This window comes from uncultured Sphingobacterium sp. (genome assembly GCF_964277905.1).
In the GTDB taxonomy this organism is placed as follows: Bacteria; Bacteroidota; Bacteroidia; order Sphingobacteriales; family Sphingobacteriaceae; genus Sphingobacterium; species Sphingobacterium siyangense.
Genome location: NZ_CAXYKD010000008.1, coordinates 1 through 57,671, shown reverse-complemented (window position 1 = coordinate 57,671; position 57,671 = coordinate 1). Strand labels below are relative to the sequence as shown.

The 57,671-nt window shown below is 39.2% G+C and carries 52 protein-coding genes; 26 read left to right on the top strand and 26 right to left on the bottom strand.

What is annotated here, in order from left to right; genetic code table 11:
• The first annotated feature begins 80 nt into the window (after positions 1–80).
• The 5 genes from ACHWSC_RS06395 to ACHWSC_RS06375 all read left to right on the top strand — a co-directional run bounded on the left by ACHWSC_RS06395 (position 81) and on the right by ACHWSC_RS06375 (position 6,684).
• Positions 81–350 (top strand): hypothetical protein, encoded by a 270-nt coding sequence (locus ACHWSC_RS06395; RefSeq protein WP_115050063.1) that lies wholly within the window; start codon positions 81–83, stop codon positions 348–350.
• A 125-nt stretch (positions 351–475) separates the two neighbouring features.
• Positions 476–841: a hypothetical protein gene (locus ACHWSC_RS06390; RefSeq protein ID WP_115050065.1), complete on the top strand. Its 366-nt coding sequence runs from the start codon at positions 476–478 to the stop codon at positions 839–841.
• A gap of 85 nt (positions 842–926) precedes the next feature.
• Complete coding sequence (locus tag ACHWSC_RS06385) at positions 927–2,315, top strand: TolC family protein (protein WP_205400623.1); 1,389 nt, start codon at positions 927–929, stop codon at positions 2,313–2,315.
• A 6-nt stretch (positions 2,316–2,321) separates the two neighbouring features.
• A complete protein-coding gene (locus tag ACHWSC_RS06380) occupies positions 2,322–5,495 on the top strand; it encodes an efflux RND transporter permease subunit (RefSeq protein ID WP_394676227.1) in 3,174 nt (1,057 codons plus the stop codon).
• A 100-nt stretch (positions 5,496–5,595) separates the two neighbouring features.
• Positions 5,596–6,684, top strand: a complete 1,089-nt coding sequence (locus tag ACHWSC_RS06375; protein ID WP_120336319.1) for an efflux RND transporter periplasmic adaptor subunit — start codon at positions 5,596–5,598, stop codon at positions 6,682–6,684.
• Positions 6,685–6,743: 59 nt separating this feature from the next.
• On the opposite strand, the gene ACHWSC_RS06370 is transcribed toward ACHWSC_RS06375, so the two are convergent.
• The 3 genes from ACHWSC_RS06370 to ACHWSC_RS06360 form a co-directional block, all read right to left on the bottom strand.
• Positions 6,744–7,025 carry a hypothetical protein gene (locus ACHWSC_RS06370; RefSeq protein WP_201669426.1) on the bottom strand — a complete coding sequence of 94 codons (282 nt, stop codon included), beginning with the start codon at positions 7,023–7,025 and terminating at the stop codon, positions 6,744–6,746.
• Positions 7,019–7,786, bottom strand: a complete 768-nt coding sequence (locus tag ACHWSC_RS06365; RefSeq protein ID WP_394676226.1) for a hypothetical protein — start codon at positions 7,784–7,786, stop codon at positions 7,019–7,021. The genes ACHWSC_RS06370 and ACHWSC_RS06365 overlap by 7 nt, the downstream gene beginning before the upstream one ends.
• A 350-nt stretch (positions 7,787–8,136) precedes the next feature.
• Positions 8,137–8,757 carry an HPP family protein gene (locus ACHWSC_RS06360; protein WP_394676225.1) on the bottom strand — a complete coding sequence of 207 codons (621 nt, stop codon included), beginning with the start codon at positions 8,755–8,757 and terminating at the stop codon, positions 8,137–8,139.
• Between the two features lie 512 nt (positions 8,758–9,269).
• On the opposite strand from ACHWSC_RS06360, the gene ACHWSC_RS06355 reads away from it, so the two are divergent.
• Positions 9,270–9,728, top strand: a complete 459-nt coding sequence (locus ACHWSC_RS06355; protein WP_394676224.1) for a VOC family protein — start codon at positions 9,270–9,272, stop codon at positions 9,726–9,728.
• Here the strand turns inward: ACHWSC_RS06355 and ACHWSC_RS06350 are convergent.
• Positions 9,725–10,063 (bottom strand): helix-turn-helix domain-containing protein, encoded by a 339-nt coding sequence (locus tag ACHWSC_RS06350; RefSeq protein WP_120336324.1) that lies wholly within the window; start codon positions 10,061–10,063, stop codon positions 9,725–9,727. The two genes, ACHWSC_RS06355 and ACHWSC_RS06350, sit on opposite strands and share 4 nt — an antisense overlap.
• A 207-nt stretch (positions 10,064–10,270) precedes the next feature.
• Between ACHWSC_RS06350 and ACHWSC_RS06345 the strand changes: the two genes are divergently transcribed.
• Positions 10,271–12,655 carry a TonB-dependent receptor domain-containing protein gene (locus ACHWSC_RS06345; RefSeq protein WP_394676223.1) on the top strand — a complete coding sequence of 795 codons (2,385 nt, stop codon included), beginning with the start codon at positions 10,271–10,273 and terminating at the stop codon, positions 12,653–12,655.
• A gap of 67 nt (positions 12,656–12,722) precedes the next feature.
• On the opposite strand, the gene ACHWSC_RS06340 is transcribed toward ACHWSC_RS06345, so the two are convergent.
• The 4 genes from ACHWSC_RS06340 to ACHWSC_RS06325 all read right to left on the bottom strand — a co-directional run bounded on the left by ACHWSC_RS06340 (position 12,723) and on the right by ACHWSC_RS06325 (position 15,478).
• On the bottom strand, positions 12,723–13,442 hold the full coding sequence (locus ACHWSC_RS06340; protein ID WP_394676222.1) for a hypothetical protein: 720 nt from the start codon (positions 13,440–13,442) through the stop codon (positions 12,723–12,725).
• 6 nt (positions 13,443–13,448) lie between these two features.
• Positions 13,449–14,612 carry a PepSY-associated TM helix domain-containing protein gene (locus ACHWSC_RS06335; protein WP_394676221.1) on the bottom strand — a complete coding sequence of 388 codons (1,164 nt, stop codon included), beginning with the start codon at positions 14,610–14,612 and terminating at the stop codon, positions 13,449–13,451.
• Positions 14,613–14,699: 87 nt separating this feature from the next.
• Entirely contained in the window at positions 14,700–14,852 is a 153-nt protein-coding gene (locus ACHWSC_RS06330; RefSeq protein WP_205400634.1) for a hypothetical protein, read from the bottom strand.
• A 50-nt stretch (positions 14,853–14,902) separates the two neighbouring features.
• Complete coding sequence (locus tag ACHWSC_RS06325; RefSeq protein ID WP_394676220.1) at positions 14,903–15,478, bottom strand: GNAT family N-acetyltransferase; 576 nt, start codon at positions 15,476–15,478, stop codon at positions 14,903–14,905.
• A gap of 381 nt (positions 15,479–15,859) precedes the next feature.
• Here ACHWSC_RS06325 and ACHWSC_RS06320 point away from each other — a divergent pair, with 381 nt between their 5' ends.
• Positions 15,860–17,389, top strand: coding sequence for a DUF2931 family protein (locus tag ACHWSC_RS06320; protein WP_394676219.1), 1,530 nt, complete (start codon positions 15,860–15,862; stop codon positions 17,387–17,389).
• A gap of 15 nt (positions 17,390–17,404) precedes the next feature.
• Here ACHWSC_RS06320 and ACHWSC_RS06315 read toward each other — a convergent pair whose 3' ends face one another.
• A complete protein-coding gene (locus tag ACHWSC_RS06315; protein WP_394676258.1) occupies positions 17,405–17,659 on the bottom strand; it encodes a GNAT family N-acetyltransferase in 255 nt (84 codons plus the stop codon).
• Between the two features lie 13 nt (positions 17,660–17,672).
• Here ACHWSC_RS06315 and ACHWSC_RS06310 point away from each other — a divergent pair, with 13 nt between their 5' ends.
• Positions 17,673–18,227 carry a helix-turn-helix transcriptional regulator gene (locus ACHWSC_RS06310; protein ID WP_394676218.1) on the top strand — a complete coding sequence of 185 codons (555 nt, stop codon included), beginning with the start codon at positions 17,673–17,675 and terminating at the stop codon, positions 18,225–18,227.
• Between the two features lie 453 nt (positions 18,228–18,680).
• The gene (locus tag ACHWSC_RS06305; protein ID WP_394676217.1) at positions 18,681–19,358 is read left to right on the top strand and encodes an ATP-binding cassette domain-containing protein; all 678 of its coding nucleotides are present in this window, start codon (positions 18,681–18,683) and stop codon (positions 19,356–19,358) included.
• A 58-nt stretch (positions 19,359–19,416) separates the two neighbouring features.
• On the opposite strand, the gene ACHWSC_RS06300 is transcribed toward ACHWSC_RS06305, so the two are convergent.
• Positions 19,417–20,100 carry a YceI family protein gene (locus ACHWSC_RS06300; RefSeq protein ID WP_120336333.1) on the bottom strand — a complete coding sequence of 228 codons (684 nt, stop codon included), beginning with the start codon at positions 20,098–20,100 and terminating at the stop codon, positions 19,417–19,419.
• A 307-nt stretch (positions 20,101–20,407) separates the two neighbouring features.
• Between ACHWSC_RS06300 and ACHWSC_RS06295 the strand changes: the two genes are divergently transcribed.
• The 3 genes from ACHWSC_RS06295 to ACHWSC_RS06285 all read left to right on the top strand — a co-directional run bounded on the left by ACHWSC_RS06295 (position 20,408) and on the right by ACHWSC_RS06285 (position 24,162).
• On the top strand, positions 20,408–20,791 hold the full coding sequence (locus ACHWSC_RS06295) for a winged helix-turn-helix transcriptional regulator (RefSeq protein ID WP_394676216.1): 384 nt from the start codon (positions 20,408–20,410) through the stop codon (positions 20,789–20,791).
• Between the two features lie 158 nt (positions 20,792–20,949).
• Complete coding sequence (gene acpA, locus ACHWSC_RS06290; RefSeq protein ID WP_205400640.1) at positions 20,950–22,296, top strand: acid phosphatase; 1,347 nt, start codon at positions 20,950–20,952, stop codon at positions 22,294–22,296.
• Positions 22,297–22,329: 33 nt separating this feature from the next.
• Entirely contained in the window at positions 22,330–24,162 is a 1,833-nt protein-coding gene (locus ACHWSC_RS06285; RefSeq protein WP_394676215.1) for a cytochrome-c peroxidase, read from the top strand.
• Positions 24,163–24,215: 53 nt separating this feature from the next.
• Here the strand turns inward: ACHWSC_RS06285 and ACHWSC_RS06280 are convergent, their stop codons facing one another.
• The 3 genes from ACHWSC_RS06280 to ACHWSC_RS06270 form a co-directional block, all read right to left on the bottom strand.
• A complete protein-coding gene (locus ACHWSC_RS06280) occupies positions 24,216–24,800 on the bottom strand; it encodes a hypothetical protein (protein ID WP_394676214.1) in 585 nt (194 codons plus the stop codon).
• Between the two features lie 129 nt (positions 24,801–24,929).
• Complete coding sequence (locus ACHWSC_RS06275) at positions 24,930–25,442, bottom strand: GNAT family N-acetyltransferase (RefSeq protein ID WP_394676213.1); 513 nt, start codon at positions 25,440–25,442, stop codon at positions 24,930–24,932.
• Positions 25,443–25,741: 299 nt separating this feature from the next.
• Entirely contained in the window at positions 25,742–26,101 is a 360-nt protein-coding gene (locus ACHWSC_RS06270) for a response regulator (protein WP_120336339.1), read from the bottom strand.
• Positions 26,102–26,155: 54 nt separating this feature from the next.
• Here ACHWSC_RS06270 and ACHWSC_RS06265 point away from each other — a divergent pair, with 54 nt between their 5' ends.
• Entirely contained in the window at positions 26,156–26,542 is a 387-nt protein-coding gene (locus ACHWSC_RS06265; protein WP_394676212.1) for an NIPSNAP family protein, read from the top strand.
• A 14-nt stretch (positions 26,543–26,556) separates the two neighbouring features.
• Here the strand turns inward: ACHWSC_RS06265 and ACHWSC_RS06260 are convergent, their stop codons facing one another.
• The 4 genes from ACHWSC_RS06260 to ACHWSC_RS06245 all read right to left on the bottom strand — a co-directional run bounded on the left by ACHWSC_RS06260 (position 26,557) and on the right by ACHWSC_RS06245 (position 30,289).
• Positions 26,557–26,958: a hypothetical protein gene (locus tag ACHWSC_RS06260; RefSeq protein WP_394676211.1), complete on the bottom strand. Its 402-nt coding sequence runs from the start codon at positions 26,956–26,958 to the stop codon at positions 26,557–26,559.
• Positions 26,959–27,149: 191 nt separating this feature from the next.
• A complete protein-coding gene (locus tag ACHWSC_RS06255) occupies positions 27,150–28,016 on the bottom strand; it encodes an AraC family transcriptional regulator (protein ID WP_394676210.1) in 867 nt (288 codons plus the stop codon).
• An 8-nt stretch (positions 28,017–28,024) separates the two neighbouring features.
• Positions 28,025–28,582: a hypothetical protein gene (locus tag ACHWSC_RS06250; RefSeq protein ID WP_394676209.1), complete on the bottom strand. Its 558-nt coding sequence runs from the start codon at positions 28,580–28,582 to the stop codon at positions 28,025–28,027.
• Between the two features lie 168 nt (positions 28,583–28,750).
• Positions 28,751–30,289: a glycosyltransferase family 39 protein gene (locus ACHWSC_RS06245; RefSeq protein WP_394676208.1), complete on the bottom strand. Its 1,539-nt coding sequence runs from the start codon at positions 30,287–30,289 to the stop codon at positions 28,751–28,753.
• Between the two features lie 232 nt (positions 30,290–30,521).
• Between ACHWSC_RS06245 and ACHWSC_RS06240 the strand changes: the two genes are divergently transcribed.
• The 3 genes from ACHWSC_RS06240 (at position 30,522) to ACHWSC_RS06230 (ending at position 34,379) form a co-directional block, all read left to right on the top strand.
• Positions 30,522–31,448, top strand: coding sequence for a 2-hydroxyacid dehydrogenase (locus ACHWSC_RS06240; RefSeq protein ID WP_394676207.1), 927 nt, complete (start codon positions 30,522–30,524; stop codon positions 31,446–31,448).
• A gap of 152 nt (positions 31,449–31,600) precedes the next feature.
• On the top strand, positions 31,601–33,670 hold the full coding sequence (locus ACHWSC_RS06235) for a M48 family metalloprotease (protein ID WP_394676206.1): 2,070 nt from the start codon (positions 31,601–31,603) through the stop codon (positions 33,668–33,670).
• Between the two features lie 118 nt (positions 33,671–33,788).
• Positions 33,789–34,379, top strand: a complete 591-nt coding sequence (locus ACHWSC_RS06230) for a dihydrofolate reductase family protein (protein ID WP_394676205.1) — start codon at positions 33,789–33,791, stop codon at positions 34,377–34,379.
• A 51-nt stretch (positions 34,380–34,430) separates the two neighbouring features.
• On the opposite strand, the gene ACHWSC_RS06225 is transcribed toward ACHWSC_RS06230, so the two are convergent.
• Complete coding sequence (locus ACHWSC_RS06225) at positions 34,431–34,928, bottom strand: DinB family protein (RefSeq protein ID WP_394676204.1); 498 nt, start codon at positions 34,926–34,928, stop codon at positions 34,431–34,433.
• Between the two features lie 371 nt (positions 34,929–35,299).
• Here ACHWSC_RS06225 and ACHWSC_RS06220 point away from each other — a divergent pair, with 371 nt between their 5' ends.
• Both ACHWSC_RS06220 and ACHWSC_RS06215 read left to right on the top strand, forming a co-directional pair.
• Complete coding sequence (locus tag ACHWSC_RS06220; protein ID WP_394676203.1) at positions 35,300–35,872, top strand: hypothetical protein; 573 nt, start codon at positions 35,300–35,302, stop codon at positions 35,870–35,872.
• Positions 35,873–36,009: 137 nt separating this feature from the next.
• Positions 36,010–42,009 (top strand): alpha-2-macroglobulin family protein, encoded by a 6,000-nt coding sequence (locus ACHWSC_RS06215; protein WP_394676202.1) that lies wholly within the window; start codon positions 36,010–36,012, stop codon positions 42,007–42,009.
• Between the two features lie 73 nt (positions 42,010–42,082).
• Here ACHWSC_RS06215 and ACHWSC_RS06210 read toward each other — a convergent pair whose 3' ends face one another.
• The 5 genes from ACHWSC_RS06210 to ACHWSC_RS06190 all read right to left on the bottom strand — a co-directional run bounded on the left by ACHWSC_RS06210 (position 42,083) and on the right by ACHWSC_RS06190 (position 49,063).
• Positions 42,083–43,522 carry a TolC family protein gene (locus ACHWSC_RS06210; RefSeq protein WP_394676201.1) on the bottom strand — a complete coding sequence of 480 codons (1,440 nt, stop codon included), beginning with the start codon at positions 43,520–43,522 and terminating at the stop codon, positions 42,083–42,085.
• Complete coding sequence (locus ACHWSC_RS06205; RefSeq protein WP_394676200.1) at positions 43,515–46,676, bottom strand: efflux RND transporter permease subunit; 3,162 nt, start codon at positions 46,674–46,676, stop codon at positions 43,515–43,517. Before ACHWSC_RS06205 ends, ACHWSC_RS06210 begins: the two co-directional genes overlap by 8 nt.
• A gap of 16 nt (positions 46,677–46,692) precedes the next feature.
• Positions 46,693–47,778: an efflux RND transporter periplasmic adaptor subunit gene (locus ACHWSC_RS06200; RefSeq protein WP_070566911.1), complete on the bottom strand. Its 1,086-nt coding sequence runs from the start codon at positions 47,776–47,778 to the stop codon at positions 46,693–46,695.
• A gap of 105 nt (positions 47,779–47,883) precedes the next feature.
• On the bottom strand, positions 47,884–48,306 hold the full coding sequence (locus tag ACHWSC_RS06195) for a hypothetical protein (RefSeq protein WP_394676199.1): 423 nt from the start codon (positions 48,304–48,306) through the stop codon (positions 47,884–47,886).
• Between the two features lie 532 nt (positions 48,307–48,838).
• Entirely contained in the window at positions 48,839–49,063 is a 225-nt protein-coding gene (locus tag ACHWSC_RS06190) for a YdeI/OmpD-associated family protein (RefSeq protein WP_394676198.1), read from the bottom strand.
• Positions 49,064–49,282: 219 nt separating this feature from the next.
• On the opposite strand from ACHWSC_RS06190, the gene ACHWSC_RS06185 reads away from it, so the two are divergent.
• The 7 genes from ACHWSC_RS06185 to ACHWSC_RS06155 all read left to right on the top strand — a co-directional run bounded on the left by ACHWSC_RS06185 (position 49,283) and on the right by ACHWSC_RS06155 (position 55,309).
• Entirely contained in the window at positions 49,283–50,308 is a 1,026-nt protein-coding gene (locus tag ACHWSC_RS06185; RefSeq protein ID WP_394676197.1) for an NAD(P)-dependent alcohol dehydrogenase, read from the top strand.
• A 227-nt stretch (positions 50,309–50,535) separates the two neighbouring features.
• Positions 50,536–51,387 carry a universal stress protein gene (locus ACHWSC_RS06180; protein ID WP_394676196.1) on the top strand — a complete coding sequence of 284 codons (852 nt, stop codon included), beginning with the start codon at positions 50,536–50,538 and terminating at the stop codon, positions 51,385–51,387.
• 197 nt (positions 51,388–51,584) lie between these two features.
• On the top strand, positions 51,585–52,397 hold the full coding sequence (locus tag ACHWSC_RS06175; protein ID WP_394676195.1) for a family 16 glycosylhydrolase: 813 nt from the start codon (positions 51,585–51,587) through the stop codon (positions 52,395–52,397).
• A gap of 49 nt (positions 52,398–52,446) precedes the next feature.
• Positions 52,447–53,181 carry a YoaK family protein gene (locus ACHWSC_RS06170; protein WP_394676194.1) on the top strand — a complete coding sequence of 245 codons (735 nt, stop codon included), beginning with the start codon at positions 52,447–52,449 and terminating at the stop codon, positions 53,179–53,181.
• Positions 53,182–53,213: 32 nt separating this feature from the next.
• The gene (locus ACHWSC_RS06165) at positions 53,214–54,053 is read left to right on the top strand and encodes a helix-turn-helix domain-containing protein (protein WP_394676193.1); all 840 of its coding nucleotides are present in this window, start codon (positions 53,214–53,216) and stop codon (positions 54,051–54,053) included.
• Positions 54,054–54,120: 67 nt separating this feature from the next.
• Positions 54,121–54,735, top strand: coding sequence for a DUF417 family protein (locus ACHWSC_RS06160; RefSeq protein WP_046675093.1), 615 nt, complete (start codon positions 54,121–54,123; stop codon positions 54,733–54,735).
• Between the two features lie 166 nt (positions 54,736–54,901).
• Positions 54,902–55,309, top strand: a complete 408-nt coding sequence (locus ACHWSC_RS06155) for a hypothetical protein (protein ID WP_139145018.1) — start codon at positions 54,902–54,904, stop codon at positions 55,307–55,309.
• 51 nt (positions 55,310–55,360) lie between these two features.
• Here the strand turns inward: ACHWSC_RS06155 and ACHWSC_RS06150 are convergent, their stop codons facing one another.
• The 3 genes from ACHWSC_RS06150 to ACHWSC_RS06140 all read right to left on the bottom strand — a co-directional run.
• The gene (locus ACHWSC_RS06150) at positions 55,361–55,543 is read right to left on the bottom strand and encodes a DUF6496 domain-containing protein (RefSeq protein WP_145330741.1); all 183 of its coding nucleotides are present in this window, start codon (positions 55,541–55,543) and stop codon (positions 55,361–55,363) included.
• Between the two features lie 110 nt (positions 55,544–55,653).
• The gene (locus tag ACHWSC_RS06145) at positions 55,654–57,462 is read right to left on the bottom strand and encodes a glycoside hydrolase family 2 protein (protein WP_394676192.1); all 1,809 of its coding nucleotides are present in this window, start codon (positions 57,460–57,462) and stop codon (positions 55,654–55,656) included.
• Between the two features lie 50 nt (positions 57,463–57,512).
• The coding region (locus tag ACHWSC_RS06140) for a PT domain-containing protein (protein ID WP_394676257.1) at positions 57,513–57,671 on the bottom strand (159 nt) is incomplete at its 5' end.

Sequence of the window (57,671 nt, the reverse complement as noted above, 5' to 3'; positions counted from 1 at the left end):
TGGGCTACGGCTTACATTTGACAACATATCCGTTTGTTGTTTAGATAAATGGATGGGTATTAAATCATAAAACTTGACACATGTTTAAAAATAAAAAGCTCAGCAAAAATCCGCTTCATTATGTTTATGCGATGATATGGTTGGTGTTATTTGGTTCCATCGCTTACTACGTTTATTCGGGAGCGGCATTTAAACCGGAGAATGGTAAAATTCACCTCGTGGCTATACTTATTGCTTGGGTGGTGGAGTATCTGGGGCTTACAATTACAAGTCTACTCTTCTTATTGTATGGAATCTATCGGGCCATGACAACCGTTTTAGAGGATGTGAAGGATAGTCCCGAGTCTTGAGCGATTTGTGCAACATAGTGTTTACAAATCCTAAGGCTATGCTAATGTTACAGTAGCATTTTACGACGTTAATTATATTTGTTTTGTAAATACATATTGTGATTTACGTGTAAGTCGTGGTACCTATGTTCAAACAAATTACATTTCGAGTTTTGCTGTTGATAAGCGCTTTGCTGCTGGTCGTAAAGCCATTAATTGGCTTTACGCTATATCATCAGGCCAAGGCTCAGGGCGAGAATGAGTTTATAACGGTTATCAAGGCTTTCAGCAAAAGAAAGCAGGAATACCTGGATTGGGTTGAAACTAGTGAAGGCAGCATAATCTGTAATGGCATGTCTGCAGTAGTGGGACGCATCCGAACGTTGCTTATTTTCCATTTCTCCAATTTTTTCTCACCTTCTGTAGGGAAAAATCCGACAAACAATTTCTTAAGTCAACTATTTAGCCCTTTTGAGCGGCTCTACCTGTTGCATCTCCGTTTGACCTTATGATTTGATACCTGTTTAAAATAGACGAAAGGCGTTATTCTGCTGAGGAATTTCGTTGCTGTAATTTATTTAAAATAAGATATTAAACATGTTTAAGAAAATAGTCCTGATAGGAGTTTTCTTGCTTTCCTGTGGCGTTTTTTGTCATGGGCAGGAAAATAATATACCTATCAAACTCAATGATTTGTTGTCTGCGGTAGCACAACATGCGCCTTCTTTGCGTACCGACTATACGGGTACTATGGTACAAGAAGCTCGTGTGCAGGAAATACGAAATAACCGTTTGCCGAGTTTGCAGCTATCCTATCAAGCTGATCTCGGTTCAAATAATAATGTGCCCGGCCCTTACTTTGGATTTGGTATTGTGCCGACCAATAATGGGGGGATACGTGAAAATAATAATTACAATGCCGTCAGCAGCAATCTTGCTATTGCGGCGTTTCAATGGGAGTTCTATAATTTCGGCGCGTACCAGGCACAAGATCAATTGGCTCAATCGGCGGTTAACGTTGAAAAGAAACGATTTGATCAATCAAAATACGACCTGCAATCGTTTACGATCTACAGTTATCTTCAGCTGTTAAAATTGCATGATCTTATTGAAATTCAGACACGGAGTATCGATCGAAACCGAGAGATCAGGCAATCGATATTTGCTGTAGTTAAAAGCGGTATCCGGGCGGGAGTTGATACCAGTATGGCGGATGCGGAGATTTCAAGAGCGAAGCTGAGCCTAATTGAACTTGAAAATCAACAACGGCAGTTGCAGATTCGTTTATCGACGCTGTCTGCATTGCCCCCTGATCAAATTGTTGCCGATACGACCGCTGAAAAGATCCTCTTTGAGCAGGTGAAAAGTTCGCCCATTGAATTGAATGGGGGCACGCAGCATCCCTTAGTAGCCTATTACAATGCTTTATTTGATAAAACCAAAATGGAGGAAAAGCTTGTATCAAAAAGCTACCGTCCTAAGCTCTTTCTTTCGGGGGCAGTGTGGGGACGTGCCGCGAGTGTAGATCACAGCAATAGTTATCGTTCCCTAGGCGAGGGATTTGGAGTGGAACGAGGTAATTATCTCGTTGGTGTCGGAATCAATTACAACATCTTTGACCTTCAACGGAAAAAAGCAAAACTCCATACACAGCGGTTGATGGTTGATCAGGCTGGGCAAAAGCTGCAGGAGGAGCAGGCCAATATTACGATGAATATTGCGCAGTCTGCTGCGGAAGTTGCTACTGCCGAGCAGAGGTTGGACGAGATCCCGCATCAGACCAAAGCTGCTAATGCAGCCTATCGGCAAAAGTTCTCGCTTTATAAAAATGGGCTTACAGATATTGTTGAAGTCAATGTCGCACAAAATATGCTCTATCAGGCTGAGCGGGATTATATCGCTGCCAAGTATAATTATTACCTCGCATTGTTCCATCAGGTCGTTGCCCAGAATAATGTAGACGGATTTCTCCAACTTTTTAAATAAATGTCTATGTCATTAGTTACAGTTGCTTTAAAAAGGCCGATTACGACAGTGATTATTACACTGAGTCTATTGTTATTTTCGATCTTATCACTCTTTAAGATTCCTATCGATATCTTTCCGCAGCTTAATTCGCCTACAATATATGTGATTGAGTCTTATGGTGGTATGTCTCCACAGCAGATGGAAGGTTTTTTTTCCTCCCGAATGCAGGATCAATTTCTATATGTCAACGGTATAAAAAATATTTCTGCCAAGAATATTCAGGGACTGACCTTACTGAAATTGAGTTTTTATGAAAATACGGATATGGCCGAGGCATCGGCACAGGTTGCATTGCAGGTAAACCGGGCCATGAAATTCTTTCCTCCGGGAGCATTGCCTCCGCAAGTTGTCCGTTTTGACGCCTCATCCCTTCCTGTCGGACAGCTAGTGCTGTCATCTAAAACACGAAGTTTAAAGGAAATCTATGATATGGCAAGTACACTTGTTCGTCCGATGTTTTCCGCTGTGCCCGGACTTTCAGCTCCACCGCCTTTTGGAGCCAACTCAAGGACTATAACGGTCAATGTTGATCCCAATAAACTACGAAGTTATAATTTAACGGCAGATGAAATTGTGATGGCTTTGTCAAAATTCAATGTGATGTCTCCTTCGGGTAACCTTCACCTTGACAATACAATGTATGTCACGACGATAAACTCGCTCATTAAGAATGTAAGCGACTTTGCCAATATTCCAATTTTGACGAAAAATGGGATACCTATTTATGTGAAAGATGTGGCTCGGGTATCAGATGGATCCGATATTACGGTAAGTTATGCGTTGATCAATGGAAGAAGATCCGTCTATATTCCTGCGGTGAAAACTGCTGACGCTTCTACCTGGGCTGTTGTCCGTAATCTGAAAGCTAAATTACCGGAGATTCAAAACTTGCTTCCTGAAGATGTGAAAGTTTCCTATGAGTTTGATCAGTCTGTGGCCGTAATGAATTCGGTCCAAAGCCTTTTGCACGAAGGCGGACTTGGGGCTTTATTGACCGGGTTGATGGTGTTGTTATTTTTGCGGGATTGGCGCAGCAGTCTGATCGTCATCATTACAATACCAGTTTCCATATTATTGGGGGTATTGTTGCTGAAACTTTTCGGACAAACAATCAATATCATGACCTTAAGTGGTTTGGCACTGGCGATTGGGATTTTGGTTGACCAGGCCACGGTGACAATTGAAAGTATCCATCAGCATCAGGAAAAAGGGACCGCCAAACGGAAAGCAATTTATCGTGCCTGTCAAGAGATTGCGGTGCCATTGTTGTTGATTCTCTTTTGTATCCTGGCTGTTTTTGCACCATCGTTTATGATGGAAGGCATCCCTAGAGCCATGTTTTTACCTTTATCTCTGTCCATTGGTTTAACTATGATTGCTTCGTATTTTATGGCGCAAACATTGGTGCCAATCTTATCCAATTGGTTGCTCAAGGATCATCATCTGGGGCATGCTCAATCGGATTCCCCCAGTTTTTTTGATCGGATAAAAAAGCGGTATCGTGTGATATTACATCGATCCATGCGTCATAAGGGTAGGGTTGTCTTAGGCTATTTGTTTTGTACGCTTGCGATGTCGGCGCTTGCATTCCTATATATCGGCAAGGATATGATGCCGAAAGTCAATAACGGACAGTTTCAATTGCGGATCAAGGAACCCGATGGGACACGATTGGAGCGTACGGAGGAATCTGTTAAACAGGTTCTGCAATTGATTGACAGTACGGTCAATCATCAGGTTGCCATCAGTTCTGCTTATGTTGGTTTGGTTCCGAGCAGTTATGGTGTTAGTAATTTGTATGTTTTCAATACAGGGACACATGAGGCTGTTATTCAGGTGAACTTAAATGCAGATTATCATGTTAATATGGATGAGCTTAAAGATGTACTCAGACATAATATTCAGTATAAAATGCCACGTTTGCGGTTCAATTTTGAGCCTATAGACATGACCGAGAAAATTATGAGCCAGGGTGCGGCCACACCGATCGAGGTCCGTATTGCCGGAAAGAAAATGGATGAGATGAAGTCATATGCCGACAAAGTTGTTTCAGCACTGCACAAGATTGATTATTTACGGGATGTACAGATTGCTCAACCCTTGAAGTTACCGACCATTGCAATAGCCATCGATCGGCTCAAAGCATCACAATTGGGTTTACAGATGGATGATATTGCCCGGTCTGTGACGGCGAGTACGTCTTCGAGTCGTTTTACGCAAAAGATACAATGGCTTGATGAGAATAACACCTATACGTATCAAGTACAGGTTCAGGTGCCTGAGTATGTGATGAATACGATGGACGAGTTGCGTGAAATCCCATTAGTCAAAGGACAGTTAACGCCAACCTTAGGCGATATTGCGAGTTTTAATACACAATATATGCCTGGAGAGTATGACCGACAAGGGCCAAGGCGCTATTTAACTGTGATGGCCAATATACACCAAAAGGATCTGGGGACGGCTACAGCGGATGTTCAAAAAGCGATTCGGAGCCTGGCTGCTCCACCCCGAGGTGTCATCGTTGAGATGAAGGGAATGTCTACACTGTTGCTTGAGACCATGAGTAGCCTTCAAATAGGCCTGCTATGTGCTGTGGTTGTTATTTTTCTTTTATTGGCGGCGAATTACCAAAGTGTGAAACTTTCCTTGACGGCTTTGGTGACTATTCCGGCAGTTATTCTTGGGGCATTGTTGATGCTCATATTGACGGGGTCAACTTTAAATTTACAATCCTATATGGGCATGATCATGTCTACAGGTGTTTCGGTTGCAAATGCCATTCTTATCGTTTCGGGGGCAGAAAATTTGCGTATCGATCTTCGTAACGCACGGACGGCGGCTTTTGCGAGTGCTGCTACACGTTTGCGTCCCATATTAATGACGAGTATGGCTATGATTGCGGGGATGATTCCGATGGCTATGGGAATGGGAGAAACTGGGGAGCAGGCCGCGCCACTTGGACGTGCTGTTATCGGTGGTTTGTTTGCGTCAACTTTTGCCGCCCTTTTCATACTCCCCTTGTTGTTTGTGTGGATGAAGGAGAAATCCAACTATGATTCTGTTTCACTGCTACCGCATGAGGAACCGGTGGATGCAGAGGCTATTTTAGACAACAATGCTTATATCGCAAATTAGGTGTTAAGCTTAGCAGGCTTAAATGCCATTTTACGATACGGTGAACTTAAAATTTTGAAAAAGAAATATACCATCTAGTGGGTGGGAAAAATGATTAAAGATGAAAGAACTATGCTATGTATTCTTGTCGATAAGCTTATTAACTGCTTGCGGAAGCACAGAGAAGCCTATCGACCTTACGCCAAAACAACCGGGCAAGACTGCAGCTCATGAAGTTGCGGTGTTGCAGGAAAAGGTTATGTCGAGCAGTGTTAGATTGCCGGGAAAACTTAAACCATATAATGAAGTCAATATTTATGCGAAGATGAATAGTTTTGTGAAACATATTCATGTGGACCGTGGAACTATTGTCAGGAAAGGTCAACTGTTAATCCAGTTGGAAGCACCAGAAATGCTGGCGGCAGTACAGGCCGCGCGTTCGCGTTATGTACAGGCGCAGGAAACGGCTTCGGCGAGCAAAGATAAATATCGCCGACTGAAAAATGCGGCGCAGGAAGAGGGGGCTGTTTCACCTTTGGATCTGGATAATGCGTTGTCAAAGATGAAAGCAGATGAAGCTGTTGCCATGTCGGAAAAAGCTAATGTAGAAGAGGTGGAGATGATGCAATCTTATCTGGATATCAAAGCTCCTTTTAATGGTATTATTGTGCAACGTAATGTATCAGAAGGTGCGTTGGTCGGTCCAGGAAAAGGAAGCGATCAGCCTTTACTTATTTTACAGGATCTTAATCGATTGCGATTGGAAGTACAGATTCCGGAAACCTATGTGGATAAAGTTGATTTATCTAAAAAAGTAGCTTATCGTTTCAATAATAAACCAAATAAAGTATTTGATGGGATGATCGCAAGATCAGCGAATTCGCTAGGGGCCATGCAGTCGGAAGCGATAGAGGTGGATGTTCCCAATGCCGATAATCTACTAAAGCCTGGTTTGTACTGTGAGGTTGATATACCGCTTTCTGCCGGAGCCAGTTCTTTACTGGTGCCATCGAATAGCATTGTTCGTTCGACGGAAAGACAATATGTTATTCAAGTCGTTGATGGAAAAGCTCATTTTGTGGATATCAAGGAAGGGGTGTCTACACATGATTCAACAGAAATTTTTGGTCAGCTGAATATACATGATCGGATTCTGCTGCATGCAAATGATGAAATTAAAGAAGGGACAGCGCTTTTTTTAGAAAAGTAAATAGACTTCGTACAATAATAGCGTTTCGGATATAGGCCGAAACGCTATTATTATAGGTTTTACATCGTCTTATTCAATAGGTCATAGAGACCTTTGATTAAGGCTCGTATTTGGTTGCCGTTCTGATCTGAAAATGAAAACTCATCTGCAAATCGGTTTGCTCCTCTCAAAAACTCCCGAAGCTGTTGTACATTGTCTGCATTTTCTGCGCTTGAAAATTTATTCTTATAAAGAAGAGCATAGTTTAGAAACTCCTGAGCTGACTGGTTGAGTGAAACTTCCTGTTGCAATAGCGTCAAAAGTTGCAGATAATGCGCTTTTATGTATTCAATATTTACCATGGTAAAGGAATTTCTTGTACTAGTTGCTTAAAGGCATCATCTCTGACAGTAGCAGGGATAAATAGCTGAATTGCTTTACCAGGCAGATGGGGGTTGATTATACCTGTGGCAATAGGTTGTCTTGCGGTGGTCCCCTGCCATACTTTTAGTGTTTTGGCTTGTGGAACTTCATACCGGTAAAATTTACTGAAGTTGTTCCATGCCGGTTGAACGGCAGTACCGCCGATTACGTCGCCAACGGATTTTGGAATTTCTTTGGTCCAGTAGCCGCCGGCAGGATTTCCTCCAGTGACACGATATATTTTGGTACCTGCGGGTAGTTCTGTCGCTGTAGCGTCCACAAAGTTGGCAGCCTCTACTGCTGGTAAATCTAAATCGGGGTTATTCCATGGGCTAGTTTTTCCATTGGATAAGCCATTCGGTACATAATCAGATTTTTCTATTCCAGGGATATTGTTCCAGTCTTCAATATATACCCTCTGATGATAAATACTTTGTGCTGTTTCCAGGTTATTCAGCAGAGCAGCCTTATCCTTTGACTTGGAAAATGCTTCTTTGAGTTTGGTTTGGTCCAAGCCTTTTGCTATCCAATTGTTTAATTTGGCTTTAGTGCCTGTTCCTAAAGATTTTTCGAGGTCGTCCATCCAACTGGTCGAATTTTCGATTTCATCAATTGGATCCTTATCCGAGGAACAATTAACGACAAGTTGACTTGTGAAGATTAACAGAATCAACAGCACTGTTTGAGTAAATCTGGTCATGATTGGTTTACGTTGTTAGTATATAATTAAATGTAATTAATAAAATAGTTAACGTGTTTTTTAAATAATGGTTTTGATTTAAGTGATTATTTGTTAAATAATTATTTTTATAGAAATACTTTTGTGTATTAATATGTATTTTGTCGGTGAAATTAGGTAATTGTTAAAATTTATGCAAGTTAATTTTGAGGATTTACTTAATTTAAAGGAAAGATAATTTTATGGACTATAGCGGCTTTCTAGTCTCAAAATAGATCATTCTAGCTTAATCTTCGGCGGATTTTGCTAGGATATGAATCAAGTATCCATTCTATCCGATAGATTTGGATAGAATGATGGATTCCAGTACTTTACAGGTTCGACGGGCTCTTGGCGCGATCAAAACGGGTTTTTAGATGCTGCCTTCTTGAACGGCGTAAACGTGATTTTTTTACAGGATAATGTCTCTTTTTCGTGATATTGTTAAAGATTAGAGCCACCAGGAATAAAATTATGCAACCTGATAGTACTGGACTTAATACGTACCAATATCCCATTGAAGAGATCTTTGTTCCGCTGCTGACTGCAATGAGTGCAGTTGCTCCACCAGGAGGGTGCAGCGTGCGTGTATGTTGCATACAAACAATGGACAGGGCAACGGCAAAGGGAGCGGTCAGCCAAATAATATCGGGAAGGAGCTGTGCAACGGTAACTCCGGCGATTGCAGAAACAACGTGGCCGCCGATTAAATTGCGTGGCTGTGCAAGTGGACTTTGTATGGCACCATAAACCAAAACCGAGGACGCTCCGAAAGAACCTATCAAAAAGACATTTTCCAGCGAAGGTAAATGAAGTGATTGGATATAGGCGATAATAAATATCCCAACAAATGCACCAATAAATGACCAAAAATGTTCCCAAGGATCGACTAATGTCTCTCTATAGATCACATATCTATAGATCCGTAATTGTCTGTGAAGATGCTGTTTCATTTTATTTGCAAATATATGTAGACCAAGGGCTTTAAACTTTGCGCATTCTATCTTGATTTTTGAAGAATTTATAACATTCGATTTCTTATGCTGGATGTCATGATACTTTGGCAGCAAAGTCCATCGAAATGATGTCTAAGGAATGCCCCATTTTTATAGACTCATGGTAGTTACAACGCTTTTGGCTCTTGTTCAGATCGAAAAATTTACCGGGCAAAAGTACACTAAAATAATAAGATCTATCTCCTGTAATTTAAAATCTCCCTTTTGATACGGCTAGTTTTAACGTATACTCTTTTCTGGTCCAATAGAATTGGTTGTTGGTTTTCTATCCGATCTTTCAGTATCATTTTGTGCAAATAGTTAAGTGGATGTTAGTTTGATGAAATTGGTCTCCTTGTGGAGTACAACGTGTATTTGTTGGTTTTCGATACGACCAGTGCAACTTACAATTTTGTAAGTTGTTCCAGTCTCCGGAAAAACACTTTAGTTTTGTTCAAAAATTATACGCTATGGAATTGAAAGATAATATTGTAGGTTTTCACCACCTGTCGATTAAGGCTCAGGATTTTGATAAGACGATTGGCTTTTATGGAAATCTTGGTTTTATTGTCGTGCATGAATGGTCGTTACCCGAGTTCAATTTAGAACGCTGCGCCATGCTTTTTAATGCCTCTATAGGCTATTATTTGGAAATTTGTGATAAGAATGCTGCTATTCCAACGCAGGGAAGAAGGCGTAAAGAAGGGGAGGAGTATGTCGAGAATGCGCTACTTCATCTGTGTTTTACGGTAGAAGATGCCGAAGATGCCCGAATACAGGCTATCGCCCATGGTGCAGAGGACCTGAGTGCCGGTGTTTTCGAACTCAGGCTCAGTCAAGGTAAAAAAGATGTTTTTGTACGCAACAGTCTCGTTTATAGTCCAAATGGAGAGGTGATCGAATTTTTGGAGCGGGTTGATTTTAGTTAAGGATGCTCGTTATTAAACTCAGAGAGGGCTGCCAATAGGGGTTTTAGCTGATGACTTTTGTCGGTCAGTGAATAGACAGATGCTGTTTTACTTCGGTCTTTTTGAATGAGTCCATCCAGCTGCAATTCTTTCAATTGTTTCGCAAGTGTACGATCACTTACTTGGGGCAGAAGAATTTTGAATTCCGAATAGTTTGTGTCCTGCTCGAGGAGTTTGAATAGAATCGAAAGTTTCCATCGACCACTGAATAATGCCAATGTTTTTGAGGCGTTACAGAACTGTTGTAATGTTTTTTCATTGATTGCATTCGTCGAATTTTCTTTGCGGTCTGTCATAGCTACTAATATCGAAAAAAATGTGAAGAATGAAAGGGATATTTCCCTAGCAATTTGTGTCCTTCCGTCATCTATTTATTTTTAATAATTCCTTTATTTAGAATTATTAAAAATAACATATCTTTGGGCCATTATTCATTGCGCTCCTACAAAGAGACAATATCATCTACAAATTCTTTTGTCTAAATGAAAACATACATTTTTTCAATGCGATCAATTTTACGCACTGTCTTTATCATTAGCCTTTTACATCTTTCACACAATCTGCTGTCGCAGGAGAGCAAGGGCAGCGTTCGCGGGCGTTTAACAATGGTGGATGGTGAACCTATGGCTTCCAAGGCTATTTCATTGCTAGAACTTCAGCGAACGACCCTTACGGATGAGGATGGTAAATACATCTTCAAAGGGTTAGATACAGGTAATTACACCATTCGTGTACAATTATTAGGGGCAAAGGAAATCAAGATTCCGGTTCACATTGGTGCTCCTCTTATTCATGTGGAAGCGAATTATCAGATGTCGGACGAGAATGTACTTGCATTGCAAGAAGTTGTTGTGCACGGGAAAAACAACAGGTTTGTTCAAAAAGAAAGTGTGTATGTGGCACGCTTACCTTTAAAAAATTTGGAGAACCCGCAGGTGTATAATGCTGTTCCCAAAGCCCTTTTTCAGGAGCAAATCGCCGTGGACCTCGGTAGCATTTCTAAAAATGTTCCCGGTGCTGGTATACCGATGATTGCTAATCAAGGCAGGGTAACATTTCGTTCGAGAGGATTTGAAACTGAGCCAAATGCGCGTAATGGTGTTGCGGGAGCGGCTTTTTCTTTTATCGATCCAGTCAATCTGGAGCGCATTGAAGCCATAAAAGGACCATCAGCTACCTTGTTTGGAAAAAGTGTGTCGAGCAGTTACGGTGGCGTTTATAACCGTGTTACCAAAAAGCCTTATAACGATTTTGGGGGCGAAGTTGGTTATGTAGGTGGAAGCTGGAATTATAACCGTGTAGCTTTGGATCTCAATACGCCGATAAATGCGGACCGGACAGCTCTTTTCAGAATCAATGCCGCTGGAACGATAGAAAAAAGTTTTCAGGACCTGGGATTTACCAATAGCTTTGCCTTGGCACCAAGTTTCTCATACCAGATAACAGATCGGCTTTCATTACTCTTGGATCTTGAGTATGGACAGGCCAAAGGAACATCTGTGGTACGTTTCAACCCATACACTGGAAGTAACAAAGTGCAGTCCATCAGTGATATGAAATTCCCTTACAAGAAGACCTTTCTAAGCAATGATTTAGCCTATCAAACGCAGATGTTCAATATTTTTGCGCAGATGAACTATAAAATTTCAGAAGAATGGACTTCACAGACTATCATTTCTAGGGCAAATTCAACTATCAATGGGTATATCTCAGCGCTGAATGGTAAATCTGATTCGACCTTAAATGCACAGGTTATGGTGGGAACTACGTCCTTTATCGCGACGGATCTGCAACAGAATTTTATCGGTGATTTTCATATCGGAAAATTCCGCAACCGGATGGTTATAGGCTTGGACTACTATAATAATTCCAATTATTTTGATCGCTACCATACCAACACCCGGACAATCAATTTTATAAATCCACCTGCAGATTATCGTATCAATCATTTTATTGTTGATTCTTTAACCGCAAAATCTGCCTATCGTAAAGAGAAAAATAGTGACGATACTTATGCGGCATACGTTTCTGATGTATTTAATTTGACTGATCAATTGATGGTTATGGCGAGTTTGCGTGTGGACCGCTTTCAATATCATGGGGTCTACAATATTACGACAGGGGAAACTACGGGCGGAATAGGTGCAGGGGGTATCCAAAAAGGGCCATTTGGGCAAACAGCATTATCGCCCAAATTTGGTGTGGTATATGAAGCGCTCAAAGATAAACTATCGGTGTTTGGAAACTATATGAATGGTTTTAATAACATCAGTGGTGTGGATATCAATAGCAATCCTTTCAAACCCGAATATGCCAATCAGATGGAGTTTGGTGTAAAAGGGGATCTATTCAACCACCGGTTGGCTGGAACTGTAAGTTATTACGATATCCGTGTGGATAATGTTTTACGCACGAATCCAGATGATAGTAATTATTCCATTCAGGACGGTACACAGTTAAGTAAAGGTGTTGAAGTGGAATTGACCGCGAATCCTTTTAACGGAATGAATATTGTAGCTGGATATGCTTATAATGAGAGTAAATATAGTAATGCAGACCCATCGGTAAATGGTTTGAGACCTGCGCTTTCGGGGCCACAGAGTATGTTGAATTTTTGGTTGAGTTATCGTATACCAGCTGGAAAATATCAAGGACTGGGCGCCGGATTTGGAGGAAATATGGGCAGTTCCTCTTATCAGACAAATACACAGACAGCTAAGGTTATTATTCCTTCCTATCAGCTATTTGACGCAACTGTTTATTATGATCAACCTAAATTTAGGGTCGGAATAAAAGTAGATAATTTGACAAGTGAGAAAGCTTGGTCGGTAAGACTGACGCCGCAGAGCCCAGCGCGTGTTTTGGCTAACTTTACACTAAAATTTTAGTGGAAGACCACAACGATAAAATAGATAAAAAAAAGAGAAGGCTTAGCCTTCTCTTTTTTTTATCTATTTACAGATTGAGACAATAATTGCAGCGATGTCTGATTCTCATAAAGGGAATGCCCTGATCCTCGCCGGGGCTATTTTCATACCAATCTAGCCGGATCATATACATACCTTTTTGAGTTGCCCGAAAAACTATATTTGCAGCGGTGTCAACTGGAATATTTTTCTCCCAATTCTCTGGGTTAAAGATTCGGATAGTAGACTCTTTCGATGGGCGTTTACCATAGATGTAAGGTAATATCTGATAAGAATCTTTTTGGGGTATAAGTTGGATATATGGACCTTCCGCTATGATAGGTAAGGTATCCGGCGCGCTGGAGCGTCCATATTCACCGTAAAGATATTCAATGGAGCGGATGTTTTTACTGGAATCCTTTGCATTTCTAACGATGACGGGTAACTTGGTATTGATTCCAATAACCTGATAAAATGTGTTTGCTTTGGCGGAAAATGTCCCTTCCCAGCAATCCGCTTTTTTTATCAATAACAATGGTGATTCTTGGCCTGAGGTTGCTCGTATTTTGAAGTCAAACAATTTTATGGACTCGAATTCGGTGCCACTTGTACGATGTCTTACACTAAGGTCATCAATATAACCATAACACACGCGGACTGTTACCAATGAACTGTTTTTAGCAGGTGGTATCACCTCCATCCAGAATGCACTGGCTTGGCTTTCTGTTCGACCTATCAGAAAGATGAGAAAAATAAGGATAATACGCATGGTGGGCTATGCTATGGTTTGAAGTTGAATTGATTTCTTCTTTTGGCTTTTTGACGGTTTCTTCTTCTTTCTTTTGTTCAGCCATATCCATATCCCCGTGATGGGGAGAGACGCTGCTAGGGTAACGGCTAAGAATGCAATAATTTTAGAGGGTAGTCCAAATATCGATCCCATATGGATGGATTTCATCATCCGTTGAACCTGCTGTGCCAATGGTAACTTTTCTAAAGGGTTATTTTTAAGTAACTGTCCGGATTTGCTGTCAAAGAATGCCTGGTTGATCTGTAAAGTTGCATTTGAAAAATTTTCCTTGGTTAGCGCAAAAGCTAAATCCTTCTTTTCAGGAAATGTGACAATTATATTTCCCGAGGTAGGGTATAGGCTGTTTAACTGCTGATAGATCGTATCCAGCACAAGATAATCTGAAAAAGCCAGTTTGTTGGCGTTGCCGATCTTCTCTTTTGTTGATTTTTGGGTTGAACCCAATACTTTATAGAATTGTTTATTGTACCAATCGAAACTCCAGGTTAATCCTGTTAAAGTAAAAATAATTAAAAACAAAGATGCGTAGAAACCGCCGACTGCGTGAAAATCCCAGACCTTTCTTTTGAGAGAGGCTGCCATTTTCATCGTTACACGTTGTCTGAGCATGGATTTATTTTTGGGCCACCAAAGGTAAATGCCACTTAGGGCAAGAAAGAGAGCCGCTAGAGCTGAGATTCCCGTTAGGGTACTTCCGATTTTTTCGACGAGAAGAAAACGATGGATATCTAAAGTCTTTTGAAAAAAACGGTCACTCTGCCGACCTTTGGATAATAGTTCTCCAGTATAGGGATTCATATATGCATACCAATATCCGGTCTTTTTTTGTCCATACTGTATGCGGACACTGCGGGAAGGATCTGCTGGAATTTCGATGCGAAACAACTTTTTGTCCGGAAATATAGATTCGGCTTTTTGGGAAATATGTGCAAGGGAAAGACGATTGGTTTGTACGGTTACCTTCTGTTCTTTCGGCCATAAAAGTGGTGTAAGCTCTTTTTCAAAACTCAATAACATTCCTGTAACGCAAACAGCAAAAAAGATTACACCAAATAATAAGCCGAAATAAAGATGGAGTTTTCCAAGTATATTCTTTAGAATATTCTGTTTAGCTCTTTTATTTGTCATAGATGCGCTGTCAATAGGATGAACAGCGCAAAAATACAGTATTATCAGTAATTATTCTAAATAAACGCAAAAAGTTTGATCATGTTGTTAATCGTCCCAATCTTCATTATCAGCGTAATACTCTTCAGGTCTTCTGTCAAGAGGTACATCTTTGACCACACGAATTGCGGCATTTCCTAAGTTGACATTAATGAGGAAAGAAGGGACATTCACAGAAAAGTTCCATCGACCATTGGTCACTGATTAGCGGGATAAGGCCTGCATGGCGATAAATAAGCTAAACACTGTATTTAATCAAGGGAAATATACATGTGGTAATATTCGCCTCCTGCGAAAGGCGTTTTTTTACCAAGCTTAAAACCAATCCTTTCATAGAGCTTTTGCGCATTGGGATTCTTTAGGTCAACGAGCAGACCAACTTGTTTAAAACCATGTTGCTTGGCATGTGTAATCGCATACTGTAAAAGTTGTGTTCCGATACCTTTACCTCGTGCAATAGGAGCAACAGCAATTGAATCGATATAAAATTCGCCGCCAGCTGTTTCGGCTTCTGGAATTAAATTATTATTGTACTGCTCCTTCATGTGATCCAAAATCGGCTGTCTTAATTCAACAAACTGATCAGCATCGTACCCGGTTAAAGAGCCTACAATACGTTCATTGTCGTCAATTGCGACAAATGTATTCTCATAACTATAGAGATTACCTTTTTGCCTAAAAAGCTGGTTTAGAAAAAGTACGGCCTCAGCTGGATCTTCTTTTTGAATAAAACGAAATATAATGTCTCCCATCGCCTGGAGCATAATTTCAGGTACAATATGCGAATCACTTTCTTTGGCTTTTCTAATTTTATTATGTATATCCATGATTTGAAGAATAAAAACGAAGGAAGAATAAAAACGAAGTTAGTAAACTTGATCGACTTTCGTTAGAGGACCTTTGATTGGAGTGTTTTCGAAGAAATTTTACGATAACGAGCGATCTCTCGCTGGAGGGAGGGGGAAAGCTGGACCTTTACTGACTGTGTTTGAAATGGCTCAGGATATCGATGCTGGCGAAAACCGATAAAAGTTAATTAAATACATTCTTGTGAAAAAAATATATTGTCTACTTTGTATCGAATATTTGATCAATGTAGTTGAATATCGATCGATTTATATTCCTAAAACATTTCTTGTTATTTTTGAAGTGTGTTGTTGTCGGTTAGGCGAAATCAACAGATTTTTTTTGATTAAAAACAAATTACAATGATTTTAAGAGCTACAGTTTCTGCTTTTTTGGTTGCCATCATCAGCCTAATCGCGACCCTACTTGTACAGAATGCAGATTTAAATTTGGTTTATGCTGCATTTTGTTGTTCGCCTTATTTTATTGTTATCGCCTTGGTTTATTTCCATTTTAATTTCTTTCGGAAAAAGTTAAAGGTCTTAGAGAAACCAAAATTCGCTTTTGAACTTGGCTATGGTTTTCTTTTTTATTGCTTATTTTCTTTATTGCTTCCGGTACTTCTTTTTTTATCAACCTTGGGTGATGAATACGAGCATCGGCTTTATGCAGATCTAGGGGGAGTGATTAAGGAAATGTTTCCCTTGATTTTAACACTCAGTATTTTCCTGACATTCTTTAGTAGCGTGATTATAACATGGGCCGTAAAATCCTGGAAATATCTAGTTCCGACTTTGCTTGGATATCTTATTTTGCTACCGATTATATTCGCGTTCTCAACGACAATACGTGAGTTTAATGACCTCAGGGAAGAACGCCTGACACAAGAAGATAATATCAGAGAAGGGCGCTATAAATGGTTTTGTGCGATGAGTAATCCAACAGCTTATCCCGTTCAGTTGTATAAAGGCCGTTTTATCTTTCCGAAAGATGAGGATTACGAGTTTACATTTAGTGAAGGTAATATCGTGAACTACAATGCGGTGTGGGGGCAAGCTGGGGGCGGTACATATGAGCAGGTGATGTCATTGCCTAAGGCATTGGACATTACTTGGTATTCATTTGCAGAAGATGTTTTTTATCGCATGAATGGTCCGATTGATTATGGTAAATTGCGGACGTTATTCAGTACAGCATACCAAGAAAAAGGGGCGACGAAAACTGTTGATGAACATTATAATAAGGTTATTTTGGGCTTTGCTCCGGGGGGCGTACTTGTGATATGGGCTACTGGAACAGGACGTCGTCAGGTCGAAATTGGTCGTTATCAAGCAGAAAAAGTAATGATCCATGCTACGGACCCATCCAAGGATAATGGAGCGTACGGTAATATCTTTAATCAGAAATGGCGCGAACAGGTATTGTCCGATACATCGATTATTCCTTCGGATGTTCAACAAGCTATTGCAAATAAACCTATTCCCTATGGCTATTGGGATAAATTGCGCACGCGGTATTCTTTACAGCCAAAACTTGTTATGTCCGCCGATATTAAAACATTCGACGCGGACTTTGAATTTTATAATGCAGAGCGTTTTGTCTTTGATGAGCGTCTTCGGGATATGGACATGGCATCTCGAGGTATTCCCAAGGATGTTTACATCAAATGGTATGATCAGCATAATAACCGATGTGCTGCGCGTTTTTTGTTTGATGAAACTGAGACTTTTAAAAACTTTGATTCATTTTTTAATGATAAAAAGGGCATTGGGGCTGTGTTGGAGTTCAATGTTGATACAAAGACTAAAATAGCAACAGCGACATTAAAGAATGATACTGAAAGTAAGCTGATTTTGAAAACTGAAGTAATCGACTATGGGGAGCATTTCTAAAATTCGGAAGTGAATCTAAAGATCTTTTTTCATGTTATAGTTTGGTATTTCGATTTCAGTTCGTATTTGGATCTGCTCAGCGATAACTTTGAATCCATTTGCTTCAAAAAAAGGTTTTGCTGTTTTGCTTACGTCTGCGGTTAAAAAAGTGTTTTTATGTTTGGTAGCTTCGGTTTCCAGTGCATTATAAAGTTTTTGTGCAATTCCTTGGCGTTGAAAATCTTTATGGACATACAAGACGTCAATATAATCTCCGGAAGAAAAACGGATTCGGACAAAACGGATGTATCAGTTTATAGGTGTTGTTCTTATTTTGATTTTTGCCATAGTTGTATTGTTAGTCAATAAGTCGAAAATTAAAATTAAGATGCAAAATACACTGTTGGAGAGAGACCAACTTGCACTTGCCTATGAAAAACAATTGCTAGATCAGGAGCTTGTGATTTTACGAAACTCCTTGACAGAATTTACAGACACCATCCGGAAAAATGATGTCGTCATCCAGCAACTTAGACAGGAAGTGATAAAGATTTCTGAATCTGATCCGGCACACATGACACAAGTTACAGATAATTTGAATGCGCTTTTGCAGCAGCACATTATGACCGATGAGCGATGGCAAAAGTTCAAACATGTTTTTAATAAAGTGTATCCCGCTTATCTGACACAAATGCGGCAAACTTATCCAAAGGTTACCGAGAATGACCTTAAGATACTGGCGCTGCTCAAATTGGATTTAAGTAATGCGAGTATGAGTGAGCTTTTGTGTGTTTCGGTAGAAGCAGTTCGTAAAGCAAAACAGCGATTGAAGAAAAAATTGGAGCAAACCGAAGATTAATAAGGATCCTATGAACCTTTAAGGTGTATCCGCTGGAGTTAAGGAATGTTAAAAATGATGCACGATTATTTTTTTTTGCTATATTCATTTCAGCGTTTAAAACCTGTTTATTACGATAACGCCGATTATAAAATAGCTAATATATTTCCTATTGAATTCCATCAAGACAATACGGTTGAGTATAAAATTTTTTAGATTCATTATCCTCTTTAACTTATTTGTGACAGGCTGTATTCTTTTGCAATCGCCACGTTTTATGCCGAATTCCATCGGTATGGTATCATTTTATATGTTCATTTTTTGGTTTAAAGTCATTGGTTCTATTATTTCTTTTATTGCCGAATATATTTTTCATCTTCCTAAGAAAGAAGTATTTCTAAAAAATTTGCATATATCTCCCATAAGTCTGCTGATAAGGCTTACTGTAATAGACTTTTTGTTATTTATAATTTTATGTTGGAGTCTGAAAATTTATCTAATGAGCTGTTATACATAGATAGTTTATCGTTTAGTCGTGGCGGCGGGAGCATTCTTTCGGGGCTTTATTTGAAATGTGCGCAGCATGAAGTAGTCGGAATTTTGGGTAGAAATGGTAGTGGGAAATCTACCCTGATGAACGTCATATTTGGACGTATCAAAGCGGACTTTGCTTACATGCGTTGCAAAGGTGTCAAATTTGAAAAAGGCTACCAGACAGGAGAGATTACCTATCTCCCTCAGGAAGGTTTTTTGCCTAGAAATTTGCTGCTTTCTGAAGCTCTTCAATTTTTTCAAATAGATGATGTTAATTTACTGGAGCTTCCATTGATTCAAGAGAATTTAAATAGACGATTGAGTAGCCTATCTTTGGGAATGATTCGTTTGTTTGAAACGCTATTGATCATTTATACCAAAGAATCCATCACTTTACTTGATGAACCCTTTGTCGGTCTTAGCCCTATTTATATTGAACTCATTAAAGAACATATTAAGTTAGTAAAACATCGAAAAGGAATATTGATATCAGATCATTATTTTAGGCAGGTAATGGATTTAAGTGACCGATTATACCTTCTAAAAGATTCACACTTGACCCAGGTCCTGAATGAAGACGACCTCTTATTGGGAGGTTATTTAAATCAAATAGATTAATCAAGTAGAACCTACTCGATTAATCTATTTACTATAAGCGACTAAACGCTATTGAAAACTATTTCGCATTTTTTGCAGTGACATTAAGTTCAATGTCAACATTTTGTGCAATCATCCAATCTTGTGGATTACCTTCTGTACCGTAAGAAAGACCCCAATCTTGTCTTTGGATCGTAAATTTAGAATAGAATGTTACTTCGTCACCATTGAATGTGATTTTGGCAGGGAAAGTTACATTCACCGTTTTATCTTTGATGGTTAAGTTACCACTCACCGTATTTGTCGCATCAGCAACAACACTTTTTCCTTGTGCTGCATCGAATGGACCAACTTTGGTGATTTCGAATTTTGCAGTTGGATATTTTGCTACGTCAAAGAAATCAGCACTTTTTAAATGTGCATCCAAATCTGAGGATTTTTTGCCACCGGATGTTGCAGGATCTACAGAAGCTGTATCTGTCAGAATAGAATTGACGTCGATCGTGAAAGTACCACCAGTAATTGCATTATTTTCAGCTGAAAGTGTTCCTTCGCTTTTCAAAACACCATATCTTGGGTTTAAACCACCTTTATGGTAACCAGTCCATTTTAATGAGCTTTTATCTGCTTCAACAGTGTAAGTCTGTCCTTTTTGTTCAGTTACTTCCTGAGCAGTTGTTGTTGTTGCTTTGTCGCCATTTGTATTTTGACAAGAAGCTAACAACAGGATAAGGGCTAAACCCGAGATTAATTGCTTTTTCATTTTTAATCGTTTTATTTTTTATATGTTATTTACACTTTACATTTTGCAGCATCAACTGTGCCAATTTGCACCTTCTGATGTTGCCGATACAAAGGTAGATGATAGATAGTTTATTTTTGGTATCAGTTTCCTTAAAGAAACTACTTTCCAAAAAGATAGTGGTCTGTAACTTTATAAATGCGTATTTTTGTAAGAATAAAGAAATCATGTCGTGGTCCAAGCTTTGCTTGTGTGTTCATTTATCGTTGATCGTATCGGGATAAGGAAGCCTGTGAGGGTGGGCAATACATGAATAAAAAATAGTGAAATGAAAAAGGAAGCAACTTTAACGTCGTCAGGTGCATGCAAAACACGTGTGTTGGCCATTAACGATACCATGGAGATCTTAGCCGGAAAATGGAAATTTCATATTATTGGTACCTTATTGTTGGTCGAAAAATTACGCTTTATGGAACTGCTGCGCGAAGTTGATGGGATAGGTGCGAAGATGTTGTCTAAAGAACTGCAGGATTTAGAAATGAACCAGCTGATCAGAAGAACAGTATTAAATACCAAACCCCTGACGGTGGAGTATGAATTGACCGAGTGCGGAAAAACTTTGGGTCCAATTATCGATGAGATTACCAAGTGGGGTATAACCTACAGGAGTAAACTTTATACCAAGAATGAGGAAGTGGAAGCTACGATCTAATAGGTAAACGGGTCTTTGTTTTTAGTGATAAGAGGGAGGATGCCTGTAAAGAACCTGATACGTTGGTAGCAAATCCCTTTGATTATAGGTTATGAAAACGATAATAATTGTAAGTTTGTTCTAGAAATTACAGTCTAACCTACTAAAAAGAAGACAGGATGCGGTTACAACACTTACTTTATTTGTCTCTTGGAGTTTTGAGTATCAGCAGTTGCGGAGTTACCAAAAACGCCCGACACCAAGAGATTCCCTTTGATGAAGGTATCAAAAAAATTAACCATGTAGTTGTTATTTATATGGAAAACCATAGTTTTGATAATCTTTATGGTGAATTCAAGGGAGCCAATGGCATAGCAAATGTCAAAAAGGGGGATTTTTTACAGGTAGACGAGAATGGTAAAGCCTATCAATACCTCCCCGAAATTCCACGTAATAATTCCTTTCCAACCAATCTACCCAATCAATTTTTTAATATAGACCAGTATGTACCTTCGGATAAGGCGACGCCCGATGTTACACACCGTTTTTATCATAATCAATTGCAGATCAATGGTGGAAAAATGGATAAATTTGCACTCTATAATGATTCCAAAGGTTTAGCGATGGGTTATTACAATACAGAGAAGCTACCTTTGTATCCGTTTGCTAAAGCGTATACATTGTGTGATAATTTCTTTCAGAGTGTATTTGGCGGATCCTATTTAAATCATATTTATATGATTTCCGCAGCTATTCCTGTTTGGCCTGATGCACCAAGCTCAATGGTTGCTAAACTCGATGCAAATGGAAAGATGATTAAGGATGGTGTGGTTACGCCAGACGGTTATGCGATCAATCATGTGCTTTCTCGCAACAAACCTTATCCCGCGAAATCGGATACTTCCAAATTATTACCTTCTCAGACTATGCCGACCATTGGCGATCGCCTGACAGAGAAAAATGTAAGTTGGGCTTGGTATTCAGAAGGCTGGGATGACGCTGTTGCCGAACGTAAAAATAATTTTGCTTACAATCATGAGCCTTTTTTATATTTTGCTAATTATGAGGATGGTAAGGAAGGACGAAAACACATGAAGGATCAAAACGATTTTATCAAGGCCGCAAAAGAAGGAACGCTTCCTAGTGTATCTTTTGTTAAACCAGGTGGAGGCAATGATGAGCATCCTGGAAGTTCGGCAGTCTATTCATCAGAACAACTTGCCGTTAATTTGATCAATGCTGTATTGGAGGGACCGAATGCAAAAGATGCGTTGGTGATTTTGACTTACGATGAATTTGGTGGTTTTTTTGACCACGTTAACCCACCCGTCGTTGACCGCTGGGGACCTGGTAGCCGTATCCCGGCAATTGTCATTGGACCATTTGCTAAACGTGGTGTAGTGGATCATACGCCGTATGAAACAGTGAGCATCCTTTCATTTATAGAAAAACGCTGGGGAATAGAGCCTCTAGCTGAAAGAGATAGAAAGGCAAATCCCTTTAGAAATGCGCTCGTTTTCAAATAGACGGTTTTTATATCGAGAGATAGGAATTGAACTATGTGTAAAAAGGTTGTCGTTTTTATATTATTGGTTGTAATAGTATTTACCCTCGGATTTACTACAGGGCAGCCTGTTTATACAAAACAAAAAGAGGGCAATGCCCGTGAGCATCTGATTCAGAAAGAAGTACTGGGTCAGATGCTTTCTTTTAGGACATATATCAGGGATACACTGAATGCCGAAGTGCAGAGAGGTACAGTGGATACGTTACGGCTCAGAAGAGCCTTTTTGAAAACAAGGCTACTTTTTAAAAAGTTTGAATGGGCTTCGGAGTATTTTACTGCAGATCTATCCAGAAGGTTAAATGGACCTCCGGTGGAGGAAGTTGAAAATGCGGATTTGTTGGATCCCTCTTTGTCCAGGGGGGTGGAGCCTATTGGATTGCAGGTGATCGAAGAGCTTATTTATCCCACTTACGATAATAGCAATAGGCAAAAGCTAATTCGTGAAATCGAACATTTGATAACCAATACGGATTATTTGATTTCCTATTTTGAAGATCATCAATTGGAAGACTGGCGTATTTTAGATGCGACAAAATTGGAGGTGTTTCGGATTATTTCCTTAGGAATTACTGGTTTTGATAATGCGCTTTCTCGAAATAGTATGATCGAGTCTTCCATTGCATTAGGCAGTTTACAGCAAATTCTTTTGCAATATGAAGATAGAAAAGAAACGCTCGCTTTGATGCTTACAGGAGCGATCAAATACCTGCAACAACACGCGGAATTTGAATCGTTCGATAGGGCGCAATTCATTACCCAATTTGCCAACAACATCAGTACGGAGATAGCACAGTTGGAACGTAATCTTCCAGGCCCTAAAATCAGATACAATCGAATGCTTCGGCAAGACGTCAATACGATGTTTGATCTGAATGCATTTAATGTAGATGCCTTTAGCCCGGGGCCGAAATTCCACTTCAGCAATGAAAAGGCCGTATTGGGCGAGAAATTGTTTTATGATGTTGCTTTGTCGGGGACACATACGAGAAGTTGCGCTTCATGCCATCATCCTAATCGCGCATTTACAGATGGGTTGAACTTACAAGTGGACATTCATGGTTCGGGACGTTTACTCAAACGCAATACGCCTACTTTGCTCAATGCGGCCTTACAGTCCAACTACTTCTATGATATGCGTTCGTTGACGCTGGAAGATCAGATACACGATGTTATTGGTAATAAGCAGGAAATGGACGGCTCGGTAACTGACATCGTTCAATACGTCTCTTCGGATAAAATCTATCGATCATTATTTAATAAAGCATTCAATACAGCGGATGGCCCGATCTCAGCTGAGCAGGTAAGCAACGCACTTGCTTCTTATATTCGTGGCCTGACCAAAATCAATAGCCGATTTGATGATTATATGCGTGGGGATAAGAACGCATTGTCCAAAACGGAAGTGGATGGGTTTAATTTATTTATGGGCAAGGGAAAATGTGCGACCTGTCATTTCCTGCCTTTATTCAACGGTGTTACACCGCCCAAATTTATTCAGAGCGAAGTCGAAGTCCTGGGGGTACCAAAATCCCTGAAAGATTCTGTGCTGGATTCAGATTTAGGGTACTATGATATCATAGGTGTTGATTCATATAAATATGCCTTTAAAATACCTTCTGTCCGGAATGTAAAGAAAACTGCTCCCTATATGCACAATGGGATCTATCAGACCTTGGATGAGGTCATGGAATTTTATAATAATGGGGGAGGGGCAGGATTGGGAATCAAATTATCCAATCAGACATTGTCAGATGAAAATTTGCATCTGAGTGAAAAGGAAATGAAAGATATTATTGCGTTTATGGAAAGTCTCGAAAGCCAATAAAATGGCTGGTGGGCTATCTCTTTTTTAGAATCGTATCGATTGTTTTTGCTGGGCTAAGGAGTTTTATTGAGCCTAAATGAGGGGGCATCAAATTGATTGAGCTCTTGCAGTAACGGTAAGGGATTAATTCTTATCGTAGTTTTTCTTTCTTGTAGATTCTCTTCGGACCCTAGCGCTTTTACCTGTTCAATTTTTATTCCAGTCAACAAGTTGAATTGGATTTCAGTCGTTGTATTTTTGCCATCCCAGGTTCCTTTTTCTAGGTAGATCAATTCAAAATTTCCATTTCTGCAACGAAATGTATAGTTGGCATGCCCATCTGTGATATCGGCTAATATATGAAGCTGACCATTTTCAATAGCGAAGTTGGGCAGCGGAAAATGGGGTTGGATCATCGTCGTTGAAGAGAGGGCCAATCGTAGCTTTCCGTTGGGTTTGGACAGAAATACCTGCGTTTTAATTGGTGTTGCTGTATTTGAAGTGTCCATGGCAAGAACAATTTTATCTGGATAACCATCATGATTTATATCGCCTTCTAGCTCTTGAATTTTTGCTGTAAAACTGTCTTTTATTGCCTTTTTTTGGCCATATAAGGCTAAACTACTTAAAAAGAATATGCTCAAGATTAGTTTTTTCATCCGTATAAACACAGCATTAAATGAAACATAAATCGATTCAATATACGCATTCAGGATGGAAAAGCTATTATTTTACCCTATCTTGGTTTCTCGGAATTGATTAACAATCAAGTTAGTTTGCCTTACTGACTATAGGAATAGACTATAATACATGGAGTAACCACTTGTTCCATCGAGCCATTGTACAAATTCTTTATGACTATAATGAAAACCGGCTTTTTGGATAGCGGCTTTTGAAATCATATTTATTTCACGATGGCTTATAGTCAGTTTTCTTAATTGATTCGCGGAGGCCCACCCCATTCTTATTTTATACAAAAGACTCGATAGACCTAATTTTCTATACTGTGGCTGTATGAAAGACTGACCAAAGTAGGCTTCTTCTTTATTCAGCAACAGCATGCTGGTTATCCCAATCATTTTTTCACTTTCGAAAAGACCAAAAACAATGCGTGGATATCTTATGCGTTCTGCCCAATCCATATCAGATAGTTCTATTTCAGGAGGAGTGCTCCGTCGAAAAAGCGTAGGTTCGGTTTGAATTGACTCGATACGCATCGCTTTATAAAGTGGGGACTCGCGCTCTGTCAGCTGACGTATATGGAATGAACCTGATTGAAATGTTAAAACGGACTCTGACATAGCGTAGTTAATGCTGTCTTAATGATTATTTCTAATACTATAATGCGAAAGTATGTATTATTATTATTATTATTATTTATACTTCAAATGTGGTATTGCATTCATTCCAAATTGCTGATTCCCGATGATTATGCCGCGACAACTATGACGATATATGTTTGCAATTGAATAAGCCACAATTGTATTAAAGCAACACATGATCCTATTCGTTTCAATGTAGCCTTATACGCAAGTAGAGTATTAAAATATAAGTTTCACGAGTAGCATTTCCGTAATGGTGCTGAAATATAAGAATAGAACTACAGTAGTTCAGCTATTCTATTTTCTAAATCTTCTAGATCAAAAGGCTTAGCGAGATAGCTGTCTGCTCCCGCTTGCTGGGCTAGCGTTTCGATATCGGTATTAGCGGATAGATAAATTACAGGGATATTGCGATATAAGGGATGATTTTTGAGTAACCGTGTGGCTTCTACACCGCCTATTTTGGGTATCCAATTGTCCATCAAAATTAAATCAGGATGTACCTCTTCTACTTTCTCGATAATATCATGAGAAGTTTCAGAGACGGCCATATTATAGCCATTTGTTTCGAGGATTATTGTGCATATTTCAAGGACATGTTTATCATCGTCCAACATCAGTATTGTTTTATTTGACATGTTGCAGCTTTAAAAAAGGTGGAGCTAAATTAAATAAAATGCCATCGCGAGAATATGGTTAAAATACCGATTCTAATAAGTATAAACCCGTATTTTGGATGTGGAAAACTGAAAAAAAATAAACGCATTTATGAACTACGCATTTATGAGGCCGCAACGGAGCAACTGTCTACGAAAAAGATAGACATGTTTAACAACGGGGAAATCGATATTTTCAAAAAACTGAATTTTAATGCTGTTTTTTATGGACAGGTGCTTGCCGGTAGTATGATGCCCAAGCTGATGTATCTGGCGGCATTCGAAAGTATGGAAGACAGGAATACACATTGGAAAGATTTTGGACCTTTATACAAACCAATGCAGGATTTACCGCAATATCAGAATAACGTATCAAAGAGTATAAAAGTGATGCTATACCCCGCCGCATATTCTGATATTTAGTGGTCGAGCTGTGTTTATCTTCTCCTAACAAACAAATTGAATTTTTTGCACCAGTCAAAAAAACTGACTAAAGCCTGTCTATCCAATTTTTCAAAACTGTAAATCTTATGGGGATAGGGAAGGGCATTTGTATAAATACCCGTATTTGCTAATATTAGCATTGGATTGCTGCTATCAATTTTGTCAAAATATTTGCCTAGGATCGTGTAGTGTGTTTTAAATAACGATTCAACAGTTTCATTATTGGAGACCAGCGAAATGGTATAATCGTAGTCGTCATGTTGCATTTTTTCACAGTCGCATATCCTGTTTTTTCCTAAAGCAACTTCATTTCCACTGTCCCAAAGAAAATTTGCGACTTCAAAAAATAAATCGTTTTTGATATGCCCTACGGGCTCAGTGATGAAATATCTCATTTGTGTTTTGTTTTACCTGTGGTTTTCTTCTTGATATTTAATGGACTAAAATCTCCTTTCTGTCGGATTTAGGTAATCAATTAAATATGCTGTTCAACTTGTCGCTACCGATAGGCTGAACCAAGCTTTCTAACACAAAGAAATATCAATTTGCTGTAGTTTAAAAGAGATAAAAAGTGGTAAGTATTGGATTATTCAAGGTTTCTGTTTCGAAAGTTAAGAGCTGTCATACCGGTTACTTTCGAAAATAAACGGGAAAAATAAGGATGATCATCGTAACCTAGCTCCACCGCTATTTCTTTTACAGATTTCTTTGAATGATAGAGCAGACGTTTCGCTTCTAATATAACACGTTGCTGAATATGATAAGTAACGGGCTTTCCGGTTGTCTTTTTTAGACATTCATTGAGATAGGCCGTAGATATTTTCATTTTCTCGGCATATCGCTTAGGCTGTTTAATGTCAATAAATTCTTTATCTAATAGCGAAGCGAACTCTTTGCTGATAATTTCAAATCGAGACTGTGCATCACTTTTAGTTGATTGTATTAAATATTGTGAGATAATAAGAGCCGCAATGGTATTGCAGCTATCTTTCATTAGCGCAGTATATAGTTTTTCGTGTCTTCTTTCGTTAATTTTTAAACAGGTGTCTACAGTCTGGGATAAGACCGCTAATGTATCCTGATCAATTTCGATGGGAGCAATCCCCGTAATATCTTTTAGAGCGTTTATGTAATCCGAGTTTAGATTTTCTACACTGATCATTAAGACACTAAAAGCGCTGTAATCCATGGCTATTCCCCGGTGTACTTGATAAGGCTGGATGATCATTACGGAGGAGGAACCTAATTGATACCGCTGAAAATCTACTTCAAATATTCCATTTCCCTCTTCGAGAATGAAAAATAAATAGAAATCATCACGATGTGCCTGACTTATTTTGGCTAACTCTAAATTTCTGACAGCATTCCTTTTTATAGCCATTCCCAAATTAAACTCATTAGGAAATGAATTTAATGGGATGGTATTATTTTTTTTTGAGGCTGATGAATTCACCCTCAAATTTAAACATTTGTCAAGATACTAATGATGTTTTTTCTATATCCGGGGTCTTTTTCTCGAAGTTCGAGAATATTGTGTTTTAAATCTATGTTGACATACCATTCCGCGTAATGATGTTTTTCATTTGCGTCGTCAAAGAAAACTTTAGCTTTAATATATTCCTCATCAAAATATTCCGGGTGTCCACTGACGATAAACGCGGTAGATCCAATATTATCGTGCATTTTAAAGGATTTACCATCGATTTTAAAGAGGCTATTTAAAGCTTTGGTAAAATTGTCACTTAATTTGCCAATTGAATAGAAATTAATCCCTTCGCGATAAAACCTTTGTTTATCGACTTCGGTATCGACAATACCCAATTTCATATCAGGACGAAAGGCGATTGCCAAACCAACCGTCTCTCTACCCCAAAGCCCTTTAGCTTGGACAATATGATGTTCGTCATCATCTTTCCAATATTTTGTGACGGTCAGTTGTAAATCTACAAAATCATCGTCCTCACTAACGTCAATCTGTCTCAAATTGCTTTGTCCTTTCAAGAAATTCAAAAAGCGCATAATTATCCTGTTAATTTCGTGTTAAGTTCCATGGCATAGTGATGATACCAAAATATATATGACAAGTATCATTCGCGCCGGAAGCTTTTGGCTATTGAATTAAATATACTATTTTTTTTACTAAAAAAATAGACTGGAGCAGGCCTGATCGCTTAAAAAATGAATTATTTACAAAGGAAGTTTCTTCGCTGTTTTTTCTGATGCAATCTCTTCGGAGATACGTTCATTGATATTGATTTTTGCATGAATAAAAGTGAAGATCACTGTACCATATTCTCTTGCGTAGGTATTTGTGATGGAGTCGGCCAGCATTGATTTGCTGAAGAAGGGACTTGTTGCTGCTAGTTCTCTTTCTCGTTCCCAGCGGTTTTTAATTCGAATCACATTGCTGTATGCTTTATTCAAATCAAACCAATTGATGTAGTCAGCGTTGAATGAAACAGCTTTAATTCCTCGTTTGGAATAATAGTTGATGGCGCCGGCCTGCCCATAATTGTCGCAAAGTACAAGGGTATTTTCTGATCTAGGTATTTGGTCATAGAGACTATCGACTTTTCTAGCAAGTTCTTGCCATCCCAACATATCTGCAAAATCCTGTGGGAGTGGATGCTCTTTGCCATCTTCCCATGTCAACATACCATATTTTCTGTATTTATCGGGATGGTTCACAAAATATGCTGGATTTCTATTGGGGAATGCAATATTATAGACTGGAAGAAATAGGATCGCCGTTAAAACGATCAAGATAGGTTTTAAAATCTGACCAGTTTTATTTTCCAAAAGTGATGAAATATAAACTGCGCCAAAAGCAAAATATATTGGGTAAAGACCTATTGCATAATAATCTTTCGCTCTTAGAAATAAGAAGATTCCAAGGGTGATAAAGAAAGAGTAGAAGAATAGGCGATATGTTTTAAATGCAGGATATTTCAGCAGTGCATATAATCCAAGAATGAGGACGGGAAAGGTTCCGAAAAAAAACAAAAATTGAGACCGTACGAAGCTCCATCGGTTAACATGGACAAGTTGTGTATCTTGAAGCTCTTTGAAATGAACAAATACAGGGAAGTTATTGCGGTACTGCCATACTAAATTAGGAAGGATAATTAGTAGGGCAATGAGTATTCCGTAATATAATTTTTTTTCTGTAAATATTTTTCGTTCCGGAACCAAAGCAACTGCGGGGATCAAACCTAAGATCAGAAATATGATGTTGTATTTATTCAGAAATCCAAGCGCAAAAACAATAGCCATATAAAATAACCACTTGGATTGTTTGTTATTTAAATACTTTATTATACAATAGTATATGGAAGTCCAACATAAGACATCAAAAGAATTAGGTTGATACAAACCATTCAAACGGAATAGCACAGAAAACATAATGCAACAGCTTCCAAAGAGCTGTGCAAACAGATTTCCTTTCAGCGATTCTATTGTTTTCCAGACGATAAGAATCGTTAAGGCTCCGAAAAGTGCAGGGAAAAACTTGATCCAAAAGACAGAATTGCCCAGTATTTTGATGAGATAGGAAATCAACGATGTTAATGGCGGTACGGAAAGGTATCCCCAAGCTAAATGGTTTGCTTGATCTACATGTAAGAATTCGTCGCGCTGCAATTCGTAGGTTGGGCTAATCAACTGGTATTGCATGATGAATTTGAAAATGATTAGGCTTATTAGGATAATTCGGTTTTTGAGTGCCATCTGAATTTGTATTTATGGATGTCCTCTACGAATTTACGATTAAAATAGATTTTAAACTTTGTTTTTTAATAGAATCGGTTGTTTCAGCTAATTTCGACAGCCAGCTACCCGCTGGTTTGTTTGAACAAAAGAAATCATCATGATATTTTTAAATACGTTAAGACTAAGAATACCCAAAGAAAGCAAACGATAGATAGGCATAAAATGTTATTTTCGTGTAAACGAACAAAGTATGAGTATAGCATTGATACTGAATAGAGCCAGAGCCGAGGAGTGGAAGGTCGAAATCAATAAATATTTACCTGAAATAAAGGTGGAGATCTTCCCTGAGATTGAAAATTATGATGCGGTCGAATTTGCGCTTTGCTGGAAACCAGAAGCAGATTATTACACTCATTTTCCAAACTTAAAAGTTATCCAATCTGGTGGCGCCGGAATAGATCATCTTTTTCCCAAAAGTATTTCATCACATCTCCGCATTTGTAGGATTATCGATCCCATGTTGAAAAGAGATATGTTTGAACATGTTTTGACTTGCTTAATGCATTCGATGAAGAAGTTTTCGACTTATATAAACGAAAAAGAAAAGAAAAATTGGCAGCCCTTGCTATACAAATCAATTGGTGAAACCAGGGTTACTATTTTAGGATTAGGCGAAATTGGTGGTTATGTGGCTGAAGGTTTAGTCCAATTGGGATTCAACGTAAATGGATGGTCCAATTCACCTAAAAATCTTAAGGGAGTAAGTTCGTTTACTGGAATGAAAGGACTTCGTGCTGCCCTTGAAAGCACGGATTTTATTGTTAATATACTACCATTGACCGATGCAACAAAAGGAATTCTAAATCGTGGTTTCTTCAATTTGTGTCCCAAAGAAACTGTACTCGTTAACGTTGGTCGAGGAGAACATCTCGTGGAAAATGATTTGTTGGATGCAATTGCTGGAAAAAAAATTACTGAAGCTTATCTTGATGTATTTCATCAGGAACCATTACCGCAAGATCATCCATTTTGGGATTGCCCACCTATTGTGATAACTCCGCATGTTGCTAGTAGGACAAATATTGGATCTTCCGTCTTACAAGTGGTGGATAATTATCGAAGAATGGTTGAGGGGCGATCTTTGCTCCATGAAGTTTCTTTAAAAAAAGGTTATTAGCAATATAAGATGTACGCAAGTTTTGCGGTAGAAAGCATTGATTGGTATTTTGTCGGATAGGTTTACAATTTTGATTTGATGTAAACTTATAGGCAAATGGATTTTATTTTTTAGATTTATATAGTCAATTATCCTTGCTTTATTAACAATTTATGAACGTACAAGTATCTACAAACTTTAGAAAACATGCGCGTAAAACAATTTTATCTATTGTTGTTTTTGCGGTTACTTATGTTATTCTGCTACTCTTGGCAATAGGTATTACTGTTGGTTTTACTTTATTGGGACTATTGATGTTCACTGCCAAGCCTATGTTTTTAACCGCAGTATTATGTTTGGGCTTACTCGCTACAGGTCTGACCATACTTTTCTTTTTGTTAAAATTTGTTTTTGCGTCAACAAAAGTTGATACCGGGCATCTTACACAGATATATGAGAGCGACGAACCACAGTTATTTGCACTTATTCATGAGGTGGTAAAGGAAGTTGACACAAGCTTTCCAAAGAAAGTTTTTCTATCGCATGATGTCAATGCATCTGTATTCTATGACTCTAGTTTTTGGAGCATGTTTTTACCCATTAAGAAAAATCTTCAGATTGGTGTGGGGATGGTGAATGCAGTTACTCAACAGGAACTAAAGGCTATTCTTGCACACGAGTTTGGCCACTTCTCACAAAAAAGCATGAAAGTGGGTAGCTATGTTTACCATGTTAATCAGATTATCTACAATATGCTGTATAAGAATGAATCGCTGGATAATATGTTTGGTAAATGGGGTAACATCAGTGGGTACTCTGCTATTTTTATTGGTATATCGATGTTTATTATTCAACAGATTCAGCATATTTTGAAGCATCTTTATGAATATGTAAATCTCAATTATTTGGCGTTATCAAGAGAGATGGAATTTCATGCGGATGAAATTGCAGCACATGTGGCTGGTTCCCGGGCTTTGGCTGACTCGCTCTTACGTTTGGGTTTTGCAAACCATGCACTAAATAATGTACTTACTTTCTATGATACCAAATTTTCTGAAAATATCCGTAGTCGTAATATTTATCCAGAGCATCGTTGTGTCATGCTCTTGTTTGCGGAACGCAATAGGTATCAAGTGCAAAATGGTTTTCCTCAGATCGAATTGGCGACTTTAAAAAAATATGATAAATCGAAGTTAAATCTTGAAGATCAATGGTCGTCCCATCCATCGGATGAAGATCGGGTAAAAGCATTACAGAAACTTAATATTGTTAAGCAAGAAGCCAACAACGCACCTGCTATTGAATTACTAGCTAATCATGCTGCGGTAGCAAACCAAATTTCGGATAAATTGTTTGCGCAGGTACAGTATCAACAGCCCCCATCAATGTTAGAAATAACGTCTTTCAGTGATGATTTTGAAAGTCGAATGAACAAGTATGCTGTTGATCAAAGATTCAATGATTTCTATGACTACAATCATCCTGTGCGAAAAGGTGAAACTCCAATTTTTCAGGGACAGACAAAGCCGACTTTTGATGAGTTATTTGCCGATAGTAGAGTTGATACACTATATGAACTTAATAGTCTGAAAAATGATAAATATGTCGTTGAAGCAATCAGTAAAGGCGAATTAAAATTAAAGTCCTTTGACTATGACGGTATAAAATATCGAGCTGCAGATGCCATCGAATTACTAAAAAAAATTGAAGATACTATTGTAGATACGGAGCATAAAATTACCGACTACAACCAGCAGATCCATTATTATTTTGCACACTTGGCTGATACGCAGGTGATGTGTGAAGAGTTTGAACGAAGATATTATGATTTTGCTTTTTTCGACAAGAATTATGAGGAGGCACAAGAACTTTATGCTCACATGACGGAGAATACCCGGTTTATATTTCAGACTTTGCCCTTCGCTGATATTGAGGCAAGGTTGCAAGACGTCAAACGTAGGGAAGGAGAATTAAAAAAGAAACTGGCAACGCTTATGGCACTTCCCGGAAGTAAGGATGAATTGGATGATCCGTTGCTTACTTCATTGGACACGTATATCAACAGGGATTTAATATATTTTAATGTAGATCATTATAACGAGGATAACCTTCAAATCCTTTTTAATGCGATATCGGCCTATAAAAAGTTATTGGATGATCAGCATTTCGCGAAGAAAAAGCACTATTTGAATTTTATGCTTACCCTTGAGGAAGGTAAAGGACAGAAAAAAGAACTGTCGTAAATGCCCTTGTATATTGACGCTTTGTCCCCGCTGTACGTCGATTGAAATGGTTTATTTTTGATAGACAATAACCCAGTTTTGAATTGGATTTGTTTTATTAAATATTAAACTTTTTGTTATGCGGAAATTAATAATGAAAATGTCTGTTTCCATCGATGGATTTGTTGCGGGCATCCACGGTGAACTTGATTGGATGTTTAAAAGTAGCGATGATCATTCTAGCGCATGGGTTTTAAATATTTGTGAATCTGCCGGCGTTCATCTAATGGGCCGAAAGACCTTTGAAGTAATGGCTTCCTATTGGCCTGCTTCAACAAATCCTTTTGCGGCAGCAATGAATGAAATCCCTAAAGCGGTCTTTACAAAAAAGGGCTATCATCCCAAAACAGAAGATTTTGCTCACAATGCCGAGCTTCCTGCGTATTCCTCTTGGATGAATGCCCGGGTTTTTGATGCAGGTCTCATTGAAGGAATTAAAGAATTAAAAGCAGAGTCTGGTAAGCCATTATTGGCCCATGGCGGAGCTGAATTTATGCGAAGTTTAATTGAAACCGGATTAATTGATGAATATCATCTGATCACACATCCAATTGCATTGGGTACTGGGCTGCCTATATTCGACGGTCTTTCTAGATTTCTCGATCTAAAGCTCGTGAATGTGCAAGTTTTTCCAGGTGGTGTTGTCGCACATACATATTGTCCGGCGTAGAATGAAAATACGACATCTATATGTCGTATTTTCATTCCAGCAGCTAGCTTTTTAGAAATTCTGTGAATCGGCAGAGGCACCATAACTTGCTGGAAGGGGAATATCATTGAGTCTATAGTAAACACCTAATTGTGCCCTGTGATGTGTAATCTGGTTTAATGAGTGACGAATAGCACCGTATTTGCTCCAGCTTGCCAGTTCATGACCATCATTTTTAATGGTCCAGCTTGGAATTAAGTCTTCCTCCTTAGCTGTTTCTAAAGCATTTTTTCCGGCTTCGTAATCTTCGTCCAATTTTTTTAAGAGATCATCCCGAGTCAATAGACTTGTTGGCACATAAGCACTTTTGGCAAAGTCAAGTTCTGAAGTCTTTAAAATGGTGCTTGGCCATTCGAAAACTTCGACTAAGTGGGTTGCCAGACGCATCATTTTCATGCTTTTTTCATGTGGGACATATTCATTCTTGCCTTCAGGGAAAAGTGCAATGAAGTTTTTTGTAATTTGATACTCATTAGCTAATTCTTCTTTTAATTGTGGTAATGTTTCCATGTTTTTTTTTCTGTAATAATTTAAAATTCGATTAGTTATCCTACTAATAGCCTTTGCTCTGGAATTGTTTTTTCGTTTAGTATTTGTTTTCCTGCTAAGGTTAAACAAAGATATAACCACTATGTGACAGCTATGTGTCAGTATGAATTGGGTGAATCATCATTTATGATAAAAATAAAATAGTGGCAGCTCTTATTATCTCATGTTGTTGAAAACTTGGACTGCAAAGGTTCGAGTATTTGTTTTTTTATAACGTTTATTTAAGCAAGCGCTGCAAATAATAAAGCAGGTCAAGCGAATTGTAAAAAGGGTGGAAATGAGCATATAGACTAAGTATATTTGATTGGTAATTAATTAAATAAAATTGAACGATGGGAAATAAGAAAGCAATATTCACTTTTGTAGGCCTGGTATTGGTTGCAGTAATTGGTATCGGTATATGGGCTTACCGTCTTTTGGGAAATATGGAGGCGGATCAGGAAAAAACAGAACAATTATCTTCCCGAATTTTAGCTGGTTTTGGCGATCATACCGCTATTTATAAATATCCAGTACAATTGTCCGCAGTTGATTGGGGGAAGAGCTGTCTAATTCTTGAAAATGGCGGTGCCGGTGATTTGGGAATAACTTATAAGGAAAAATGGAACGAGGCATTGGGAACAGTAGATAATTATCCCGGTGATGCTGTCAAAGGCATTGTTATGATAGCGATGGACATGCAGGAAAAAGGAGAGTACGTCAATAAGATCGGTCAAAAAGATAAAGCTTATCAGCGCAATTATATTATTAGCTATGTAGATCTCGACAAGGAGGTAGTCATCGCCCGCGATACCCTATATGGTGAGGAGCCGCCTTTGGTCAATCGTTCCAGCGGTTCGGGAGCTGGTGACTTTCCCTCGGACACTGAAGTTATAGATTCAATCAAAGGTAGGTTGAAATTGTAATTTTTTTTTCTCCGTTTATGGAATTTTGATATTCTTCGCATCCCTGCACGAAAGTTGAAGTGCCGGATGGAAAAATCTAGTACTTGGCTTTAGGTAAATTTATCTATTTTTAAAAGAATTTAGCCAGTATCTTAAACATGAAATGGAAATCAATTGTTGTCTGCTTTTTAGCTGTTCTGTATTCTGTGGTCCTTTGTGGGCAATCGACCTTATTCAATAGTCCACGTGGATCTTCTGACTATTATATTTATAAACTGAGCCCAGAAGTTTTAAGAAAAATTCACTTGGGAGAGAAGAAATTCGATGAAACTATGCTCAGCGATTTTTTTCTTAAGTATAAGGCCGGAAGTCCACAGCCGACTTTACCTTCTGGTAATTATGTCCAGGTCCGCGCCAGTGGAGCTGATCTCATTTATCAGGAATTGATTAGTGATAACCTATATGTCAAGATTATTCCGGCAGAAATTTTTGCGATTTGTCTATACGATTCTCTGGGAACGATTATAAAAGATGCGCAAGTAAAAGTGAAGGGGCGTCGCATGTCATTCGATAAGAAGTTACATTATTATAAAGCTGCCAATGCAAATAGTGACGATGTCGTCAGTATTGAACATAAGGGTGTCTATCATTACCTGAGTGTAGAACGGAGTTGGCCTTACAAAGACAGGGTTCCATTATGGAAAGGGATCAAAAATAGCTGGCTTAGAACAAAGTTTAAGATTAAGAGATTCTTTCATAAACAAGAAACTGAACAGACAGAAAGCTTTATGGTTTTTAACAAGCCAATGTATAAGCCAAATGAGCAGGTTAAATTTAAAGCTTATCTTGAGGAAGAAAAATGGAAACCTTACCGTGATTCTATTACCGTACGTCTGACAGGTGGATATGGATATGCCAAAGATACCGTTTTGGCCCGACTTGCTCCCTATCGTCCGGGAATGTACAATTTTGCATTTGATTTGAAGGGGCTTGGCCTTATCCTTGATAAAAATTATGGGATCTCTTTGGAATCTACAAAAGCCAGAATCGTCTTGCATCAACAGTCTTTCCGATATGAAGACTATGAGTTGAAAAGCCTAAGCTTTAATATGACGTCCGAAAAGACGAAATATGCTAAAGGAGACAGTGTGCGACTGAAACTAAAAGCTTTAAATGAAAATGAAATGCCCATATATGATGGGAAAGTAGATGTGCGTGTTGTGACAAGTCCACTTTATACGCTTGATATAAAGTCCAATAAGGTCAATTTTATTCCAGATACATTATGGCAAACGAGCATTTCGCTCGTAGATGTGGCGGAAAAGGAAATTGTATTACCCGATTCAATCTTTCCGGCTGACATAGGTCTTACATTTCGGGTTATTGGCACCTATCTAAGTTCGGATAATGAAAGAATTGAGCGAAGTCTCGACCTTAATATACTCAACAGCGAAAAGGAAATTCGTATTGCTGTAAAAGACGGGCATGCAGAGCTGAAGTATTTCGAAAAAGGTGTTGCGATGCCAACAACTGCTCAGCTAATGATATTAGGTGAACATCGTGAAGTGCTGAAGACTGAAAATTTGAGTTTACCTAATTTGGTTTCTATACCTTGGCAGGCCGAAGAAATTGTTGTCAAGTCGAATGGATTCAGTAAAAACGTTTATCTGGAGGATCAAGAGCAGGCACAACTGAATTATCGGTTTTATCGAACTACGGATTCGGTGATATTGCATGTCAATAATCCCGCTATGATTCCATTTTGGTATCGTGTCTATCGTGCTGGTCGTACGATTGCTTCGGGTTATAATACCAAATTAAAAGGTACATTTTTAGCTCGGGGAAAAGACGGGTATAGCATGGAAATCACCTATCTTTTTGGAGGAAAATCAAAAGTTATCCAGGAAGAATTACCCTATGTGGAGAAGAATTTAAATTTGGCAGTCAACACGGCGACGACAGTTTATCCGGGGCAGAAGGCTGATGTAGAACTTTCGGTTACGGATAAGAATGGTAAACCGTTGAAGGATGTTGATATTACGGCCTATGGTTTTACCTCAAAATTTAGGTCAGCAACCACTCCAAATATTACTATGGGTGGTCTGATGCGAAGGGCAAGAGTCTCACAAAATCTTAATTTTAGTTTGGATGATGATGAGAAGGCACATCAGGGAGCTCTTCAAAATTGGGCAAAATGGTCTAAAGAGATGCAGTTGGATACGATGGCTTTTTATCGGTTTTTATATCCCAAAGATTATTATCAGGAGTCTCTTCCTCTAGATGCTGTCAAGAGTCAGATTTCCCCTTATGTCGTTGTAAATGGTGTAGTGCAGGGGATCCATTTAGTCTGGATAGACGGTGTTCTGACTTATGCTAAACAAGACCAACAAAATAACAATACTATTTTTGAAGTTTTTCCGGGGCAGCATGATTTCAGATTTAGGACCAAGGATCGCGACATTCGTGTAAGTGGCTTTTATCTTGAAAAGGGGAAAAAGGTCATTGTTTCCTTTAATGCCTCACAGGATACGATTGGTTTTACCTACCCCGAAAAAGAATTCAGCAAAGGCCAAATTTTGGTTTACCGATTACCTAAAGAAGAACGTGGTAAGCTCTACACTAACGAATTGACTGAATTGAAGCGCCAGTTGATTACAGTAACCAACAATTTTGGAGCCTGGCAATTACCCAATAATAATGCATTGATTGAGATGCCGGCATATATCCAGACAGCAGGAGATCTCTACTACCTCAATCCCGTAAGAAAAACCGTTTACGATAACCGGTTGCGGACACAGGTTCCCGTACCCCTGATGGTGGGACCATTTCCAAGGACAGAAATGTATAACGGTGTGTCCAAAATAGGCACGCTCATGGTTGACACAGCGAAAATCGGACGTTTTGAAATTGAGGGAGGCTATCAATACAGTATCTATAAAAATTACCAAAAACAAAAAAGCTGGGATGGCAATCCTTTGCGGATTGATCTGTATGATTTTACGCCAAAGTTAGATTTTCAGGAGAGGGTATGGACCTTGGAGGATATCAAGGCAAACGTAGAACGTACTTTCCAAGAGACGATGCAAAATAGCACGGGACTTGCGCAATTTGCTACGGTGAAGAAAGGAAAAAAAGACGCTATTTTTAAATTGAATTTAATTTTGGGCAATGATGCTGCACAAAAAGGCATTCGACCTGCATTGATCTTTATTGAACCGACGAATGTCGAGGAGAGAATGTATTTTAGACTGTTTTACGGCGGACATCGAAGTTTTGGAGATCTTCCGGTCGGCGATGTTACTTTGCATATTGTAAAGGATGATTCAACTTCTTTTAGTTTACCAATCAAACTCAAAGCCAATGGGATGAATTATCTCAGACTGGATTCTATTCAATGGAGCGATGCATCCCAAGCGGCGAGATTGGCTTACAAACTTGTACGCGATGAAATTATTGTGCGTACCGTGGAAAATCCATTGCAGGATTCTATAAGGCATGGGCAGGAGATTGATCCGCGGTTCTTAAAAATAGACCAGGAAGGTTTTAGAGCGAAAAGAAATAATAATAAGGTCGCCCGGATCTTAGTTTATGATGGTGATACGCCATTAATTGGGGCTAAAGTAAGTGTTTCGGATACAAAAAAACGATATTTCACAAGCTTTGACGGTAGTTTGGAACTTGAGCTCTCCGATGACAAAAATGCTGTTCTTGAGATTGCTGCTTTAGGGTACAATACAGCTACAGTCAAAGTCTCCAGTGGCAAAGATTATTTCGTTGAGTTAAAGCCAAGCGAAAATCAATTGGATGAAGTGGTTGTTGTGGGGTATGGCGTCCAAAAAAGACAATCATTGACTGCGGCAGTGAAATCGATCAATGCTAGGACGGATGGGGTGACTACGGCTATGCTGCAGGGGGCTGTAGCAGGGATTCGTATTCGTGGCGCTGCTAGTCTGGCCCCCAATGAAAAACCATTGATTTTAGTAGACGGAGTCCCCTTTGAAGGTGATATTTCAAGTCTTGATCCATCGACTATCGCGTCATTGAATGTGATTAAAGATCAATCTATGCTGGGATTATACGGTGCTCGGGCCGCCAACGGCGTGGTGATGGTTCAGATGAAAGCTGGAGCTTCTGCGGCATCGACAGGTGCTGTGGATATGCCCTATTTGGAATCTGGAAATACGATGCGCGTGAACTTCCGCGATGATGCATTTTGGCAGCCAAAGCTAACCACCGATGCTCAGGGAAAAGCTAATTTTGAAGCGACCTATTCGGATGATATTACCAATTGGCGAACATTCTTTATTGCTAAAGGAAGTAAAAATTTCGCCGACATAAAAGAGCTAAATGTCAAATCTTTTAAAGCTGTTTCGGCACATTTGGCGACTCCCCGATTTGCCATCAGGGGTGATCAGTTTTCTGCCATGGGACGGGTTGTCAATTATCTTAGCGACAGCTTACAGCTCTCGCGTACCATCAATAATGGACTAACAACGCAGGAGGCAAAGTTGAAAATTGCGAAGTCCTATCGGGATCCTATATCGGTTATTGCCGATAAGGGGGACAGCATCCAACTTGCTTATTCGATCGGATTGTCAAATGGATATTTTGATGGTGAAAAACGTAGCATTCCGATTTTTGAAAAGGGGCTTGAACAACATGAAGGAGATTTTAAAGTGCTTAACAGTACCGCAGAGTATTTGCTAAAAACTTCTCCTGCGCTAGGCGAAATCACCTTGCATGCCGAAGCAAATTCGCTGGAATTCTTACAACGGGAAATCGAATCTATTGATCGTTACAAATTTCTATGCAATGAGCAGATGGCTTCCAAATTGAGTGCATTACTTTCTAAAAAAGAGCTTACAAAATTGATCGGAAAGCCCTTTACAGAGGATAAGAAAATAAAGGATCTTTTGAAGGAGTTACAGAAAAACAAAAATTCCAATCAGGGCTGGGGCTGGTGGAACAAAAGTGAAACTGTGACCTGGATCAGCAACTATGTGATCGGGGTACTGTTGGATGCCCGAGAAGCAGGATACCAGGTTGAGATCGATACGGAGATCTATGCAGAACGTGAAAAGACCATGTTGAAAAGCAGCTTGGCTTCGCTGGATCTTCTATTGGATAAAGATAAGCTTCACGGGGCCAAAGAGAATTTGTTTGGCTCCCTGATATATCTGCTCCGGCTAGATCCGAAAACCGATTACAAAGATTATTTCTTCGAAATTGATACAAAACTGAAAAGTAAAACCATTAAGGATAAACTGTTGAAATATCTATTGATTTCAAAACTGGGTCTTAAAGATTCACATGCTGCAGACACTGTTCTTAAATATTCCTCAAAGGCTGTCTTAGGTGGGCTTTATTGGACTTCTGGAACTACAACAGATCAGAAAGGCAGATCTTTTATGCGACCTACGGAAACCAATACCGAGAATACACTGTTGGCTTACGGTGTCTTAAAATCAATTGGTGGTCATGATTCGGATTTAGAAAATATCCGTAATTACTTTTTTGCGCAGCGGCAGCAAAACCAATGGTATAATATCTACGAATCTTCGCGTATCATACGAAGTATTCTTCCTGATTTACTGAAAGAGGGTGAGTCTTTCCAGGCACCGGTTATGGTCATCAATGGCAAACGCGTCACTACATTTCCGTATACGCAAAGCTTTAAGTCGGATGAACAGATTAAAGTGAGGAAAGAAGGGACGGGGCCGGCTTTTGTGACAGCCTATCAAAATTTTTGGAATCCAAATCCTGTCATAGAAAAAGAAAAGGGGCTTGCTGTGGCAACGCGATTTAAGGACAATGGTGCTACGGTAGCGGCGCTGAAGGAAGGGAATCCTGTAAAACTTGAAGCAAGCGTAACCTTAACTGGTGAAGCTGAGTATGTGCAGATCGAAGTTCCTATACCGGCGGGATGTTCTTATGAAACCAAAACCAATGGATACTATAGAATCGAGGCGCACCGGGAGCATTTCAAAGATCGTGTAGTCATTTTTTGCAACAAACTGGGGAAAGGTACACATACCTTTGAGATCGAACTTTTACCTCGTTATACCGGGACTTATACAGTCAACCCAGCGAAGGCTGAATTAATGTATTTCCCGACATACTATGGAAACGAGAAAATGAAAGAAATCGTGGTGGAATAAATATGCTTTTACAAAAAAAGGGACTTATCACATGATAAGTCCCCAACATATAAAAACTAAAATTGAAAGTGTGCTATTGATGATCCCATCCACCACCTAGGGATCTGTATATCGCTACGCTTGCTTTGAGTTGGTTGACCTTCTTCTCAACGAGCTCAAATTTGGATTCCAGGGCATCGCGTTGTGTCAGCAGAACCTCCATATAATCTGCGCGGGCGTATTTAAAAAGGTCGTTGGAAATACCGATAGACTCATTTAATGCATCGACTTCCTTGGTCTTAATTTGTAGGCCATTCTCCAGATTTTTAATTTTGGAGAGCTGGTTTGCAACTTCAATATAAGCAGCCAATATAGTCTGCTCATAATGGTAAACAGCCTGAACCTGTCGTGCATTTGCGCTATAATACGCGGCTTTAATTGCCCGTTTGTTGATCAAAGGGGCGGTGAGTTCACCAACGAGGGAAGAGAGAAAGGCTTCCGGTTTGATGAGATAAGTCGGATCAAAAGCTTGAAAACCTACTCCCGCCGCAATGTCCAAAGAAGGGTAAAAGCGGGCTTTGGCCGATTTGATGTCCAGTTTGGACGCTGCAAGTTCATATTCAGCCTGCTTTATATCAGGTCTGTTTTCCAGGAGGTCGGCCGGGATGCCGGCATAAACGGTTTGCGGAACAAGCTTATCAAATGATTGTTGATCCCTTTGAACCGGCTGCGGGAATCTTCCAACAAGGTAGTTTATTCTATTTTCTGTTTCTGTGATCTTCTGCTTGATATCATATTGCATACCTTGGGTTTTCAATATCTGGGCTTCAAATCTTTTGACGGCAAGTTTATTGGATCGCGCATTTTTCTTCAAGTCATTTACGACGACCAATGCATCGTTTTGAATCTTTACATTCTCATTGATAACCAGAAGTTCGTTATCGAGCGCCAGGAGTTCATAATAAGAATCTGCAATTTCAGCGATCAGGTGAGTTACCATAAAGTTTTTGCCTTCCACGCTGGCAAAATACCGTTGCAGCTGCGCTTTGGTCGCATTGTGGAGTTTACCCCAGATATCTGTTTCCCATTGTGCCTGTACACCAACTCCAAAATCAAATAGCGGTTCAGGCATTTCGCGTCCGGGTTCGATTTCTGTATTCTTTTCCATCGCTCCAATGTTTGTGTAGCGACTTACTTTGTCGACCCCGGCGCCAACTTTTACACCTACGGAAGGTAGATATTCACCTTTTTTGGCGCTTACCTCATTTTTGGCTATTTCAATTTCCTGAAGCATAATATGTAGCTCCTGGTTGTTTGCTAGTGCCTGACCGATCAATCCTTGTAGATTGGGATCGCTGAAATAGCTGTTCCATTTGATTTTTCCTGTATTCATGGTGTCGCTGTCAGCATCCCCATATTTTCCGGGAACGGTTCTATTTTCGGCACGTTGTTTTATTTCCAATGGTTTGCAGGCTGCAAGACTAAGCAAGAAAAGTGCGAAACCTGTATAGTGATATAATCTGTTCTTATTCATAATGTATCATGTCTTCGCTTAATGGTGATTCGTCTTCGGCTTGGATCATTTTTCTTCCGTCAGCCAATTTTGCAAAAATGTAGTAGAGTCCGGGAATGACAATAACGCCAAAGATAGTTCCGACGAGCATACCTCCCAGTGCTGAAGCACCTATGGTATGGTTACCGATAGCTCCAGCACCACTGGCAAAGACAAGTGGTACAAGTCCCGCGATAAATGCAAATGAGGTCATGAGAATTGGTCTGAAACGCGCTCTTGAGCCCTCAATAGCTGCTTCCAATATGCTATCGCCAGCTTGGCGCCTTTTCACGGCAAATTCTACGATAAGCACCGCATTTTTACCTAATAAACCAATAATCATGATCAGTCCGACCTGTGCATAGATGTCATTTTCAAGTCCCATAGCTTTTAATAGGAAGAATGATCCAAATACACCAACTGGTAGCGACAACAATACCGCAAACGGAATGATAAAGCTTTCGTACTGTGCCGCAAGTACAAGATATACGAAGACTAAGACGACTAAAAAGACATAAACGGCTTCGTTTCCACGTTGGGCCTCATCATAGGACAAGCCTTCCCAGGCAACTTTATAGCCGTGTGGTAATGTTTGAAGTGCAGTTTCGTTGATTGCCTGAATAGCGTCGGCCGTTGTATACCCATTTGCCGGAAGTCCACGGATGGCGGCCGAATTGTACATGTTGTAGCGCGTGATTTCGTTTGGTCCCTGTGTTTTTTTTAAAGTCATAAAGGCCGAATAAGGAACCATTTGGTCATGATCGTTTTTGACGTAAAGGTTCATGATATCGGAAGGTAGCCTTCTAAATTCTGGTGAAGATTGTACATAAACCTTGAAGAATTGACCGAAACGGATAAAACCTTGCTCATAGGTACTACCGATAAGGATATTGAGGTTGTCCATGGCTTTACCAATGGAAACGCCTTTTTGCATGGCGGCGTTATTGTCAAATACCAATTCGTATTGTGGGTAGTTGGCGGCAAAGAACGTAAAGACTCCGGTCAGTTCCTTACGTTTCTTTAGATTAGCGATAAACGCTTTATTTACTTTATCGAAATCTTGGTAATCGGTGGTCCTATTGAGGTCCAGCAGGCGCATGGAGAAACCTCCTGAAGAACCAAAACCCGGAACAGCGGGAGGTTCGAAGAATTCAACCGTTGCACCCAGATTTTTTGATTTTTCTTCAAGTTCTTCCATGATCTCTTTAACGGAGTGTTCACGTTCACCCCAGGTTTTGAGGTTGATAAGACAGGTTCCGGCATTCGATCCACGGCCTTCGGTCATGATTTCATAGCCTGCCAGTGATGAGACAGATTCAACCCCATCTACCCCTTGACAGATCTTTTGGAGCTCTCTGGAAAGCTTATTGGTCTGTTCCAATGTTGATCCTGGAGGAGTCTGAATAATGGCATATATTGTACCTTGGTCCTCACTCGGTATAAAACCTCCTGGAAGCGTTTTGTTAATAACGAAAATTCCGACACAGAATGCTATTAAGATACCCCATGTAATCACTCTTCGGCTGGCAATTTTACGAAGTAAGGAGGCATATTTGCCCGTTATTTTATCAAAAGTACGGTTAAAAAGGTCGAGCGATTTGGTGAATACGTTTGATTTTTTTGGTTTACCATGGTTGTTTTTCAGGAGCATCGCGGCAAGCACAGGAGTAAGGGTTAATGCGACTATTGCTGATATCACGATGGAACTCGCCATGGTAATTGAAAACTGACGGTAAAATGTTCCGACAGGGCCTGTCATAAATGAAATGGGGATAAAAACGGCCACCATAACGGCTGTAATAGCGATAATAGCACCTGCGATTTCGGCCATGACTTCTTTTATAGCACTGTACGGCGATATGGCACTTTCTTCCATTTTGGCATGGACTGCTTCAATGACCACAATAGCATTGTCCACGACAATCCCGATGGCAAGCACCAATGCAAACAAGGTCACTAAGTTGATCGACATACCGAACCATTGGATGACGAAGAATGTACCTATCAGCGAAACGGGCACGGCGATGATCGGAATCAACGTCGAACGCCAATCGCCAAGGAAAATAAACACAACAATGGCAACTAAAATAAAAGCATCGCGTAGGGTATGCATCACCTGTTCGATAGAAGCATCCAAGAATTGGGATACGTCATAACTGATTTTATAGTCTATACCTGGAGGAAAGTTACCTTTCATCTCAGCAAGTTTTGCCTTCACATCTTTAATAACGTCATTGGCATTACTACCATAATTCTGTTTCAACACAATTGAAGCCGAGGGATGCCCGTCTAAATTGGAATAGATGTCAAAGAATTCACTTCCTAGTTCGACTTTAGCTACGTCTTTTAACTTGATGTTTTCACCGTCGCCGTTTGCGCGAACGATAATATTGTCGTATTCTTCAGGTGTATTGTATTGCCCTTTATAAGTTAGGACATATTCGAGGGATTGCGCTGCAATACCCGAGCTTTGTCCCAGTCGACCGGGACGGCCGATGATACTTTGTTCTCCTATCGCTTTCATCACTTCATCAACTGATAAGCTATAGGCGCGCATACGATCGGGATTTAACCAGACGCGCATGGCATATCTACGGCTACCTAAGATTTGTGATTTGGCTATACCATGAATACGATTGATTTCAGGAATGATATTTACCGTTGCATAGTTGTACAAGAACTTTTCATCCATGCTTTTATTTGTACTGTAGAGATTCACGTACATCAGCATACTGGGCTGAATTGGATTGACGACGACTCCTTCCTTTTGAACAAGTTCAGGCAATAGTGGCATGACTTGATCCACCCGGGTTTTGACCAGTACTACGGCATCGTTAGGATCTGTTCCAGGATCAAATACGACGTTTACGGTTGCTTCACCGGCACTGGTCGCATCGGTTGCGATATAGCGCATTCCCTGTACACCGTTGATTGCATTCTCCAGTGTAATCAGTGAGGATTTTACAAGTACATCAGCACTTGCACCAGGATAGGCAATGGAGACCGCCACTGTAGTCGGTGCGATTTTTGGAAATTGCTCAGTAGGAAGTTGCTTTATGGCTAAACCTCCGATAAATAGGATTACAACCGATATGACAATAGCAAATACCGGTCGATGTATTACTTTTTTAAACATAATGCTGCTTTTTTAATTACTCTGCATATAAATCTAAGTTTGACATGACTTTCTCCGGAGTCTGATATTTGGATTCAATAGTCTGGTTTTCCTGTACCATGCGAAGTCCATTCAGTAGAATCTTTTCGTCCTTGCCCAATCCGGAAGAAACAACATAGATATGCGGCAGTTCGGCAGCAACTTTTATTTCTCTTGCTTTTACTTTATTATCTTTTGTAATAACGTAAACATATTTTTTTTCAAGCTCCTCGAATGTAGCTTTCTGCGGTATCATAAGCGCGTTATTATAGGGAGATGTAATGACGATATTACCTGTCTCGCCATAACGCAATAATCCCTTTGGATTTGGAAAAGTCGCTCTGTAGGCAATATTTCCAGTTTCATTATTGAAGTCTGATTCAATTGTTTCAACAATACCCTCATGACCGAATTCTTTTCCATTGGCCATGTTTAGCCGTACATGCAGCGGGCTATTGTCTTGTTTTGCGTCCATTTGATTGAGATATTCCACTTCGGGTACATTGAAGTAAACCCACATTTTACTGTTATCGGACAGCTCTGTGATCAACTCGCCTTCATCGACAAGACTCCCTTTACGGACATGAAGCTTACCAACGATTCCTGAAAACGGTGCTACGATGTCAGTAAATTTGAGATGCGTATTCATAGCTGCTAGCTCAGCTTTGGCTTTTTCATATTTTGCTTTTGCCATTTCAGTTTCCTGCGGAGCGACAATATCTTTTTCGGACAGATTTTTGGTGTTCTGATATTCGATTTCAGCATATTTTACCTCTGCTTTAGCACGATTAACATCGGACTCATAGAGGTTGGGCATGATTTTAAAGAGGGGTTGTCCTTTTTGTACAAATTGACCTTCATCGACAAATATCGATTGAATGTAGCCTTTTTCCTGCGCACGCAATTCAATATGGTTGATCGAACGGATTTGGGCGACATAATCTTTATTGACAATTGTATCTTTGACCAAAGGAGTAGTGACATTGAAAACTGCAGCTTCTTTTTTGTCTTTTTTTTCTGACTGACAGCTTGTCGATAGAATAATAAGGCACAGGCTTATATACATAAAGCTTCTCATGACCATGATAATAGTTTTTTAATTATTTTCGAAAAATTGAACAATAGTGTGACCTGCTTCCAAATGGTTTTGAAAGCTATTTTGATGTTTTTTTAAGAAATTATTAAAAAATCACAGCCTGAATACACTGTAATGGATATATAGGGCGTTTTTTCGTGAAGTAAGCTGGTTGGAATTTGCAAGCGAAACTGCTGTGCGTGTATTGTGAAATTCGGGATGGATATAAGAGACTAGATTTCCAAAACCATCTCCTTCAAGTGCGAATAAGTTAGGGCTATTGGAATCACTTCCCGTGTCGTCGTTTTCATTATCATTTTCTGAAAAATAAGCCCTTAATTTTTCATGTCGAGGACGTTTAGTTTTGCGAATAACTTTGGTGTCATAATCTTCGCTTTTTACTTGCTTGTTGAAGTGATTGACAGCGTGAAGATTGCAGGAGGGGATATTATTTGGTGTTGGCACATGATACCAGCCAAAACTGATAAGTATTGCGCAAACTACGCCGAACAGATATTGATGGAATTTTCCTTGCATCCTTGAAAGCAAATGTAATTAAACTTTAAAAATGATACAAGTGATTTAGGTATGGAAATTTTAAAGTTTATGTAATATTGTTACAAAGTGTTTAAACTGACGGTGTTTTAGTGATTAATTGTGTAAAAATTACTCAAATTCCGTTTTTGAAATTGCGTTTAGGTGATATTTAAAAAAAATATGACCTAAATAGCTTTAGTTTTCTTTAATTGGTTGTATTTTTAGGTGTTTTCCGGGTTGATTTTCGTTGTTTTTTTAGTTTGATGTTCTTTTGAATGAGCTGGGGAAGTGGAAATTGCACTTTTTTTATTCTCTAATAGGTAAAAGCGTTTGTCTTGCTTTATGCTGTTGTGAATGAGTTTTTTAAAAAAGTTTGCTTGATTGAAAAGTGACTTGTTCTTTTATAGGGTATTTTGCTGTCGCTTGATCTAATTTATTGAGGCGGCCCTGATCTATTTTTCCAATTGGGCAAAAATGGCTTACGGTGCTTTTTGATAAGTAAGTAGCAAGCGTAATGCCCAATTGGCTTGTTCTAGATCGTTTTAAGGGTTTTCTGATTATTTCGTAGCATTTGTATTGCTTTTTCAGCTCTTGTTTTTCGGGTTTGTTCTTGTTTTGCTGATCCAACCCAATCACAATAGCCTTGTTTGTATGATTTGGAAAGTGTTTCAAAAAAAGTATTGGCTTTTTCGTCCGTATCCAACAATTGTTGGAGTTCCATAGGAACGCCTTCAATATGTTCACCTTTTTTTAGCATGTATTTTTATCATTTGATTCCCGATAAAAATACATAAATATCTTCGAGTTACCGGCCTTTATTGCATGAATACTTTTGACTTGCCTGTTAGGTAATACGATCAGGGGATTGCAATACTTTTTCTTGCAATAAGACTTACATGTTGCCGCTGTCTTCATATGCGTTGAAACATATATCGTTCTTATTTGTTTTTCTATTAGTCAACAAAAAATTTTCAGTATGAAAGCAGTACGTTTTTTTGGGCATAAAGATGTCCGCGTTGTGAATGATCTTGTGAAGCCAGTTCCTAAGGGCGATGAAGTATTACTAAAAATTGGTGGTGCAGGTGTTTGTCATTCTGATCTCCACATTATAGATGAGGGGACCGTTGTAGGTACGGTATTTACCTTGGGACACGAAAATGCGGGCTGGATTGAAGAAGTTGGATCGGATGTAAAAGACTATAAAAAAGGAGACGCGGTACTGGTCTATGGCCCTTGGGGTTGTGGGCACTGTAAACCCTGTCAGCAATCAAAGGAAAATTATTGTGATCACCAGTCTGAAATGGCTTATGGTGGTGGGCTAGGCCTTGATGGTGGGATGGCGGAATATATGCTTGTCCCTTCTTCGCGTTTACTGGTCCCAATTTATGACTTAGATCCAGTCATTGCTGCGCCATTAACGGATGCGGCACTTACTCCTTATTCGGCGATAAAACGTTCGATAGGCAAATTGACAGCAGATGAGTATGTGGTTGTGATCGGAGTTGGAGGTTTGGGCCATGTTGCCTTACAAATACTAAATGAAGTAAGCGCGAGTTCAATTATCGCCTGTGATGTCACCGAAGAAAAACTAGCCTTTGCTAAAGAACTGGGCGCAGCGTATGTGGTTAATTCGAAGGATGCAAATGCAGCCGAACAAATCAATAAGATTACGGGCATTAAAAAAGCTAAAGTTGTGATTGATTTTGTCGGCGCAACATCGACTATAGATCTAGGAACAAAGGTTGTTGGTTTGGATGGTGACCTGACAATTGTTGGATTAGGTGGGGGACACTACCAGTACAATATGTCAGGACTTCCTTTTGGTGTGCGTATGACAAACCCATATTGGGGCTCGCGGGTTGAGCTTATGGAAGTTGTAGGTTTGGCTAGGCAAAGGAAGATTCATATTGAAATTGAGCAGTTTAAGCTTGATCAGGCTAACGAAGTTTATGATCGAATGCGCAACGGTAAGATCAAAGGAAGGGCTGTACTGATTCCTTAGTAAAAAAAAGTCTATCTTTTTGGTAGTTTATTTTGGTTTTTATCTTTTTGATGCTTATCTTTGTTGTATCATAATTTAGGTTTATAATTGGTTATTTAAGGTTTTCATTCTCCCCGTTTGAAAACCTTTTTTTTTAAAGTCTTTCTTTTGATTTTTTATTAAAAACCTTCTGCCTTCTTTACTGTTATTATACTAATAATCCGCGCTGATTTATCTGCAAAATATTTATGGACAAAACAATTCTCGTACTCACCGATTTTTCTGAAAACTCATGGACCGCTATCCGCTATGCGGCGAATCTGGCTAAAAAATTTAACTGGACAGTAGAACTTCTGCATACTTATACCATCCCAATAAAAGACAGTGTTCATGCGAAAATGGAGAATATGTTTTTGACGCCTCAGAAGGAAGAGACTGAAAGCATGCTCAAGGACTGGCAGACACGTATCGACGATGAATTTCCTGATCTCCGCTGTAAAACGCTAAGTTTGCTCGGCGACTTGGAAAAAATGGTACTAAACTTACTACAAGAAAAGGAATACCGTTTTATCGTCATGGGAGCTAAAGGTAAAGGTATGATACAAAAAGCTGTATTGGGAAGCAATACCTTCGCCCTGATAAAAAAGAGTCCAATCGGTGTCTTGGCAGTACCCATCACTTTCCAAAAATTTAGGTTACAAAATATCGGATTACTGAGCAATTTTAAAGCGTCCGAATATGATCTACTCGACAGTTTCATCTTACGTGTACCGGAGAAATTTAATCTCAGCCTCTTGCACGTAACACAAAAGTATATCTCTCCAAAACAAGAAGATATTGAAGACTGGAAACAAAAGCTATCCGCCCAATTTTCGTTTAATAAAATTGATTATGTGGAAAAAAATGCGGTCAATCGTTTAGATTACAATATGCCTATACCACGTTGTATCGACTACATGGTGGAAATCGAAGCTATTGATCTTTTACTTGTGTCGTACAGTCCCAAAAGTTTTTTCAAAAGTATATTTTCCCGAAATCTTACGAAAGCAATTTATCGCAACCTGACTGTACCTACTTTTTTTAAGCGTAATTTATATTAATTGCGGGTAATCTCCTCCTGCTTATCACTTTCCATTGGTTGATAGTCCACGGTTTAGTAAAGGGAAAATGATTAAACTAAAGTTAGTAGCCGCAATTTTATGATTACTAACTGAGCTTTAAATTGCGTCTCCGATGTGAGGTAATCTATTCATATTTTTCATTAGCTTTATCAATAATTGTATAAAATATAAACATAATGAGCCTTTGGATACTTCCTTTGATCGCAATACTTTCCGCAAGTCCCGATAGTACACATGTAGGAGAATATAAGTTTGCTGAAATGCCCAGTTGGAGTGATGAGTTTGATTACAATGGTCTTCCAGACGCAAAAAAATGGGGATATGATGTAGGCTCCTTGCATAATGGTTGGGGAAATCATGAACTTCAATACTATACAGATGCAAACAGGAAAAACGCAAGTGTGGCAAATGGTGTTTTACGTATTACTGCAATAAAAGAACAATATGAAGGGTTGAACTATACTTCTGCCAGGCTGGTGAGTAAAAACAAGGGAGATTTTCTGTATGGTCGATTTGTAGTCCGAGCCAAGGTACCGAAAGGGAAAGGTACGTGGGCAGCTGCTTGGATGTTGCCGACAGATTGGGTTTACGGAGGATGGCCACATTCGGGAGAAATAGATATCATGGAGCATGTCGGTTATGACGAGAATGCAATACATATTACCGTTCATACAAAGGATTATAATCATTCTATCGGAACTCAAAAAGGAGTGATGAAACGAATTGATCAGGTAACATCGGAGTTTCATGATTATCGGATAGACTGGACCCCCGAGTATATTCGTGGTTTCGTGGATGATGTACAGATCTACAGTTTTCCAAATGAAGGAAAAGGCAATGGCGTGTGGCCATTTGATAAAAGATTTCATTTACTATTGAATCTTGCCGTTGGTGGAGATTGGGGCGGTGTTCAGGGCGTCGATAGCAGCGCATTTCCTGCAGAGATGGAAGTGGATTATGTCAGGGTATATGATTTACTGAAACCTTAAATGAATCTTGTTTTCATCTATTTTCTCTAATTTATAAAGAATAATTCAAATGTTTAGGCATCAAGGGAGAGGAAGGAATTATACTCATAATTTGAAGTTAGCCTCTATTTTGTCTTGTGTTGCAGGCCTGGTTAATATTACAGGTGTTCTTGCCGTTGGGACTTTAACAACGAATGTCACAGGTCACTTCGCATTTTTTTCAGAACAGTTGATTTTAATGAATTATAAGATGGCTTTGATTTATCTGTTATACATCGCTTTCTTTTTAATGGGAGCTGCCGTTTCAGGTTTTATCGTAGAATTAGCCTCGAAAAAGAAATCACATAACGCTTATATCATTCCAATTTGTATTGAGTCTATTATCTTAATTAACGTTGGATTGTTTCCAGCTTTCGTTAATGCGGAGCCAATGTTTCCAGCAATAATTTCATTTGCCCTTCTTTTTGCTATGGGACTTCAGAATGCCCTGGTAACGAAGGTGTCACAATCAGTTGTCAGGACGACGCATTTGACCGGATTGTTTACTGATCTTGGTATTGAAATTTCACAGTTGCTTTTTTATAGAGAAATTGCTGAGAAAGTGAAATTACACAAAAGTATTTTTCTTAAGTTGATGATTATTGGAGGCTTTTTTATCGGGGGAATTATAGGTGGTTTTATGTTTCAATATTTTAAACTGAAAACATTATTGTTACCGGCTAGTATGCTTTTATTTGCCTTATGGTATGACCATATTCTACTTAAGTTTTATCATTTGAAGCGAAGCTTAAGACCGGATGAATAGGTCCGATTAAATTCATATTTTAGCTTAATAACATGAACTATTCCCATATCCTGTTTGAAAAATTAGTATTATCTGCCGGTAGATTCAACATTAGTGAACCATTGTACTGCATTCTTTTATTTGAGAAAGCGACGAGTTTTTCGGTTGATTTGGTGACATACCATGCGGATCCTAAAAGTGTTTTGTTTTTGTCTCCCTATCAGTTGTTTACGATGGATGTGGTGCTGAAAAGTACTTTTAGTGTGCTAAAATTTCACGGCAATTTTTATTGTATAGAATATCATAAAGATGAAGTTGCCTGTAATGGAATTCTATTCAACAACATCTACCAGCAACCTCATGTGTTGCTCTCAGCAGCTATTTATCATGAGATATCAACGATCATGGGAAAAATAGATCAGCTCAAAATGTCGTCGGAATCCTATGATCAGTCATTGAGCAGAACTTATCTACAGCTGATTTTAGCGTTGGCAAGTAGACAAAAGCTGCTTTTTAACGACGTACAAAAACCGTATTGGGCTCATAGAGATATTATTGATGACTTTGAGCAGTTTTTGGAAAAAAATTATAAAGCGCATAAAGAAGTTACCTTTTATGCAGCGAACTATGGTTTAAGTCCAGCCGTTTTTACGAAAAAAATAAAATTGAAATGGGGAAAATCCCCTTCAAAGTTGATCCAGGAACGCCTCGTATTGGAAAGTAAAAGACAGCTCCATTTGACGGCCAAAAGTATTAAAGAAATAGCAGCCAATTTGCAGTACAAAGACGAGTTTTATTTCAGTAGATTTTTTAAGAAGATGGTAGGCGTATCTCCTAAGGTATTTCGGAAGCGGGTCGGTTTATCAATTGTTGCCGAAAAGTCTATGTTATAGATCTATTTGTCCATGTTGTGGATTTAAGCCATTGTTTAGTTTTGCATGGTATTAAACAAACTACGTTATGGAGAAAATAATAAAGCTATTGGCAAAGTCACAATATATCTTTACAAACTTTGCTAGAATTTCAATTTTTATTGTGATGGCATGGATTGGAGGATTAAAAGCATTTCAATATGAAGCTGATGGTATAGTTCCTTTTGTTATTAATAGTCCGGCAATGCGTTTTTTTTATCATAATACGGAAAAACGGGTGTTGGATAAAAACGGAGAGCTAATACCGGAATACCAGTTGTTTAAAAACCCGGAGGGTCGTGTTGTAAAGAAAAATATTGCATGGCACCAAGAAAATGGAACTTATATTTTTTCTTATATACTTGGCTTTGTAATTGTTTCAATTGGTCTGATGATATTTTTAGGTATCTGGTATCCTAAAATCGGAATTTTTGGGGCATTGTGTACAGTGCTTATGTCATTGGTTACACTTTCTTTCTTGATAACAACTCCAGAAGCGTTTGTGCCAAAGCTAGATGGGGATTTCCCGTCACCTAATTATGGTTTTCCTTATTTATCTGCGGCCGGTAGATTAGTCTTGAAAGATGTAATTATGCTTGCAGCAGCATTGATCATTGCAGCAGAAAGTGCCAGCCGTCTGATAAAAAAAACGAATATAAAATAGAGACAGATAGTTTTTGTATGTGAATTAGCAGCAGGTTGTTTGCTGGAGGCGATAACTACTCGGGGTAAATCCACCAACTTTTGGAAGGTATCTTTGATGCCAGCTGTATTTTGGCAGCATCTTTGTGTCTCGTCGTTAAACTATATTGAGTTATACCACGAACGATATGAAAATAATACGAACGACCCTTCCATTTCTTCTGTTTAGTTTCATCCTTTTAGTTGGATGCAACAATAATCAACAGATCAGGATGATTGATAAAGATGGGAACACACATTTGTTGACAAGAGAAGGTGATCGAAAAGGAGAATTGGGACTGCAGCGTATCATCGCTCGTGGCAATGATACAGTAATAACGATTGATGGTGCAGGTCATAAAATGATATGGACAGCTTCAGATGTGACCAATATTGATACAACAAAGATTCAATATTATCTCAAAAAAAGAAATGGAAGCAGTGTTCATATTTATACACCCGTCGATGTAAATCAAAATTTTATAGATGTCGAGGATAGTCAAAATGTTTTGTCAGATCCTTATGATGGTACAGACAAGAAAAAATCCCTACTGTAGATTGCCGCATGAAAAAGCATAATTTGGGCTAAAGAGAAAATCCTAGCAAGTTTACTTGCTAGGATTTTTTTTGGGTACTTTGGCACCTTCCTTTTTGGCTTCGGAGAGGCCGATGGCAATCGCCTGTTTTCGTGATGTTACCTTTTTTCCGCTACCAGATTTTAATTTTCCCGCTTTCATTTCGTGCATCGTCTTTTCAACTTTCTCAGATGCTTTTTCTGAATATTTTGCCATAATAGTGTTACACCTTGATCTGTTATTAAACACTTCTCCAAAGAGAACAGCTGTTTCAGTTGAATCGTTTGAAAATTCTTTGAGAGCTAAATAGCGAACATCTGTATCCGTTAATTCAATTCATTTCCAGCTTTAATCACGGCTTGGTTGACGGCTTTTATTCTTTCAAGAACCATTTTTTGTATTTTACGGTCGTAAGTCAATAGACCATTGACTTCATGTTCCACATCGGTAGTTTGTGTATAAATAGCAACACTCAGTCCTTTGTATCGGAGCAATTGTTCGACATTATCCATTAGGAATATATAACGGTCTGTGAGTGCCTCTATAGTGGGTTCGTAGGCATAGGCATTGTTTTCGACAGGCCACATGTGACCGCGGACAAATAGGCCTACGCCACCAAACTCTCCAAGGGAAGCTGCCCGTTTCGAATCAGGTTCTGAAGCACCCTTGGGGCCAACATAGATATGGGTGTCAACAAAATCTCCATTTCCGGGATCACCATAAGCTTTTTGGTAAGATGGATTGTTGTTAAATCCCGAATTACCGTTCACTAAACGTGAAGGGTCATATTGTTTGGTCCAGTCGGTAATATTGCGTACATCGAAAGCGCCCCAATTTTCGTTAAAAGGAACCCAGGTGATAATGGATGGCGAGTTGTAGTGGTCGTCAATGATGGCCTTGTATTCATCACGAAATGCTTTTCGATAAATCGTAGTATCTTCATCGGGATACCAAAGGCAGGGCATATCTTGCCACACGAGCAGTCCCATTTTATCTGCCCAATAATAGAACCGTTGGGGTTCGGTTTTCATATGCTTACGAATAAGGTTATAGCCAGCTTTTTTGGTAAACTCGATATCATATTTGAGAGCTTCTTCCGTAGGTGCTGTTAGAATACCATCGGGCCAGTACCCCTGATCCAGAAGACCGAGCTGCATCACAAATTTATCATTCAATAGCGGCCTTACAATTCCGTTTACCTTACCAAGTTTAATATCACGCATACCAAAATAACTCTTAACCTCGTCGATGATTTCTCCATTCTTCCCATGTATACTTAATTTTAAATCGTATAAAAAGGGGGAGTCAGGAGACCAAAGTTTTGGATTTTCTACCGGGATATTAAATTCCATGCCCGACTGAATTACCGTTTTTGAAATTTCTTTTCCTTCTGAAGAAACGATGGCCGTAACTTTTGCCTTCGCTGTGCTAGTGACCTGTATTTTTAGTTGTTTTTCTGCTACTTGAGGTAACAATTTGATGCCCTGTATATGGTTTTTGCTTACTGGTTCCATCCACACAGTTTGCCATATGCCAGAAGAAAATGTATAGTCGCCTCGAGGTCCATTTTTACCCGAAGGATACTTACCGTCGTTCTTGTCATGCGCTGCAACGACAATGTTATTTGGACCGGCCTTTAAAAACTCAGTGATGTTGATCCAGAAGGAGTCGTAGCCACCTGAATGAGTACCAGCTTTTTTCCCATTTACAAATATGGTCGCGTCGTGATCCACTGCACCAAAATGGAGTATAATATCTTTCCCTTTCCAATGATTAGGTAGCTCGAAATTTTTACGATACCACAGATTAATTTCTTGTTTGCGTTGTATTCCGGATAAATAGGACTCTGGACAATAGGGGACAAGAATGCTTTCTCGGTTGTGGTCAAAGGAAATGGGGACAGCAGGATTTAGTGCATTCGGAGCATCCTTTCCACCTATATAATCCCATTTACCGTTGAGACATAGCCATTCATTCCTTTCCATTTGGGGACGTGGATATTCGGAAAGTGGGATTTCTGTTTGCTTGGCTATTGCTGTCCATGGGGTTGAAAGCTGTGGCTGTTGTGCCAAAGCATTAAGCCAACCGAAGAGCGATAGTGCCAGCACAAAAATTGAGGTTTTGGTTTTTATCATGGTATACTTCTTGGTTTTTCAGAATATGAATATAAGTATACTAAAATGATTTAGTGAATTATAAACGAAATGTTACTAGTGAGGCTTTCGATATTGGGGTTGGTTGGTTGGTTGGTTGGTTGGTTGGTTGGTTGGTTGGTTGGTTGGTTGGTTGGTTGGTTGGTTGGTTGGTTGGTTGGTTGGTTGGTTGGTTGGTTGGTTGGTTGGTT

Coding starts and splice junctions, on each gene's coding strand:
- ACHWSC_RS06390 (WP_115050065.1), top strand. CDS start 476: ATGTTCAAACAAATTACATTTCGAGTTTTGCTGTTGATAAGCGCTTTG.
- ACHWSC_RS06160 (WP_046675093.1), top strand. CDS start 54,121: ATGGAGAAAATAATAAAGCTATTGGCAAAGTCACAATATATCTTTACA.
- ACHWSC_RS06230 (WP_394676205.1), top strand. CDS start 33,789: ATGCGGAAATTAATAATGAAAATGTCTGTTTCCATCGATGGATTTGTT.
- ACHWSC_RS06320 (WP_394676219.1), top strand. CDS start 15,860: ATGATTTTAAGAGCTACAGTTTCTGCTTTTTTGGTTGCCATCATCAGC.
- ACHWSC_RS06265 (WP_394676212.1), top strand. CDS start 26,156: ATGGTTAAAATACCGATTCTAATAAGTATAAACCCGTATTTTGGATGT.
- ACHWSC_RS06380 (WP_394676227.1), top strand. CDS start 2,322: ATGTCATTAGTTACAGTTGCTTTAAAAAGGCCGATTACGACAGTGATT.
- ACHWSC_RS06165 (WP_394676193.1), top strand. CDS start 53,214: ATGAACTATTCCCATATCCTGTTTGAAAAATTAGTATTATCTGCCGGT.
- ACHWSC_RS06245 (WP_394676208.1), bottom strand. CDS start 30,289: ATGGCACTCAAAAACCGAATTATCCTAATAAGCCTAATCATTTTCAAA.
- ACHWSC_RS06375 (WP_120336319.1), top strand. CDS start 5,596: ATGAAAGAACTATGCTATGTATTCTTGTCGATAAGCTTATTAACTGCT.
- ACHWSC_RS06385 (WP_205400623.1), top strand. CDS start 927: ATGTTTAAGAAAATAGTCCTGATAGGAGTTTTCTTGCTTTCCTGTGGC.
- ACHWSC_RS06340 (WP_394676222.1), bottom strand. CDS start 13,442: ATGCGTATTATCCTTATTTTTCTCATCTTTCTGATAGGTCGAACAGAA.
- ACHWSC_RS06200 (WP_070566911.1), bottom strand. CDS start 47,778: ATGGTCATGAGAAGCTTTATGTATATAAGCCTGTGCCTTATTATTCTA.
- ACHWSC_RS06350 (WP_120336324.1), bottom strand. CDS start 10,063: ATGACAGACCGCAAAGAAAATTCGACGAATGCAATCAATGAAAAAACA.
- ACHWSC_RS06360 (WP_394676225.1), bottom strand. CDS start 8,757: ATGAAACAGCATCTTCACAGACAATTACGGATCTATAGATATGTGATC.
- ACHWSC_RS06250 (WP_394676209.1), bottom strand. CDS start 28,582: ATGCGCTTTTTGAATTTCTTGAAAGGACAAAGCAATTTGAGACAGATT.
- ACHWSC_RS06145 (WP_394676192.1), bottom strand. CDS start 57,462: ATGATAAAAACCAAAACCTCAATTTTTGTGCTGGCACTATCGCTCTTC.
- ACHWSC_RS06345 (WP_394676223.1), top strand. CDS start 10,271: ATGCGATCAATTTTACGCACTGTCTTTATCATTAGCCTTTTACATCTT.
- ACHWSC_RS06235 (WP_394676206.1), top strand. CDS start 31,601: ATGAACGTACAAGTATCTACAAACTTTAGAAAACATGCGCGTAAAACA.
- ACHWSC_RS06370 (WP_201669426.1), bottom strand. CDS start 7,025: ATGGTAAATATTGAATACATAAAAGCGCATTATCTGCAACTTTTGACG.
- ACHWSC_RS06295 (WP_394676216.1), top strand. CDS start 20,408: ATGAAAAAGGAAGCAACTTTAACGTCGTCAGGTGCATGCAAAACACGT.
- ACHWSC_RS06170 (WP_394676194.1), top strand. CDS start 52,447: ATGTTTAGGCATCAAGGGAGAGGAAGGAATTATACTCATAATTTGAAG.
- ACHWSC_RS06220 (WP_394676203.1), top strand. CDS start 35,300: ATGGGAAATAAGAAAGCAATATTCACTTTTGTAGGCCTGGTATTGGTT.
- ACHWSC_RS06180 (WP_394676196.1), top strand. CDS start 50,536: ATGGACAAAACAATTCTCGTACTCACCGATTTTTCTGAAAACTCATGG.
- ACHWSC_RS06150 (WP_145330741.1), bottom strand. CDS start 55,543: ATGGCAAAATATTCAGAAAAAGCATCTGAGAAAGTTGAAAAGACGATG.
- ACHWSC_RS06240 (WP_394676207.1), top strand. CDS start 30,522: ATGAGTATAGCATTGATACTGAATAGAGCCAGAGCCGAGGAGTGGAAG.
- ACHWSC_RS06190 (WP_394676198.1), bottom strand. CDS start 49,063: ATGCTAAAAAAAGGTGAACATATTGAAGGCGTTCCTATGGAACTCCAA.
- ACHWSC_RS06355 (WP_394676224.1), top strand. CDS start 9,270: ATGGAATTGAAAGATAATATTGTAGGTTTTCACCACCTGTCGATTAAG.
- ACHWSC_RS06395 (WP_115050063.1), top strand. CDS start 81: ATGTTTAAAAATAAAAAGCTCAGCAAAAATCCGCTTCATTATGTTTAT.
- ACHWSC_RS06325 (WP_394676220.1), bottom strand. CDS start 15,478: ATGGATATACATAATAAAATTAGAAAAGCCAAAGAAAGTGATTCGCAT.
- ACHWSC_RS06280 (WP_394676214.1), bottom strand. CDS start 24,800: ATGAAAAAACTAATCTTGAGCATATTCTTTTTAAGTAGTTTAGCCTTA.
- ACHWSC_RS06260 (WP_394676211.1), bottom strand. CDS start 26,958: ATGAGATATTTCATCACTGAGCCCGTAGGGCATATCAAAAACGATTTA.
- ACHWSC_RS06335 (WP_394676221.1), bottom strand. CDS start 14,612: ATGACAAATAAAAGAGCTAAACAGAATATTCTAAAGAATATACTTGGA.
- ACHWSC_RS06300 (WP_120336333.1), bottom strand. CDS start 20,100: ATGAAAAAGCAATTAATCTCGGGTTTAGCCCTTATCCTGTTGTTAGCT.
- ACHWSC_RS06195 (WP_394676199.1), bottom strand. CDS start 48,306: ATGCAAGGAAAATTCCATCAATATCTGTTCGGCGTAGTTTGCGCAATA.
- ACHWSC_RS06205 (WP_394676200.1), bottom strand. CDS start 46,676: ATGTTTAAAAAAGTAATACATCGACCGGTATTTGCTATTGTCATATCG.
- ACHWSC_RS06310 (WP_394676218.1), top strand. CDS start 17,673: ATGTATCAGTTTATAGGTGTTGTTCTTATTTTGATTTTTGCCATAGTT.
- ACHWSC_RS06210 (WP_394676201.1), bottom strand. CDS start 43,522: ATGAATAAGAACAGATTATATCACTATACAGGTTTCGCACTTTTCTTG.
- ACHWSC_RS06270 (WP_120336339.1), bottom strand. CDS start 26,101: ATGTCAAATAAAACAATACTGATGTTGGACGATGATAAACATGTCCTT.
- ACHWSC_RS06285 (WP_394676215.1), top strand. CDS start 22,330: ATGTGTAAAAAGGTTGTCGTTTTTATATTATTGGTTGTAATAGTATTT.
- ACHWSC_RS06215 (WP_394676202.1), top strand. CDS start 36,010: ATGAAATGGAAATCAATTGTTGTCTGCTTTTTAGCTGTTCTGTATTCT.
- ACHWSC_RS06225 (WP_394676204.1), bottom strand. CDS start 34,928: ATGGAAACATTACCACAATTAAAAGAAGAATTAGCTAATGAGTATCAA.
- ACHWSC_RS06175 (WP_394676195.1), top strand. CDS start 51,585: ATGAGCCTTTGGATACTTCCTTTGATCGCAATACTTTCCGCAAGTCCC.
- ACHWSC_RS06185 (WP_394676197.1), top strand. CDS start 49,283: ATGAAAGCAGTACGTTTTTTTGGGCATAAAGATGTCCGCGTTGTGAAT.
- ACHWSC_RS06305 (WP_394676217.1), top strand. CDS start 18,681: ATGTTGGAGTCTGAAAATTTATCTAATGAGCTGTTATACATAGATAGT.
- acpA (WP_205400640.1), top strand. CDS start 20,950: ATGCGGTTACAACACTTACTTTATTTGTCTCTTGGAGTTTTGAGTATC.
- ACHWSC_RS06275 (WP_394676213.1), bottom strand. CDS start 25,442: ATGTCAGAGTCCGTTTTAACATTTCAATCAGGTTCATTCCATATACGT.
- ACHWSC_RS06155 (WP_139145018.1), top strand. CDS start 54,902: ATGAAAATAATACGAACGACCCTTCCATTTCTTCTGTTTAGTTTCATC.
- ACHWSC_RS06365 (WP_394676226.1), bottom strand. CDS start 7,786: ATGACCAGATTTACTCAAACAGTGCTGTTGATTCTGTTAATCTTCACA.